Origin of the sequence: Mesorhizobium sp. ISC25 (assembly GCF_042295465.1) — a bacterium.
Classification (GTDB): Bacteria; Pseudomonadota; Alphaproteobacteria; order Rhizobiales; family Rhizobiaceae; genus Mesorhizobium.
Map to the genome: position 1 here is coordinate 5,527,934 of NZ_CP135441.1, position 56,642 is coordinate 5,584,575.

General features: G+C 61.5%; 55 protein-coding genes and 2 pseudogenes (1 of these 57 cut by a window edge). 25 read left to right on the forward strand and 32 right to left on the reverse strand.

The genetic code is table 11. The annotated features are described in order from the left end of the window. The 4 genes from gabD to RQ479_RS27240 form a co-directional block, all read right to left on the reverse strand. Positions 1-246 carry the 5' end (the start) of an NADP-dependent succinate-semialdehyde dehydrogenase gene (gene gabD / locus RQ479_RS27225; protein ID WP_376703045.1) on the reverse strand. The gene continues 1,212 nt to the left of window position 1, outside the view, so 246 of the gene's 1,458 nt are visible here — the first part of the coding sequence; it begins with the start codon at positions 244-246; its stop codon lies off the left edge, out of view. 61 nt (positions 247-307) lie between these two features. Then, entirely contained in the window at positions 308-1,288 is a 981-nt protein-coding gene (hpaD, locus tag RQ479_RS27230) for a 3,4-dihydroxyphenylacetate 2,3-dioxygenase (protein ID WP_376703046.1), read from the reverse strand. A 14-nt stretch (positions 1,289-1,302) separates the two neighbouring features. Continuing rightward, entirely contained in the window at positions 1,303-2,820 is a 1,518-nt protein-coding gene (hpaE, locus tag RQ479_RS27235; protein ID WP_376703047.1) for a 5-carboxymethyl-2-hydroxymuconate semialdehyde dehydrogenase, read from the reverse strand. An 11-nt stretch (positions 2,821-2,831) separates the two neighbouring features. Further along, entirely contained in the window at positions 2,832-3,218 is a 387-nt protein-coding gene (locus tag RQ479_RS27240; protein ID WP_376703048.1) for a 5-carboxymethyl-2-hydroxymuconate Delta-isomerase, read from the reverse strand. Between the two features lie 140 nt (positions 3,219-3,358). Here RQ479_RS27240 and hpaR point away from each other — a divergent pair, with 140 nt between their 5' ends. Beyond that, entirely contained in the window at positions 3,359-3,823 is a 465-nt protein-coding gene (gene hpaR, locus RQ479_RS27245; protein ID WP_376703049.1) for a homoprotocatechuate degradation operon regulator HpaR, read from the forward strand. 16 nt (positions 3,824-3,839) lie between these two features. Here hpaR and RQ479_RS27250 read toward each other — a convergent pair whose 3' ends face one another. The 14 genes and pseudogenes from RQ479_RS27250 to RQ479_RS27315 form a co-directional block, all read right to left on the reverse strand. Continuing rightward, a complete protein-coding gene (locus tag RQ479_RS27250; protein WP_376703050.1) occupies positions 3,840-4,499 on the reverse strand; it encodes an ABC transporter ATP-binding protein in 660 nt (219 codons plus the stop codon). A 47-nt stretch (positions 4,500-4,546) separates the two neighbouring features. Beyond that, positions 4,547-5,263: an ABC transporter ATP-binding protein gene (locus RQ479_RS27255; RefSeq protein ID WP_376703051.1), complete on the reverse strand. Its 717-nt coding sequence runs from the start codon at positions 5,261-5,263 to the stop codon at positions 4,547-4,549. Beyond that, entirely contained in the window at positions 5,260-6,279 is a 1,020-nt protein-coding gene (locus RQ479_RS27260) for a branched-chain amino acid ABC transporter permease (protein WP_376703052.1), read from the reverse strand. The genes RQ479_RS27255 and RQ479_RS27260 overlap by 4 nt, the downstream gene beginning before the upstream one ends. Further along, positions 6,279-7,151 (reverse strand): branched-chain amino acid ABC transporter permease, encoded by an 873-nt coding sequence (locus RQ479_RS27265; protein ID WP_376703053.1) that lies wholly within the window; start codon positions 7,149-7,151, stop codon positions 6,279-6,281. The genes RQ479_RS27260 and RQ479_RS27265 overlap by 1 nt, the downstream gene beginning before the upstream one ends. Positions 7,152-7,159: 8 nt before the next feature. After that, positions 7,160-8,476: an ABC transporter substrate-binding protein gene (locus tag RQ479_RS27270; protein WP_376703054.1), complete on the reverse strand. Its 1,317-nt coding sequence runs from the start codon at positions 8,474-8,476 to the stop codon at positions 7,160-7,162. Beyond that, positions 8,477-10,072, reverse strand: coding sequence for a GMC family oxidoreductase (locus RQ479_RS27275; RefSeq protein ID WP_376703055.1), 1,596 nt, complete (start codon positions 10,070-10,072; stop codon positions 8,477-8,479). It abuts the gene before it with no gap. Positions 10,073-10,132: 60 nt separating this feature from the next. Then, positions 10,133-11,539, reverse strand: a complete 1,407-nt coding sequence (locus tag RQ479_RS27280; RefSeq protein ID WP_376703056.1) for an aldehyde dehydrogenase family protein — start codon at positions 11,537-11,539, stop codon at positions 10,133-10,135. 176 nt (positions 11,540-11,715) lie between these two features. Continuing rightward, positions 11,716-12,054, reverse strand: a complete 339-nt coding sequence (locus RQ479_RS27285; RefSeq protein WP_376703057.1) for an alpha/beta hydrolase domain-containing protein — start codon at positions 12,052-12,054, stop codon at positions 11,716-11,718. Further along, positions 11,951-12,208, reverse strand: a complete 258-nt coding sequence (locus tag RQ479_RS27290; RefSeq protein ID WP_376703058.1) for an alpha/beta hydrolase domain-containing protein — start codon at positions 12,206-12,208, stop codon at positions 11,951-11,953. Before RQ479_RS27290 ends, RQ479_RS27285 begins: the two co-directional genes overlap by 104 nt. 43 nt (positions 12,209-12,251) lie before the next feature. Beyond that, complete coding sequence (locus RQ479_RS27295) at positions 12,252-12,476, reverse strand: alpha/beta hydrolase domain-containing protein (protein ID WP_376703059.1); 225 nt, start codon at positions 12,474-12,476, stop codon at positions 12,252-12,254. Between the two features lie 68 nt (positions 12,477-12,544). Further along, positions 12,545-12,772, reverse strand: a pseudogene (locus tag RQ479_RS27300) (alpha/beta hydrolase domain-containing protein); the annotation flags it as partial. Between the two features lie 265 nt (positions 12,773-13,037). Further along, a complete protein-coding gene (locus RQ479_RS27305; protein ID WP_376703060.1) occupies positions 13,038-14,015 on the reverse strand; it encodes a helix-turn-helix domain-containing protein in 978 nt (325 codons plus the stop codon). A gap of 86 nt (positions 14,016-14,101) precedes the next feature. Next, a complete protein-coding gene (locus tag RQ479_RS27310) occupies positions 14,102-14,614 on the reverse strand; it encodes a flavin reductase (protein ID WP_376703061.1) in 513 nt (170 codons plus the stop codon). Between the two features lie 23 nt (positions 14,615-14,637). Beyond that, a complete protein-coding gene (locus tag RQ479_RS27315; RefSeq protein ID WP_376703062.1) occupies positions 14,638-16,173 on the reverse strand; it encodes a 4-hydroxyphenylacetate 3-hydroxylase family protein in 1,536 nt (511 codons plus the stop codon). A gap of 89 nt (positions 16,174-16,262) precedes the next feature. Here RQ479_RS27315 and RQ479_RS27320 point away from each other — a divergent pair, with 89 nt between their 5' ends. The 12 genes from RQ479_RS27320 to RQ479_RS27375 all read left to right on the forward strand — a co-directional run bounded on the left by RQ479_RS27320 (position 16,263) and on the right by RQ479_RS27375 (position 27,238). Next, positions 16,263-17,153 (forward strand): helix-turn-helix domain-containing protein, encoded by an 891-nt coding sequence (locus RQ479_RS27320; protein WP_376703063.1) that lies wholly within the window; start codon positions 16,263-16,265, stop codon positions 17,151-17,153. A 120-nt stretch (positions 17,154-17,273) separates the two neighbouring features. Then, entirely contained in the window at positions 17,274-17,519 is a 246-nt protein-coding gene (locus tag RQ479_RS27325; protein WP_376703064.1) for a hypothetical protein, read from the forward strand. 720 nt (positions 17,520-18,239) lie between these two features. Then, on the forward strand, positions 18,240-18,416 hold the full coding sequence (locus RQ479_RS27330; protein WP_376706025.1) for a hypothetical protein: 177 nt from the start codon (positions 18,240-18,242) through the stop codon (positions 18,414-18,416). Positions 18,417-18,555: 139 nt separating this feature from the next. After that, positions 18,556-18,948 (forward strand): Rid family hydrolase, encoded by a 393-nt coding sequence (locus RQ479_RS27335; protein ID WP_376703065.1) that lies wholly within the window; start codon positions 18,556-18,558, stop codon positions 18,946-18,948. A gap of 57 nt (positions 18,949-19,005) precedes the next feature. Further along, complete coding sequence (locus tag RQ479_RS27340) at positions 19,006-20,073, forward strand: substrate-binding domain-containing protein (RefSeq protein ID WP_376703066.1); 1,068 nt, start codon at positions 19,006-19,008, stop codon at positions 20,071-20,073. A 28-nt stretch (positions 20,074-20,101) separates the two neighbouring features. Further along, positions 20,102-21,700 (forward strand): sugar ABC transporter ATP-binding protein, encoded by a 1,599-nt coding sequence (locus RQ479_RS27345; protein WP_376703067.1) that lies wholly within the window; start codon positions 20,102-20,104, stop codon positions 21,698-21,700. Then, the gene (locus tag RQ479_RS27350; RefSeq protein WP_376703068.1) at positions 21,697-22,887 is read left to right on the forward strand and encodes a sugar ABC transporter permease; all 1,191 of its coding nucleotides are present in this window, start codon (positions 21,697-21,699) and stop codon (positions 22,885-22,887) included. Before RQ479_RS27345 ends, RQ479_RS27350 begins: the two co-directional genes overlap by 4 nt. Positions 22,888-22,898: 11 nt before the next feature. Further along, positions 22,899-23,471, forward strand: coding sequence for a hypothetical protein (locus RQ479_RS27355; protein ID WP_376703069.1), 573 nt, complete (start codon positions 22,899-22,901; stop codon positions 23,469-23,471). 33 nt (positions 23,472-23,504) lie between these two features. Further along, on the forward strand, positions 23,505-24,617 hold the full coding sequence (locus RQ479_RS27360; RefSeq protein WP_376703070.1) for an amidohydrolase family protein: 1,113 nt from the start codon (positions 23,505-23,507) through the stop codon (positions 24,615-24,617). Continuing rightward, positions 24,614-25,000 carry a metal-sulfur cluster assembly factor gene (locus RQ479_RS27365; protein ID WP_376703071.1) on the forward strand — a complete coding sequence of 129 codons (387 nt, stop codon included), beginning with the start codon at positions 24,614-24,616 and terminating at the stop codon, positions 24,998-25,000. The genes RQ479_RS27360 and RQ479_RS27365 overlap by 4 nt, the downstream gene beginning before the upstream one ends. 61 nt (positions 25,001-25,061) lie before the next feature. Continuing rightward, positions 25,062-25,991, forward strand: a complete 930-nt coding sequence (locus tag RQ479_RS27370) for a LysR family transcriptional regulator (RefSeq protein ID WP_376703072.1) — start codon at positions 25,062-25,064, stop codon at positions 25,989-25,991. 86 nt (positions 25,992-26,077) lie between these two features. Next, positions 26,078-27,238 (forward strand): MFS transporter, encoded by a 1,161-nt coding sequence (locus RQ479_RS27375; protein WP_376706026.1) that lies wholly within the window; start codon positions 26,078-26,080, stop codon positions 27,236-27,238. Here RQ479_RS27375 and rutD read toward each other — a convergent pair. Continuing rightward, on the reverse strand, positions 27,220-28,059 hold the full coding sequence (gene rutD, locus RQ479_RS27380) for a pyrimidine utilization protein D (RefSeq protein ID WP_376703073.1): 840 nt from the start codon (positions 28,057-28,059) through the stop codon (positions 27,220-27,222). The two genes, RQ479_RS27375 and rutD, sit on opposite strands and share 19 nt — an antisense overlap. Positions 28,060-28,459: 400 nt before the next feature. Here rutD and RQ479_RS27385 point away from each other — a divergent pair, with 400 nt between their 5' ends. From RQ479_RS27385 to RQ479_RS27410, 6 genes are all read left to right on the forward strand, one after another. Beyond that, the gene (locus tag RQ479_RS27385) at positions 28,460-29,530 is read left to right on the forward strand and encodes an amidohydrolase family protein (protein WP_376703074.1); all 1,071 of its coding nucleotides are present in this window, start codon (positions 28,460-28,462) and stop codon (positions 29,528-29,530) included. After that, complete coding sequence (locus RQ479_RS27390; RefSeq protein WP_376703075.1) at positions 29,520-29,924, forward strand: metal-sulfur cluster assembly factor; 405 nt, start codon at positions 29,520-29,522, stop codon at positions 29,922-29,924. The genes RQ479_RS27385 and RQ479_RS27390 overlap by 11 nt, the downstream gene beginning before the upstream one ends. A gap of 2 nt (positions 29,925-29,926) precedes the next feature. Continuing rightward, entirely contained in the window at positions 29,927-31,075 is a 1,149-nt protein-coding gene (locus RQ479_RS27395; protein ID WP_376703076.1) for a sugar ABC transporter substrate-binding protein, read from the forward strand. A gap of 5 nt (positions 31,076-31,080) precedes the next feature. Next, on the forward strand, positions 31,081-32,628 hold the full coding sequence (locus RQ479_RS27400; protein WP_376703077.1) for a sugar ABC transporter ATP-binding protein: 1,548 nt from the start codon (positions 31,081-31,083) through the stop codon (positions 32,626-32,628). A gap of 5 nt (positions 32,629-32,633) precedes the next feature. Beyond that, positions 32,634-33,650, forward strand: coding sequence for an ABC transporter permease (locus tag RQ479_RS27405; protein WP_376703078.1), 1,017 nt, complete (start codon positions 32,634-32,636; stop codon positions 33,648-33,650). Positions 33,651-34,567: 917 nt separating this feature from the next. Next, entirely contained in the window at positions 34,568-35,950 is a 1,383-nt protein-coding gene (locus tag RQ479_RS27410) for an IS1182 family transposase (RefSeq protein ID WP_376701895.1), read from the forward strand. Between the two features lie 182 nt (positions 35,951-36,132). Here RQ479_RS27410 and RQ479_RS27415 read toward each other — a convergent pair whose 3' ends face one another. The 10 genes from RQ479_RS27415 to RQ479_RS27460 form a co-directional block, all read right to left on the reverse strand. After that, positions 36,133-37,122 carry a GlxA family transcriptional regulator gene (locus RQ479_RS27415; protein WP_376703079.1) on the reverse strand — a complete coding sequence of 330 codons (990 nt, stop codon included), beginning with the start codon at positions 37,120-37,122 and terminating at the stop codon, positions 36,133-36,135. 57 nt (positions 37,123-37,179) lie between these two features. Beyond that, positions 37,180-38,178: a 4-hydroxyproline epimerase gene (locus RQ479_RS27420; RefSeq protein WP_376703080.1), complete on the reverse strand. Its 999-nt coding sequence runs from the start codon at positions 38,176-38,178 to the stop codon at positions 37,180-37,182. A 19-nt stretch (positions 38,179-38,197) separates the two neighbouring features. Further along, positions 38,198-39,058 (reverse strand): ABC transporter permease, encoded by an 861-nt coding sequence (locus tag RQ479_RS27425; protein ID WP_376703081.1) that lies wholly within the window; start codon positions 39,056-39,058, stop codon positions 38,198-38,200. Continuing rightward, the gene (locus RQ479_RS27430; RefSeq protein WP_376703082.1) at positions 39,055-39,903 is read right to left on the reverse strand and encodes an ABC transporter permease; all 849 of its coding nucleotides are present in this window, start codon (positions 39,901-39,903) and stop codon (positions 39,055-39,057) included. Before RQ479_RS27430 ends, RQ479_RS27425 begins: the two co-directional genes overlap by 4 nt. A 15-nt stretch (positions 39,904-39,918) precedes the next feature. Then, positions 39,919-40,998 carry a glycine betaine/L-proline ABC transporter ATP-binding protein gene (locus tag RQ479_RS27435; RefSeq protein ID WP_376706027.1) on the reverse strand — a complete coding sequence of 360 codons (1,080 nt, stop codon included), beginning with the start codon at positions 40,996-40,998 and terminating at the stop codon, positions 39,919-39,921. A gap of 114 nt (positions 40,999-41,112) precedes the next feature. Beyond that, positions 41,113-41,955, reverse strand: coding sequence for a glycine betaine ABC transporter substrate-binding protein (locus RQ479_RS27440; RefSeq protein ID WP_376703083.1), 843 nt, complete (start codon positions 41,953-41,955; stop codon positions 41,113-41,115). Positions 41,956-42,035: 80 nt separating this feature from the next. Then, a complete protein-coding gene (locus RQ479_RS27445) occupies positions 42,036-43,367 on the reverse strand; it encodes an NAD(P)/FAD-dependent oxidoreductase (RefSeq protein ID WP_376703084.1) in 1,332 nt (443 codons plus the stop codon). Next, positions 43,364-44,881, reverse strand: coding sequence for an aldehyde dehydrogenase (locus tag RQ479_RS27450; RefSeq protein WP_376703085.1), 1,518 nt, complete (start codon positions 44,879-44,881; stop codon positions 43,364-43,366). The genes RQ479_RS27445 and RQ479_RS27450 overlap by 4 nt, the downstream gene beginning before the upstream one ends. Further along, the gene (locus RQ479_RS27455) at positions 44,874-45,785 is read right to left on the reverse strand and encodes a dihydrodipicolinate synthase family protein (RefSeq protein ID WP_376703086.1); all 912 of its coding nucleotides are present in this window, start codon (positions 45,783-45,785) and stop codon (positions 44,874-44,876) included. The genes RQ479_RS27450 and RQ479_RS27455 overlap by 8 nt, the downstream gene beginning before the upstream one ends. 485 nt (positions 45,786-46,270) lie before the next feature. After that, positions 46,271-46,957: a GntR family transcriptional regulator gene (locus RQ479_RS27460; RefSeq protein WP_376703087.1), complete on the reverse strand. Its 687-nt coding sequence runs from the start codon at positions 46,955-46,957 to the stop codon at positions 46,271-46,273. 330 nt (positions 46,958-47,287) lie between these two features. Here RQ479_RS27460 and msuE point away from each other — a divergent pair, with 330 nt between their 5' ends. The 5 genes from msuE to ssuD all read left to right on the forward strand — a co-directional run bounded on the left by msuE (position 47,288) and on the right by ssuD (position 52,070). Continuing rightward, a complete protein-coding gene (msuE, locus tag RQ479_RS27465; RefSeq protein ID WP_376703088.1) occupies positions 47,288-47,908 on the forward strand; it encodes an FMN reductase in 621 nt (206 codons plus the stop codon). Positions 47,909-48,143: 235 nt separating this feature from the next. After that, entirely contained in the window at positions 48,144-49,151 is a 1,008-nt protein-coding gene (gene tauA / locus RQ479_RS27470; protein ID WP_376703089.1) for a taurine ABC transporter substrate-binding protein, read from the forward strand. A gap of 62 nt (positions 49,152-49,213) precedes the next feature. Then, on the forward strand, positions 49,214-50,026 hold the full coding sequence (locus tag RQ479_RS27475; protein ID WP_376703090.1) for a taurine ABC transporter ATP-binding protein: 813 nt from the start codon (positions 49,214-49,216) through the stop codon (positions 50,024-50,026). Next, positions 50,023-50,871 (forward strand): ABC transporter permease subunit, encoded by an 849-nt coding sequence (locus RQ479_RS27480; RefSeq protein ID WP_376703091.1) that lies wholly within the window; start codon positions 50,023-50,025, stop codon positions 50,869-50,871. The genes RQ479_RS27475 and RQ479_RS27480 overlap by 4 nt, the downstream gene beginning before the upstream one ends. 41 nt (positions 50,872-50,912) lie before the next feature. Continuing rightward, positions 50,913-52,070: an FMNH2-dependent alkanesulfonate monooxygenase gene (gene ssuD / locus RQ479_RS27485; protein WP_376703092.1), complete on the forward strand. Its 1,158-nt coding sequence runs from the start codon at positions 50,913-50,915 to the stop codon at positions 52,068-52,070. 179 nt (positions 52,071-52,249) lie between these two features. Here the strand turns inward: ssuD and RQ479_RS27490 are convergent, their stop codons facing one another. Beyond that, positions 52,250-52,597: a hypothetical protein gene (locus tag RQ479_RS27490; RefSeq protein WP_376703093.1), complete on the reverse strand. Its 348-nt coding sequence runs from the start codon at positions 52,595-52,597 to the stop codon at positions 52,250-52,252. Between the two features lie 467 nt (positions 52,598-53,064). On the opposite strand from RQ479_RS27490, the pseudogene RQ479_RS27495 reads away from it, so the two are divergent. Beyond that, positions 53,065-53,244 (forward strand): annotated as a pseudogene (locus RQ479_RS27495) (IS3 family transposase); the annotation flags it as partial. Positions 53,245-53,509: 265 nt separating this feature from the next. Here RQ479_RS27495 and RQ479_RS27500 read toward each other — a convergent pair. Both RQ479_RS27500 and RQ479_RS27505 read right to left on the reverse strand, forming a co-directional pair. After that, positions 53,510-54,547, reverse strand: a complete 1,038-nt coding sequence (locus RQ479_RS27500; protein ID WP_376703094.1) for an IS110 family transposase — start codon at positions 54,545-54,547, stop codon at positions 53,510-53,512. Between the two features lie 406 nt (positions 54,548-54,953). Then, the gene (locus RQ479_RS27505; protein WP_376703095.1) at positions 54,954-56,375 is read right to left on the reverse strand and encodes a tyrosine-type recombinase/integrase; all 1,422 of its coding nucleotides are present in this window, start codon (positions 56,373-56,375) and stop codon (positions 54,954-54,956) included. Positions 56,376-56,642: the final 267 nt, after the last annotated feature.

Here is a 56,642-nt window from a genome sequence, read left to right on the forward strand (position 1 = left end):
CAGCTCGAACCAGCGGCGCAAGATATTGGAGCGTTCCTTGGCCGGCCTTGCGGCCCAGTCCATCTGGGCGATGCGCGCCGCTTCGATGGCCGCGCGCGTTTCAGTCACGCCAAGGGCGGGCACGTGGCCGAGCAACTCGCCGGTGGCAGGATTGCGCACGGCAATTCCAGCATCTCCCGACACGCCGATCCAGCGACCGCCAATGCATGCCTGCTCGCGGAAAAGGCTCGGGTCAGTCAGATTCATTGAAAGCATTCCTTGAAAAGAAGCGGCGGGGCCGTTGCATCGCGACTGACCCCGCCACAGGTCAGGGAGCTATGATGGGCTGGCCGATCATTTGGGGCTCGCGCACATCAGTGCCGGCAAAGTGGCTGCCCTCTTCGAACCAGGACCTCGGTGCGGGCGCACCCCAAAGGGTCTGGCGCTGTGGGTCCTTGAGGTCCCACTTGATGGGTTCGAGATCGGGATCGACGGTCTGGTAGTCCGAACAGTAGATCTCGATGCGGTGACCATCCGGATCGCGGATATAGAGGAAGAAGGCATTGGAAATACCGTGCCGGCCGGGGCCGCGCTCGATATTGGCCAGCCAGCCGGTGGTCGACATCAGGTCGAGCAGGTCGATGATGTTGAGCGGCGTCGGCACCCAGAAGGCGACGTGATGCAGGCGCGGACCACGGCCATTGGTGAAGGCCATGTCGTGTACGCCGCCCTTGCGGTGGGTCCAGGCGGCCCAAAGCTTCTTGCTCTCTTCGTCCTCGGTATATTCGGTCACCCGGAAGCCGAGTTCGTTGTAGAAGGCCACCGATTCATCGACGTTGGGCGAAAAGCAGTTGAAGTGGTCGATGCGCAGGGGTTTGACGCCCTTGTAGAGCGCATATTTCTGGTGGATCGGCGGCAGCCGATCCATGCTGGCATAGAATTCCAGCGGAACGCCATGCGGGTCGCGGGTGCGGAAGGTACGCGCCTGGTACGGGCGTTCGACCCATTCCACCGGCAGGTCTTTGCCCTTGAAGAAGTGCTCGGCCTTGTCGAGATCGCCGTCGCTGAACACCTTGAGGCCGAGGTCGCGGGCTTCGGCCGTGCTTGCCTTCTTGAGCACGATACAGTGGTGGCCACGCTCTTCCATGGCGCGCAGATAGATGGTGTCTGATGTTTCGTCAGTCACCTGCAGGCCGAGCGTATCGACATAGAAGGCGCGCGACTTGGCGAGGTCGGTTACAGCCAGTTCGACATGGCTGAGGCGGACGATGTTGAAGGCGGGATAGAGATTGGGGGTCGGTAGTGGCATCTGATTTCCTCCGCTCAGTTGCCGAGTTTCTGGATCGCGTGCGGCGCGGTGGCGAACGCGATGTTCTTGGTTTCCATGTAGAAATCGAATGACCAGTCGCCGCCGTCGCGGCCGATGCCCGAATTCTTGACGCCGCCGAATGGTGCGGGCAGATGGCGGACATTCTCCGAATTCACCCAGATCATCCCAGCCTGCAGGGCGTCGGTGAAGCGGAAGGCCCGGGTGACATCAGAGGTCCACAGGTAGCCGGTCAGGCCATATTGGGTGTCGTTGGCCAGCGCGAGCGCTTCGGCTTCGTCGGTGAATGGAATGGCGGTCAGCACCGGCCCGAAGATCTCCTCCTGGGCGATGCGCATTCCATTGTTGGCACCGGTGAACAGCGTCGGACTGACATAGCAGCCGCCACCCGGACCATCGAACTTGGCTCCTCCTGCCGCCAGCGTCGCGCCTTCGGCCTGGCCGATGGCGATGTATTCCAGCACCTTTTTCTCGTGCACAGGATGGATCAGTGGCCCCATCACGGTCTTTGGGTCGAGTGGGTGGCCAACCTTGATGTGCCTGGCCTTTTCAGCAAGCTTTGCAGTAAACGCATCATAGATCGAGGCTTCGACCAGTACGCGCGACGAGGAGGTGCAGCGTTCGCCGTTGAGCGAGTAGATCATGAACACAGCAGCGTCGGCCGCGCGCTCAAGGTCGGCGTCGGCGAACACGATCACCGGATTCTTGCCACCCAGTTCGAAATGCACGCGCTTGAGCGTATCGGCGCCCTGCTTCATGATCATCGAGCCGGTGCGGCTTTCCCCGACAAAGCCGATGGCCTTGATATCGGGATGCTCGGTCAGCGACTTGCCGGCGTCTTCACCCATGCCGTTGACCAGGTTCCATACCCCCTTGGGCAAGCCCGCTTCTTCGGCGATTTCCACCAGCAACCGCGCCGTCAGCGGCGAAAACTCAGCCGGCTTGTGCACGATGGTGCAGCCTGCCGCCAGCGCCGGCGCGATCTTCCACGTGGAGAGCATGAACGGGGTATTCCACGGGGTGATGATCCCCACCGGACCCACGGGCACCCGCGTCGACATATTGATCTGGTTGGGCGCCCGCAGGGCTTCGCCATCGCGCGCTTCGGGCGCACGATCGGCAAAGAAGCGGAAATTCTCGGCGCCGCGCAGCGCGGCCTTGGCCATGAACTTCAGCGACTGGCCGGTATCCATGCACTCGACGAAGGCGATTTCCTCGGCCCGCGCCACGATGGCATCGGCAATCTTATGCAACAGCTTCTTGCGCGCCGTGCCGTCCATGGCGGCCCAGGCCGGAAACGCCGCCTTGGCGGCAGCAACGGCCTCCGCCACGTCAGCCTTCTTGCCATGGGCGACGTTTGCCAGCGGCTTGAGGTCAACAGGCGAAATGATCTCGAAGGTCGTGCCGTCGAGCGCGGGCCGCGCCTCGCCATTGATGTGGTTGAGCACACCATCCTGCTTGAAGCGGGCAAGGAAGGACGTGGCCTTGTTCAGATTGGTTTCCAGATCGGACATGAGAGGTTCCGTTATTGGCCGCGCAGGCGCGGATGAATGGAATTGCGTTTCCAGCTGAGTGTCGGGTCGATCTCGCGGATCTCCAGCGACAGCGCAAAATGGGCCGTGGCGAACTGGGCTGCGAAAAACTCGGTTGCCGCTTCGAAGATCAGTTCTCCGGCACGCTGCTTGTCCTGGGCACTGCGGCCGGCGCCAATGCGTAGGGACATGTCGACAAACCCGTTCTGCGGCAGCGCATCGGCGATCGCATAGGCTTGGGCGCGAAGGGCCCGTACGCGAACGGCACCCAGCTCGAACAGACCCGTATCCAACATGGCGACGCGGATGCACTCGCAGAACGCCGCCATGTCCACCACCTGGTCGAGGTTGCCGGAATACTCAGCGGTAAAGTGTGGCATCGCTAACCTCCCCCAGCTCTCTGGCCGTTCATTAGTTAACGTGTTAAGTAAAACCACCACGCTAGTCAAGCCCCTATGTGAAGGCTTGTGCGTTCGATTGATCCGCCAGGCGTTTCGGCGCTATGACGCGGACCGGGCGCATGATCCTTCTTCCGAACCCAGCCGAGGCCAAATTGCTGCCACCCGACACACGCCGCTCCCTGCCGATGTCCCTGCTGCGCGCCCGCGAAGCCATCATGGTCCGCTTCCGCCCCATGCTGGCCCGGCACGACGTTACCGAGCAGCAGTGGCGCGTGTTGCGCGTGCTGAGCGAACATTCCCCGCTCGACGCCACTGATGTCGCCGATCGAGCTTCTATCCTGGCTCCAAGCCTGACGCGGATCATCAAGGCGATGGAGGACAGAGGTTTTCTCACCAAAGGCAAGTTCGCCGACGACGGACGCCGGGTGCAGTTGTCGATCACGCCATCAGGCGCCCAGTTCATCGCCGCGATTTCACCCGAACGGCAGGTCATCTATCAGGACATCGAGGACCGGTTTGGCCCCGAGGAACTTGAAAAGCTGCTCGACATGCTCGAAACGCTGATCGAAAGCCAGAAGCGCTAGGCGCGTCAGTCCGGCATCAACCGGCCAGATAAGCCTCATGCAGAATTTCCGGTCGCTCGCGGACTTCCGCCGCCAGGCCGTCATAGACAATGCGCCCGTGATTCATCACATAGGCGCGGTTGGCATGCTTCAGCGCCAGATGGGTGAATTGCTCGATCAACAGCACCCCCACCCCACTGGCCGCCAGATTGTCGAGCACGCCCATCAGACGCTTGACGATCAACGGCGCCAAGCCGAGCGACATCTCATCGATAAGGACAAAGGTGGGCTTGGCGACCAGCGCTTGTCCAATGGCCAGCATCTGCTGTTGACCGCCTGACATCGAGCCCGCTTTCTGCGGCCGCCGCTCGGCGAGCTCGGGGAAGGTCGCATAGACTTCATCGAGAATGGGACGGAGCGCGCCGGGAGAATGGCTGAACCCGGCCGCGCGCAGATTGTCGTCCACGCTGAGGCCGGCAAGGACGCGGTGGCCCTCCGGCACGGCTGCCAATCCGGCGCGCCGGACGGCCTCTGGCGAGCGGCCAGTCAGGGTAACGCCGTCGATGGATACCGTTCCCCTTTCGACCGGCAGCGCTCCTGCCAGGGCCAGCACGAGCGATGACTTGCCCGCCCCGTTGGGGCCCAGCAGCGCCGTTATGCTTCCCGATTCCACGGCGATCGACAGATCGTCGGCCACCGCCTTGTTGCCGCGCCGTACCACAAGGTTGCTGACTGTCAACTGGCTCATGCCGCCACCTCTTCGCCCAGATAGACCCGCCTGACCCGATCATCGGCGAGGACTTCGGCTGTGGGTGCGCAGGCGACCAGGCGGCCAAAATCGAGCACCATGGTGTTGCCGCAGGTGGCCCTGATGAGATCGACGTCATGGTCGATCAGCAGCGTCACCGCCCCGCAGAATTTGGAGATGCCGCAGATCAGGTTGCGCAGGTGTTCCACTTCGCTCTGCGAGAACCCGGCGCCAGGTTCGTCAAGCATCACCAGTTTCGGCCGACCAGCAACGCATCTGGCAAGTTCGGTCATGCGCCGCTGCATCGCATTGAGAGCGCTGGTCGGAACGTTGCGCAGTTCGCTGATGCCGGTGAAGGCCAGCGCCGCATCGATCATGCGGGCCTTCTCGCCGCCCGATATCCGCAGCGGATCGAGCACGACCGCGACATTGTCCGCCACGGTCAACTCGTCCACCACCTGTTCCTTCTGGAATGAGCGACGCAGGCCCCATTGGGCACGACGGTGCGGCAGGAGCGGCAGCAGGTCCTCGCCAAAGGCCAGAATTCTGCCTTGCCGCGGCGTGACGAAGCCCGAGAAGACGTTGAGAAAGGTGGTCTTTCCCGCCCCGTTGGGCCCGATGATACCGACGACATCGCCCTCAAGTTGCACCGAGACAGCGTCGAGCGCTACGAGCCCGCCGAACTGCACCGTCAGATTTTCGATGGCAATCATGACTGCGCCCTATTTCGGATGGCCTTCCAGGCGCCTTCGAGTTGCCCGGCCAGTCCTCTTGGGGCGGTCGCCATGGCATGCATCAGCGCAACGCCGAAGATGATGTAGGCAACGTTGCCACTGACGCCGATATCGTTGAGAAAGGCGGGCAGCAGGCGGTAAAGCACCGCCGCGATCACCGCGCCCAGCCAGCCCCAGGCGCCGCCGACAATGGTCAGAGCGAAGAGCATGACTGACTCCGCTGCAGGAAAGGACCGCGCATCGAGATGCTGCAGGTTGCCTGCCAGCAGCCCGCCGGCGATACCGGCCAGAAATCCGGAGAGGGCAAAGCCCCAGATCTTGTAGAAGGTCACGTTGACGCCAGCTGACATGGCGGCAGCCTCGCTACCCCTGATGAAGGCCCAAGCTCGCCCTGGACTACCCCGCTCGTGCAGATGGATCAACAGAAATCCAAGAGCAACCACAATGACGCAATAGCTAAAGAAGGCGCCGTCTGACTGCCCCAACACTGGCCGGGGCATGCTGCCGACGGATTGGACGATAAATCCCGCAAAGCCCGGTCCACCATTGGGAAACTGGATGACATTGACCAGAATGGAGAAGCCACCAGCGGCCATCAGCGTCACCAGCGCCAGATATAGACCGCGCATGCGCAGCGCGGGATAGGCGAGCACTATGCCTATACCGGCGGTCACGACAGCGCCTGCCAGCATGTTGACTTCAAACGGCGCCCCCCAGGCATGGGAAAGCCGCAGGGTGACCCAGCCACCACAGCCCATCAGAGCGATCTGGGCTAAGGAAACCAGACCCAGACGGCGATAGAGCAAGGCAATACTGGCGACCGCCAGCGCGTAAATGGCTACCGAGGTGAGAACCTTCAGCCACAGGCTGGTAGCCAGAACTGGGACGACAAATGCAAGGGCTCCAATTGCAGCCACTGGCAGAACAAGCTGCCAATGCGGCTGCAGGCCGGGGCGTGATGCCCTCATCGTGGGTGCTGATGCAGGGGCGCTCATTAGTCTTCTCCTGCAAAGGTCAGGCGGCGACCCCGCTGCAGCCACATTAGGGCAATGATGGCGACAGCAAAGGGTGCAGCGGACCGAAATGGGGCCAGGGGCGGATAAAGTGCCAGCATGCTCTCGGTGACCCCGATGAGGAGTCCAGCGGCAAAGGTCACGGAGATGGAATTGAGCCGCGCCACAATGGCTGCCGCGATTACCGGGATGACCATGAAAGTCAGCAGGGTCGGATCAAGTTGCACCAGGCCGCCAAACATCAGTCCAGTGAAACCGGCCAGAGCGCCCGAGAGCCCCCAGGCCAGCGTTTCAACCCGCAGGACAGGGGTGCCAAGAAGAGCCGCGACCGGACGGTTGTCGGCGAGCGACCGCATCATCAGGCCCACGCGGGTCGTGACCAATAGGATGGTCACACCAGCCACCACCGCCAGTCCGCCGCCGAAAGCCAGAAAACGTGTGCCGGTGATACGAATGCCGCCAAGCGTGATGAACATGCCGTCGAGGGTGAAAGTCAGCCGCCGGGGAGTGGTCACCCAGAGCAGGTTCATCACGCCTAGCAGGGCAATGGCAAAGCCGAGTGTCGCGACCGCCTTCACGACCGGCTCTCGATGCGCCAAGCTTGGTGCCATGAAGCGGCCAAACAGCAGGGACAGCAGCGCCCCGATGCCGATGCTGGCGCCCCACACGACTGGCTCGGGCATGGCCCAAGCCGCCATTTGCCAGGCCGTCATCGCGCCCATGGCGCCGATCGCGCCATGGGCAAAGTTAAGGAAGCCGGTGGCTCGGTTGAGCACGACCAACCCGACCCCGCCGAGGGCATAGAGTGCGCCTACGGCCAGACCAGAGACAAGGAACAGACCGTAGGCGGACATGGCGGGGCCTAGCGGCCAATACCGAGGGCCTTTTCGGCCGCACGGACGGGTCCAAGATAGGCGCTGTCGACGTCGGTGCATTCGCCGACGACGGCGAAACCATCTGCCGTGACCTTGACCATCATATTGGCGTGGTTAGGCATGTGCGTGGGTGCATCGCCGACATAGTACGGGCCGCACAGAAGGTCGGAAGTCTTGTTCTTGATTGCCTTGATAGCCTCGGTCACCGTGGCGCGGTCGATCGCGGCCGGATCAAGTTCGAGCATGGCTTCCACGAAGAACTTGGCGGACAAGTAGCCGGACTGGCTGAACGTATCGCGCGGGTCTTCTGGCTTGGCATAGGCGTCCATGATGGCGCGCCAGTTGACTGCATCCTCGCCAGTGCCATCGATCGGGGTCAGCTCGATATTGACGTGCATGACATCGACCCAGCCGGGTCCGAGGAGGCCCGGAATGTCGGCATCATAGAGCGGCGTCGAGGAAATCCACTTGAAGTTCTCCTTGAGCCCCTGCTCCTCGACGGTCTTGAGGAAGCCCGCAGCCAGGCCGGCTGGCAGGTTGACCAGCACCGTATCGGCGCCCGAGGCAACAGCCTGAAGCACGGCCGCATTGAGGTCGACCGCCGCCGTATCGAGCAGGATCGATGATCCTGCCAGCCCCCTGGAGGTCATGTATTTTTCGGTCCAACCGCAGGAATACTGACCAACGGACGGTATGTTGATGCCGATACAGACGACGTTCTTGCTACCCAGATTGGCTACTGCCCACTGTGCGGCGCCGACGCTCGAGGGCAGCGGGCCTTCATTGGTGGACACGATATTGCGGGATTCGAAGCACTCCGAGACCGCGCAGGCCGAGGCCATGGACATGACGCCATCGGCCTCATAGAGCTTGGCATTCATGCTCATCTCGACAAAGGAGCCGCTGCCCACTAGGGCCACGACCTTATCGTCACGCACCAGCTTCGTGCCGACCTGGACCGCTACTTCGGGGTTCCACTGGTCGTCTTCGACGATGTATTGGATAGGCCGGCCATTGATACCGCCATTGGCGTTGACGCACGCGAAGTAGGCCGCCGCCGCATCGGCGGACGACGAGAAATCGTCAGGACCCGTCTCGCCAACAATGGCGCCCACCTTGATGGGTTCACCGGTCGCGGCCTGACCGTTATTGAGGCCGCAGCTGACGGCCGCCTGGGCCTGAGTGGACATGGCGGCGAGCAGTAACAGGCCGCTCGCACCCACCATCGCATAGGCAATCTTCTTCATTTCTCTTCCTCCCATGGTCGCGCTCCGCGACCGTTGACGACAGACCCGAGCCCCCACTCAGGCCGGTTGCTCTTTCCCCAGGATGAACCTGGATGCCCGCTCAGCGATCATGATCGTGGGGGCATTGGTATTGCCGGACACAAGGGTCGGCATGACTGAGGCGTCGCTGACGCGCAGACCCTCGACCCCACGAACCCTGAGGTCCTCGCCCACGACAGCCATCCGGTCGGTTTCCGGACCCATCTTGCAGGTGCCGGACGGATGAAAAACGGTTTTCGAGACCTTGCGGATATAGTCGCGCAGTTCATCAGGGCTGTTCTCGATGCCAGGCTCGGGCAGCACGCGCCGCTTGATCAGCTTGGCAAGTGCGGGCGCTTCCAGGATCTTGATGGCGAGCTTGACGCCACGCACGAGCGTTTCGAGGTCGGCGAGATCGCCCAGCGCGTTGGCATTGAACAGGATGGGGTCCTTGGCATTGGCCGAGCGCAGCTTCACCGTGCCGCGCGATTGCGGGCGCAGGAAGCATGGACCGATGCTGATGCCGTGCCCCGATACCGGCGCACGATCGACAAAGCCGACCAGCATGGGCAGCACATGGAACTGGATGTCCGGCTGACCGGTCTTGGCTGTATCGGCGAAGCCGCCGCATTCGACGACATTGGAGCTTAGGAGGCCGCCACGGGTCGTCAGGTAGCGGAGCATGTGTCCGACGGCCGCAAGGCCTTTGTCCTGACCCAGCAGCGAGATCGGGTCATGCGACTCGCCCTGCACCGTGGCCTCGATGTGATCCTGATAGTTCTCGCCGACGCCAGGCAGGTCTGAAACGACCTCAATGCCGAGCGTGCGCAAATGCTCGGCATTACCGATGCCGGACAACTGCAGCAGTTTGGGGGTGGCCAAGGCGCCTGCCGTCAGGATGATTTCCTTGGCCGCCTCGAAGCGACGACCATCTTCCAGCATGACGCTGCTGGCGCGCCGTCCGACGAACAGCACCTTGGCGACGCGCCCTTCGGTGATGATGCGCAGGTTCTGACGCTGTCTTGCGTCGCGCAGGAAGGCCTGCGCCGAACTCCAGCGGCGACCGTTATAGGTGGTCGACTGATAGAAGCCGACGCCCTCCTGTTCCGCGCCGTTGAAATCAGTGCTGCGGGGCAGCCCGACCTGCTCGGCAGCGGCCACGAAAGCCTCACATAGCGGATGCTTGAACGACCGGTCCGAGACTTTTAGCGGGCCGCTGGTACCGTGATAGGCATTGTCGATGCGCTGATTGCCTTCAACCGCCTTGAAGGCCGGCAGCACCCGGTCATAAGACCAGTTGCGGCACCCCATCTGGGCCCAGGTATTGTAGTCGTCGGCGTGACCGCGAATGTAAATCATCGCGTTGACGGAACTGCCGCCGCCGATGACATGGCCTTGTGGCACGATTGTGGGCCGTCCGCCCATGCCGGGGTCGGGTTCGCCCGCATAGAAGGTCACGTCCCTCTGTCCTTCCAGGACCTTGAAGAAGGTCGCCGGAATGTGGATCCATGGGTTGTCGTCGTTACGGCCCGATTCAATCAGCAGCACGTGGTTGCGTGGCTCTTCCGATAGGCGTGCCGCCAGTACGCAGCCCGCCGAACCACCGCCCACGATGATATAGTCAAAGTTGTCCAAGGCCATTCCTCCAAGGCGGTGAGCGGTTTGCCCGCGTCTCCCAGGTTTGTTGGTTCGTCGCTAGCAGAAGACGGTTTGCGTCACGGTGTTCTCCTTGAGGCCCTCAAGCCCGAAAGAGAGACCGAGGCCGGAGCCCTTGACCCCGCCGAACGGCACGTTCGGCTGAATGGCGCCGTGCTTGTTGATCCACACCGAGCCGCATTCGAGGCGCAGCGCGACGTCCTTGGCGCGGTCGAGATTGGACGACCACACCGAGCCGCCAAGCCCATTGGGATTGTCGTTGGCACGGGTAATCACTTCCTCGACATCGCTGTAGCGGATGATCGGCAGCACCGGTCCGAACTGCTCTTCGTCTACCAGCCGCACGCCATGATCGACATCAGCGACCAACGTGATCGGGTAGAAGTAGCCGTCACTTTCAGGCGCTTCGCCGCCCACCAGGATTCGTCCGCCCCGGGCGCGGGCATCTTCGACCAGGTCACGCACCAGGTTGAACTGGCGTTCGTTCTGGATCGGGCCAAGGGCGGACGCGTCGTCCATGCCATTGCCCATCTTTACCGTCCCGGCGACCCGCACCAGTTCAGCGCACACGGTGTCATAGATGCTGTCGTGGACATAGAGCCGCTTGAGCGCCGCGCAGGTTTGGCCGCCATTGATGAAGGCGCCCCAGAACACGCCCTCGGCGATCTGCTTGGGATCGGCGTCCGGCAGCACGATGCCAGCATCATTGCCACCCAGTTCCAGCGTCAGGCGCTTCAGCGTCTGGGCAGCACTGGCCATGATCTTCTGGCCGGTAGGGCTCGACCCGGTAAAGGTGATCTTGGCGATCCCCTTGTGGTTCGACATCGCGGCACCAAGCTGGTCGTGGCCGGTAATGACATTGACGACACCGGGCGGGATCACCTGATTGATCAGTTCGACCAGCCGGATGGTGGCAAGCGGCGTGAATGGCGAGGGCTTGATCACCACCGTATTGCCGGCGCGAACGGCCGGAATGATGTGCCAGGTGGCGATCATCACCGGAAAGTTCCACGGCGTGATCGATCCGACGACGCCGATAGGTTTGCGGTGCAGCTCGACGCGGCCCTCGTTGGTGTCCTGCAGCACTTCCACGGGAAGATCGAGCAATGCCGTATAGCGGGTCCAGGCAATGGCGCCGCCGATTTCCCAGCGCGAGCCAAGCCCGTTGCGCGGCTTGCCCTGCTCCAGCGTCAGTAGTTCGGCAAGTTCTTCAGCGTGGGCCTCGATGACATCGGCAATCGCGAAACAAGCGCGCTGTCGGTCCGCGTCAGAGGCCTTGCTCCAGCTGTCGAACGCTTCGGCGGCGGCAGCGACCGTCCGATCCAGGTCGGCGAGACTGGCAACGGGCATGAGCCCGACAATTTCGCCGGTCGCGGGGTTCTTCACCTCGGCGTAGCCGTCGGTTTCCCGGGCTTCGCCGCCGGCGATAATCTGGTAATTGTTCATTGAGCTTCCTCCCAAAGCGTTGACCTGAGGCTAGTGGGGCGAAAGCGAAGGGTCTTGGTCAGGCGCGCAGCGTCTATTGGACAGAAACGCGCGTTTTGGAGGTGCCACGAACGTCACCAAGATCACCTGTCGTGGGTCGTCGGGTTGGCGGTGAAATTGGGAATTCTGCCGCCATGTCAAGTACATGTGCTTGGCATCAAATCGACGCGTCGCCCTGCGCAGCACATTTGATAGTGGGCCGATTGGAGCCAAAGCGGTTGGGGCTCGCCGAATCCGGCAAGCCCCGCAAATGGATCGGCGCGCGACGTCCGAAGCCTCTGCCGCGTTGATGGCAGCGTCCGCGTCAACGGGAGAACATAGCCGTCCTCCACTGGCTGCTGCATCGTGCTGCGCACCTGGGCGACATACTCGTCATGGCTCCCATAGCGGTTCTTCAATTCCTCCGCCGTAAAGTCGAGATGATGGCCGGACAGCAGGCAGAAAATCAGGCAGATCAAGGAAGACGAAGCCGTCAAAGAAGTCGTAAAGCGGCTGGATCGTGTTGTAGTATCTGGTCAGCCGATGCGCGGACTGCGACTCGCCCAAGGCGATGACATCCTCGACGGTCAGACCGGGCAGCGGCGGGTTGTCGCCGGCATTGTCCTTAAGAGCCTTGGACACCTGGGTCATGATATCCCAAGAGAGCGGATCTCCAGGACAGTTCAGCGCCGGGTCAGGCAGCAATCGTCAATTGTATCACCGCCCACCGGTCAACGTTGTTGACGGCGACCGAGAGGGTGCCGTAGCGCTCTGGGCTCCAGGTCTTGAGCCTATCCACGCCTACATTCTGGGCCGACACAACGGCGACCGCGTACCCCTCGCGCAGCAGGTACTCCCAGGATTCTGCGAACGCGAAGTCGATGTCCTGCCCGGCTGTGACATTGGCCCATTCGACCACGAGCGTAAACCATTGAAGGCAGCAGCGTCCGGGGTCCGGACAAGAACGCGCGTGTGGTAGGGCCAGTTTCCGTCGATGATCTCGGCATTATCCAGGTCGCCGTCCTTCGCTCCGCGGTAGCGATTGGCAACGCCTTCCGCATAGAACTCGCGTTCGGTATATCCGGCGGCGGCAAGGTCAACGGCAGCCGCTGCCATCGGCAGCGTGCCGGCAACCTGCACGTCCGACAGTTTTGCGGCGCTCACTGCCAGTTCTTCGGTCGATGCGGGGCATGCTACGGTCAAGGCGGTGCCCATCAGCAGAACAGTCGCGGACCCTATCCCCAGCGGCTGATCGTGCCGCTTGGCAGCCTCCGGCTGCCCACGCGCTGTTGACTGGGAGTGGGCCGATCAGGATGTGCCGGATGACGACGCGAAGACGTCGCGCCGATCAGCAAAGTCTATCGATGTCGAAAGCTGGTTCGGCCGCAGAAAAACCGGCGCGTCGGTTGAGGCCCCTCCCAAGGCGTCATCAGGACGCTATTGGGAGTTGGAGCGTATAGTCTTGCTTGGCGCGCAGGCGCTATTGGACGGGAACGCGCGGCAGCGCTCTCAGGTAGTCGGAAGGGGCCGAGCCGAAGTGTTCTCGGAAGCTGCGATTGAAGTATGAAATGTCGTTGAAGCCGCACATATAGGCGATCTGGGCGATATTGATGCGTTGCCCCTGACCGCCAAGCTCGCCAAGACGTTGCGCCGCCAGCTTCAGCCGCTTCTGGCGGATCAGGGCATTAAGGGTCAATCCAGCTTGCTGGAAGTCCTCCTGTATCCTGCGCAAGGGATGGCCGAGGCGTGCAGCCACCATGGCCGGGCTCAGGTCCGGGTCCGTAAGATTCCGATCGATCAGGTCTTCGACAAAATCGATCCGGTCCCAGCTGGCCGCAAGATGGGGCAACGGGTCTGCCACATCTTCGAACTCAAAGGCATAGCGCACCGTGTCGAACAACAATTGCGACAGGTGCGGCTTGGACCGTCCAGCAACGTCCATCATCATGATCTTGGCGATCAGTGAGCGGATGGTCAGCGCCATGGGATCCCGCCGGTCGAGCGGTTGGCCCACGACGAAGCGGACCAGACTTGCCGAATACATCAGCTGACGTGGCAGATGCACCGACAACTGATTGGAGAACCTGCCGTGGAAGTTGAAGGTTGATGGCCTCGCAGAGTCTACGAGGATGCAGTCTCCGGCCCGCAGGACGGTCTGGCGATCAAACTGCTCCATGCCCGCTTCGCCGCCCAGCTGGACGATCAGAAACAGGCAGTCATTGTCGTCCCTCCGCGCGTCCTCGCGCGTCCGTTCGATGCGGCTGAGGTCCTTGACCACATGCGCGAAATCGAGGCCGCCGGCGTGCCGTGTCTCAACGCACCCCAAGACCTTCCGTTGATCACGGAGGGGGACAGGTCGAAAGTGCCCACATGCCCTTCTCAGATCGTCTGCCCACTGATCGATTGGCAGTTTGTGCCAGACCGGCTGATAGAGACCTTCAATTTGACGAAGTTCCATCTTGCTCCTCCCAAAGCAAATTGGCTGTCCAATGAGAAACCTTCACTTGAGGGCCGTCAATTGGGTCGCACATCTGTCATGCCGCATTAGCCGCCGAAGCTTCCTGACTGGGCAGGGACATGGACGTAGTTTCGATCGACATAGAGCAGCCCGGCGCCATCGGGGCGGTGACGCACTTCCACCACCAGCCCGATCAGGATGTTGTGGGTGCCGACATGCTGCACGCTTTCGATCTCGCAATCGAAATTGACGATGGCATCGGCGAGCCCGGGCGTGCCCGATTGCAGGGTCAACCAATGGGCGGCCGCGTAGCGCTCGGACATATCCTGAGTGCCGCCGGCGAACTTATCTGCCAGATGCATATGCTCATGGGTCAGCACGTTCACGCAGAAACGGCGGTTGGCGAGGAACAGGTCGGTCTGGGCCGATCGCCCATTCATGCAGACCAACAGCGTTGGCGGCTCATCGGTGACGCTGCACATGGCGGTGGCAGTGAAGCCGCCGCGGCCTGCTGGTCCGTTGGTCGTAATAATATTGACCGGCGCGCAGACCCGGGACATGGCGTTGCGGAATTCGGTCTTGGTCACGAGGTCGGCCATTTGCGTCTCCTCCGATCCCGCTGTCAGGCACCTAGCGGCGGTAGCCAGGTGTTTCCGGTCCAGCCGTTTTCGTCGTAGTCGGCCATGCAGGTGTCGACGAGTTCTTCCATGGCCTTGAGGCGGCCACCGCGCTCGGCGCCCTTGAGCACCTGCAGCCGCACTTCTTCGGGCGCACCGGCATAATTGAGCTCATAGAGCGCGTGACGCCCGCCGAACTCGGTACCCGTCGCGTCCCAGAGCAGCTTCATGATCTTGATGCGCTCGATATGACCCATGTCGTTGGAGCCACGCACATATTGGGCCAGGTAGCGGTTGATCTCGGGGTTGCCGAAATCCGTGGCGGAGGACGGCAGGTAGATCAGGCCTGAGGCCACCACCTTGCGGATGGTCTCGATGACGCGAGGATACGCTTCGGACATGAACGTCCGGTAGGCCAGGGCCGCTTCGAGGTTCGGCAGGACGGCGCCACTGGCCCATGGGATCGGGTTGTAAGCCATGGCATTGGAGAAGCTCCAGAACATGTGCCGCAGGGCGATGACTTCGCCGAGCGCCGCCTGGTTGCCGCGGAACGCATCGCCGCCAGTGGCGCGCAATGCCTTGGCGAGCAGGCCGGCCAGGAAGTCGAGCTTGACCGCAAAGCGCGTGCAGCCCTGGAAGCAATAGCCATGCATGAAGCCCGATGCCGGGTGGAACGACAGGATTTTGGGCGCATCGCGCAGCACCAGCACGTCTTCCCATGGGATGAACACGTTATCGAGCACCAGGATCGCGTCGTTCTCGTCGAAGCGTGACGACAGCGGGTAGTCGAATGGCGTGCCGACAGTGTTGGCGGTCTCCTCATAGGAGACGCGGCAGAACATCTTGATGCCCGGCGCGTTCATCGGCACGATGAACATGACCGACAGCGACGGGTCTTCGGTGACCGTCGCCGAGCTCTGTGCCAGGAAGTTGTAGTGCGTCAGGGCCGAGGAGGTCGCGACCACCTTAGCACCGGAAACGTAGATGCCGGCGTCGGTTTCCTTGGTTATGTGCACGAACACGTCCTTGACCGCGTCGGCCGGCTTATGGCGGTCGATTGGTGGGTTGACGATCGCGTGGTTCATGAACAGGACCGATTCCTGGGCCCGCTTGTGCCAGGCCAGGGCGTTGTCCTTGAACGGGCCGTACCAATCGGCATTGGCGCCCAGCGTATTCATCAGTGCCGCCTTGTAGTCGGCGGTGCGGCCCATCCAGCCATAGGACATTTTGGCCCATTCGGCGATGGCGCCCTGCTGGGCGACCAGTTCGCTCGAGGATTTTGCGACACGGAAATACTTGTGGGTGAAACCGCCCGAACCGGTATCGGTGGGTGAGGTCAGAATGTCCCGCTTCTTGGAGTCATGCATGGCATCATAGAGGCGAGCGAGCGACCGCGCCGAGTTGCGCATGGATGGGTGTTCGGTGACATTCTTGATGCGCTCGCCATTGATATAGACCTCGCGGCCGTCATCGAGACTGGCGAGATACTCGGCACCCGTGAATGGGCGGTTCTTATCGGCCCGGAAATCTTCAGAACGCATTTTGTGCTCTCCCTATTGCGCTCAGAATAGGCGCTGGCCAGTCGATGCTGGATGGACAAAGGAGCAAAATCGCTGGTACTTTTTCGGGCATGACAAACAATCGGGACGTGCCGGAGTTTTTCGTCTATGGCGAGCCCAGCCGCTCGCTCGACGTCGGCTTCCTGCATGTCGAGACGGTGCGGGAGCGAGATAGCCTGCATCTGGGCACGGTGGCGGCCCACAAGCATCCGCATATGGGCCAGGTCACGTTCTGGACATCAGGCCCGGGCAACTATCAGATCGAAGACAGCAGCTGGGACTTTTCGGCGCCGGCGGTCAGCTTTGTGCCCAGTGATGTGGTGCATGGTTTTGTCATCGAGCCCGGAGCGGACGCCATCGTCGTTTCGATCGCCAACGACGTCTTGAACGGGCTGCAGGATCGCACGACCCTGTCGGTGCGAACGCCGGTATTCGTTGCCGGCTCGGCCCATCTCTCGGCCTGGTCGCAGACGCGCTCGGTGCTGGACACGCTGTTCAACGAATATCGCGAGGGGCTGCTTGGTTCGGAGAGGATATTGCCCGAGCTGGTCGCCGTCGTCCTCTCCTACATTGCCCGCCTCAATGCCGGTCGGGTCGGACCAAGCGCTTCGCCGGCCGTGGCTCTGGCAATCGAGCTGCGCCAGCTCGTCGATGAAACCTTCAAAGAGGCCTGGTCGGTCGATCAATACGTGTCCGCCCTGGGAACCACGCCGCATCTACTGGACAAGGCCGTGCGCGAAGTGCTGGGCAAATCCGTCAAGGACATTGTCCTCGACCGCCGCCTCATCGAGGCCAAGCGTCTGCTCAAGTTTACCATCCGCCCGGTCGAAGACATCGCCTTTGCCATCGGCTTCAAGGACCCCGCCTATTTCTCCCGGTTCTTTCGCCTGCATGTCGGCCAGTCCCCGACCCGATGGCGCGCCAACGGGATGAACAAAGGCGACAGCGCGGGCGCGAGCTAAGCTTCCGCAGACTTTTGGGGCGGTCAGGCATGATGAGGTGGCCACGCGCCGACGCCAGGCAGTGATACGAGACCGGTTCTATGGGGAGTTTGGCCTGTTGGGCCGCGGGCGATTCTCCGAGTGGTTCACCCGATCATTATTGGGTATGGGATAAGGCCAGAAGGATTGCAGCTATGCCAAGTGCATCAGCTCTCGCTGGCGGCTGAAAGGGTCGGCGATGCCAATTGGCATCCCAAGGTCGAACGGCAGCTATCCCACGAGCGATGCCCAAAAGCCGACAGTCGGCAATCGGCCCCCATCCTGCCGTTGCGTTTCTTAGATATTGGCGTCGAATTTGCCGATGAGGCCTTTGCTGCTTTCGGGTAAGGGCAGGGCACCCAATCTGCCATCGATCGGCTTCGTAACTGTTCACCAGCCGCTCTAGCGGGAGGGAACCGGACCGAAGTGCACTGACAATGGCACGCTAGTGTTCAACATCGCGCCATGCGTAGAAACGGCGGTGGCTCCCCGGGATCGGCGAAGCCGCGAACTGCGAGTTCGCCATAGCGCTCCGCCGAGACGCGCCACAGCCGCATCAAATTCGAAAACGTGATCGTGACCGCGCAGAAGCACTACGCCTTGCAGGTGGGCTGCCATCGCTCCGGGAATCGCGCCGTTGCTCTGGCGCAAGACCGCGCGGTGAGGTGCGGACCCGCGATCTGACCGACATTGGCATCCCACGGTGCTATCTTTCCCGGATGTGCGAGCAAGGGCTGCTCGTGAAGGTCGGCTATGGGATGGCTTCTCACACCACGAAAATTCTGGCTGGGACCACCTTTCGTTCTGTCAAGGTCCTATTGTCTGGTACAACGGCACACTCCAAGGCGTTAACGCCGTCGCCATTCGTCCTGGAAAAATGGACCGTTCCCCTTGCGGAACCGGTTGATTCGGCAAGGATGGCCATCCTGCATGCAAAGGGTCGCCTGGGCATCGGACACCGTTATGTCGGAAAGTCCATAATCGGATCCGATTCGACTGTCATATCGAGTCTGAGATATCGGTAGGGGCAGGGCCGGGATCGTCCCGGTCATTTCAGGAAGCGCTTGGATAACCGGCATTCACCAGCACACGCTTGATCCGGTCGATCCGTTCCCCGCCGGCTATCGGCTTCAGATACTTGGCGACCGAGAACAAGGCGGAGGGCAGTGGCATGGCGCGTCAGGTTCCGCCATCCTTCTGACTGGCTGCACGCCGCCAGGCTCGGGTCGCCAACCATCGAAATAGAAGATCTCTGCGTTTGCAGTGATGGCCAACGTGTTGCCATTTGAGCAACACGGAGCCGCCGAGATAGTGCTACCGGCATCACCGGGTAGCCTGTAGTCTGCTTGAAGTGGCATCGAGACATCGAGAAGGGAGCTCGAGGGTGGCTAGACAAGTAATTGTTCCGAAGAATTCACCGCCGCCGCTTGGTCCTTATTCACCCGCAACCAGGGCAGGTGATACGATCTATGTAGGGGGCGCGCTGCCGACGGATGCCGAGGGAAAGTTGGTTGGCGATGGGGATGTCGCGGCCCAGACCCGTCATGAGCTTGAGCTTATCAAATCCGTGCTTGAAGCGGCCAACGCTTCGCTTGATGACGTGGTGTTCAATCAGGTCCTGCTGCGCGACATGAGCGATTATGCAGCGATGAATGCGGTCTACAGAACCTATTTTCCCAAGGATCCGCCGGCGCGATTTTGTATCCGCGCGGACCTCGTGAAGCCGGAATTTCTGGTGGAGATCATCGCCACGGCGCACGTTTCGAGACAAGGGTAAATAAGTCAACGACGACAAAGCGTGGTCGAACTGCGCTCAGATAAGGGGAACCAAACTATGAGCAGACTGGAAAAGCTGATCGCCGACGTCTCGGCAGGACGGATTTCGCGCCGTGATTTCATTGCCCAGACCATGGCGCTTGGGGCCACGAGTGCCACCTTGGGTTTGGGACTTTCAACAAAGGCGAACGCCGCCGACATAACTGTAGGCTTCAGTTTCCCCAGCTTCGAACATTTTCGCTGGGCGCATGACCGTGCCTATTTTCAGGCGCGCGCCGACGAACTTGGCATGAAATACATCGTCCAGGGCGCCGAGGAGGATGTCTCCAAGCAGGACGCCCAGGTCGATGCGATGCTTGCCCAAGGCATCCAGGCGCTCATCATCATCCCGGTCAACATCGATGCGGGAAAGGACCTCATCGAGCGGGTGAAGGCTGACGCCAACATTCCCGTGATCTCCTACAACTATGTCATTCCATCTCCCAAGCTGGACTACTGGTGCGCCCGCGACAATTATCTGGTTGGAGAAATCCAGGCCAAGCAGGCTCTGGCGCAGGCCAAGAAGGGCAATTGGGCAATCGTCAGCGGTCCAAGCGGCGTCGATGTCGCACGCCAGAAGACGGAAGGCGCGCTGCGCGTGCTGAAGCCCTTCATCGACTCGGGCGAGATCAAGATCGTGTCGCATGAATGGCACGACGCCTGGCGTGCCGAAGGTGCGCTGGCGCAGATCGAGAACGCCTTGACCAAGACCAACAACGACCTTCAGGCGGTAGTTGCCAACGAGGACGGTATGGCGCTTGGCGCCCTTCGCGCTCTTACCGAACAAGGGCTGGCCGGCAAGGTCTGGCTCTGCGGCGAAGATGTCTTTCCCGAAGTCGGTCGCGAGATCGTCAAGGGCAACATCGCCATGAGCGCATGGACGGATCTCATACAGATGGGCCGTGCCGCCGCCGACGCCGCATTCGCGCTGGCGCAGGGCAAGAAACCGGAATCCAACGACAAGGTGACGGTCGAAGGCGTCGACGTGGCGGGCATGCGTATCCAGTCGCGCGGCGTGGATCGTGCCAACCTGGCCGAGTTCCTGAAGCTGACCGACTGGCTGAAGCCGGAAGATGTCGGCCTTTAGATCTGGTTGAAACTCCCGAGCGTTTGACATGGTGCAGTACGCAGAGCGCGTTGGACGCGCGAAAGGTCTCGGTCCCGCCGATCAAGCCGCCCCGATCGTGAGGCTGAGCGATATCGCTGTCCAGTTCGGAGCACAGCGGGCACTCGGCGGGGTGTCGCTCGATATCAGGCGCGGCGAGGTCATCGGTCTTGTCGGCGCCAATGGCGCCGGCAAGAGCACGCTCGGGCGTGTCATTGTTGGAGAGGTGCCATTCGGCGGCTACAGCGGCCGTATGACAATGGACGGCATTGAAACCCGTTTCGTGGATACCAAGCAGGCACATCGAGCCGGCGTTGTCCTGATCCATCAGGAAGGCGCCGGCGTCGAACAGCTCACGATCGGCGAGAACGTCATGTTGACGATTGAACCCAATGCGCGTGGCCTCATAGACTGGACATCGCTTCACCGGCAAGCGGGCAAGGCACTGTCGGAACTGGGCGTCGACACCGACACCTGTGCTACCCTTGGGGCGCAAGGCGGTGTCGCCTTGATGGAACTGGTCGAGATAGCCAGAGCCATCGCGCGCGGGGGGCGCGTCTTTGTGTTCGACGAATCCACCGCGGCTCTGGGCGCCGACGAAGTGACAATCCTTCTTTCGAGGATGCGGGACCTGGCTGCAAAAGGCGCGGCGATCATCTTCATCTCTCACCACCTCAATGAGGTGCTTGCGGTTTGCGATCGCATTGTCGTGCTTCGCGATGGCCGCAAGGTGCTGGACGCCCCACGCGTGACCGAGACGCATGCATCGGTGATCGCGGCCATGCTCGGGCGCGATACCTTCGAGCATACAATGCGCATGGAAAATTCGGGCCATCCGCACGATGGTCCCGAGGCGCTGGGGCTCGGTGCCTGGAAGGTGGCACGATCCGAGAAATGCCGGCTGTCACTTGGACCGATCGAGTTCGGCGCAGTTAAAGGCGAGATCCTGGGTGTCTACGGACCCCTGGGATCGGGCAAGACGGAACTGCTCCATTCGATCTTCGGGCTGCTACCGGAGGAAACGACCGGTCAGATGCGCCTGAGCGGCGAAGCGGCGAGGCCGTTTGCCAGTGCGCGCAGCGCCCTTGGCCGCGGCATTGCACTGGTTTCCGCCGAACGGCAAAAGGAAGGCATCGTTGCGGAACTGTCGGTTCTCGACAATATGCTGCTTGGGCATGGCCGCGCCGACCTGGTTCGCCACAAACTCTTCATCTGCCATGACAGCGAGCGTCGCTTGTGCGAGCAACTGGTCGCGGAACTCGGCATCAAGATTGACAACCTCGATCAACCCATCAGCTCGTTGTCGGGAGGCAATCAGCAGAAGGTTGTGCTTGCACGGGCGTTGATCAATCGGCCTCAGGTGCTTCTTCTCGACGAGCCGACACGCGGCATCGACATCGGCGCGCGCCAGGATGTGTACCGCTGGATGCGCAAGATCGCCGCCGAAGGCACGACCATCATAGTCAGTTCGCTCGAGGAAGGGGAAATCCTGTCCTTGACCAGTCGCGTGCTGGTTTTGCGTGACGGAAGGCAGGTCGCCATTGCGGATACTCAGGGAATGAGCGAGCATCAATTGGCTGTTCTTGCCGTTGGGGGAGGGCTGCATTGACCTACGAAGCCTCAGACCCGCAGACCTTGCCTGCTGAACTCAAGGTAGAACGCGCCGAGACAGGGCGTCGGCGCAGGTTGCTGCAGCAGGCGCGGTCAGCGGGAGGTTTGCTGCTGGCCGTCGGCCTGGTCTGGCTCATTCTTTTCATCACGACCGACGGCGTGTTCGTGAGTGACCGCAACCTCATCAACCTGATGCGCCAGACCTCGGTGACGGCCATGGTCGCGCTCGGCATGCTTGTCATCATTGCGCAGGGCGAAATCGACCTGTCGGTCGGCTCGTTCCTGAGCCTTTGCGCCACCGTGATAGCGCTCATGGAATCCTGGGCGGTATTGCCTCCTCCGTTCACCATTCTTGCCGCTCTTGTACTGGGCGTAATCGTTGGCCTGTGGAATGGGCTGTGGGTTGCGCGACTGGGCGTGCCGGCCTTTGTCACCACCTTGGGAGGCATGCTTGCGTTTCGCGGCATATCGCTCGCGATCTCCGGCGGCAACACTATCTCGGGAATTCGCGGCGACATCCGTTTCTTCGGTGAGGCGTTCATCACCGGCCCACCGTTGTGGTTGTTTCTTGCCGGAGCCATGTTGGTTGCCATGGCGCCCTTGCGTCGCGTTGAGGCCAGGCGGCGGCCGAAAGACCTGATCGAGGTGGCAGCGGGCCTGCTCGCGGTCGCAGCACTTGCCTGGATGACGCTTTCTTACCGTGGCCTTCCCATGCCCGTGGCGTTGACGCTGGTGATCGGCGGGGCACTTGCCTACGCATTGAAGAATTTCGTCTGGGGCCGTCACGCGTTTGCCGTCGGAGGCAATCGCACTGCCGCCAAAATCGCAGGCATCGCGGTCGGCCGGCAGATCGTCCTCAGCTACGTCCTGATCGGGGTCCTGACGGCGATCGCCGCGCTGATGTTTGTCGGCAGGCTCGGCGCTGCGCCACCCGAGGCAGGCTACTTCCTCGAGCTCAATGCCATTTCCGCGGTCGTCATCGGTGGCGCCAGCCTCTACGGCGGTACCGGCACAGTGACGGGCGTGCTGCTCGGCGCGCTCCTCATGCAGAGCCTTTCAAACGGCCTGTCTCTGATGAACGTAGCCTCGGCCTATCAAAACATCACCAGCGGCTTGGTGCTGATGTTTGCCGTCTATCTCGATGCGGTCGCAAAGCGGGGAGGTGTGCCATTCCTGCGTCAATAAACACGTCCGACATGTTGCTTCGCTCGGCGGCCTGGACCTTGTTTGCGGCGGGGTTCCTGTCGAAGCGGCTCGCAGCCGGCGTCGAACGGATAGGGCATCTCATTGCGGCCAGACGTCATTGGAAGACATTCGACCTGGGTGCCGTTGCAATCGAGGTCCCATCCGATTGGGGCAACGTGGAAGTCACCCCTGGTGGATATGTCGTGCACAATCGGACGGCCTGCGCGCGCGTTGACGGCGATGCGGTCTGGTATTCTTCGGCTATCGAACTGCACATCGGCTTGGCTCAGCGGCGACCGCGCCAGGCGAACGCTGCCTTTGCCTATCGCCACCGGGTTTTCGCATCTGCGTCCGGCCCGATCCGCCTGACATTGGCGATCGCGCGTGGCGTCGGCCCGGCCCAGCGCAATATTGCGTTGCGAGTGTTTGCGCGAGCCAATGGGCGGTCCGATCTCGACCTTTTCTGCAAGGACGCGTTGACCGCGCCGGCCCCGGATTTGGCGCCGCTGACACACGGCCGCATCGCGGTGATCCATTCGCATCCAATCAAGGTCAATCCAGTACCCGGCGCGGCAAAACCGTGAACTGCTAAATCAGAGTTAGAGAAGGGATACGTCATGATCGAAGGTCATTTCATCATCAACCCAATCGCCCACGCTTACGATCTATCTGACGCGAACCTGCAGCCGAATCCCTACGGCCGCGGCCTGCGCGACCTCCTGGTCAAGCTGCACCTGGTCTGGAACCCTCCGCACCTGCGTGTTCCAGCCGAGGTCTACATGTCCAACTGGCCGGTCGAGGCCGTGGCGCGTACGCTTTTTCTCGAGACCGATGTCGACATGGCCGCCAATATGTATCTGCGGCTGGACTCTTGGTTTCGCGACGGGCTGTGCTCCAGGGCCAAGAACGTCGAAGCGGCAACCAGATGGCCGGAGCGCTATCTCACCTATGTCGGCGTCAGTCCGACACAAGGGCTGGATGTCTGCCTTCGCGATCTCGAAGACCAGATGAAAGAGCTGCCGAATTCGATCGGTCTCAAGCTGTATCCCGATGAGGTCGAACCCTTCCGCAGCTGGCGAATGGATGATCCGAAGCTCGCCTATCCTCTGTTCGAGCGCGCCCAGAAACTCGGCATCAAGACCGTCGCCATCCACAAGGCCATTCCCAATGGGCCGGTGCCGATAAACCCCTACCGGGTCGACGACGTAGATGGTGCTGCGATCCATTTCCCGGGTCTCAATTTCGAGATTGTCCATGCCGGGCTCGCTTTCGTCGACGAGACGGCGCACGCCATTGCGCGGTTTCCCAACGTCTATGCAAATCTGGAGATCACCAGCCTGCTGATGCATCATGGTCCCGGCATGTTCAGCGAGATTCTGGCGCAATTTCTGTTCTGGGGTGGTCCCGAAAAAATCATCTATTCCGATGGCACGCTCTTTTGCCACACACAGCCACTTCTGGAAAAATTCTGGAACCTCGAATTCACCGAAGAACTCATGGCAAAATACAATCTGAAGCAGCTGACGAAGAACGAGAAAGCGCTGATCCTCGGCGGGAACTATGCCCGCATCGTCGGTCTCGACATCGAGAAAGCCAAAGCCGCAATCGCCGACGACGAATTCGCCAAGGAACGCCGGCGCACCGGCATCCAGAAGCCATATTCGAACTGGCTGCGGATGTATGAGGAAGAGCGGCAGGGGGCGGGCGGCAAGGTGAGGGCGCTGGCATGACGGGGACCCTGGACGACCAGATCGCCGAGGCGCTCGGCTCGGTCTACGATCCGTGCAGCCTGGCCTCGAATGCGCCCGTCAGCATCATCGATATGGGCTTGATCAAGAGCTGGACCGTCGACGATGTCGGCAATCTTCACGTAACGATGTGTGTCACCTCGGCCTGCTGCACCATGGCGCCGAATATCGTTCGCGGCGCTGTCGCGGCGCTGACGGCCATCCCTGGGATCAAGGCCGCCGAGGTCAAGATCGATCCCAGCGTATTTTGGACCCCCGACTCGATGACGGAGCGTGGCCGCGAGACGTTGCGCCGGCGACGCGAACAATCTCTGGCACAGACGAAGACGACACCGCAGCAATGGCGACAGCAGGTCCCCTCATGACATTTTGGCCGTTGCCAAACCGGGATGACGGCGATCCAGAAACCGGCAGGAAGTTGAACGATTGGATCTGACGGCACTCAGGTACTTCTTCGAGACCGCGCTCGCGGGCTCCATTCGCCAGGCGGCCGAGCGTGTCCACGTCGCGCCGTCCGCCATCAGCCGTCAGATCGCCAAGCTCGAACACGAGCTGGGGACTGCGCTTCTCGAACGGCGGTCGAACGGTGTCCGGCTGACGCCGGCGGGAGAATTGCTTGCCAAGCAAATGCAGCTGACCGTGCGCGATATCACGCGCGTCAGAAGCCAGATCGACGAGTTGAAGGGACTGCGGCGTGGCGAGGTCTCGGTCTGGTGTATCGAGGGGCTGGTCGACAACTACCTGCCGGATGTAATCGGGCGTTTCACGCAGCAATATCCCGAGATAACCTTCAACATCGTCATCACCAGCACCGACCGTATCGTGCAGGCGCTCATCGCCGACGAGGCCGAGATCGGTATCGCGCTCAACGCCTCTCTCAAACAGCCCATCGTCAACAGCGGCGGCTGGTCCGAGCCGGTGCAGGCGATCGTGGCCCCAGGTCACCCGCTCGCCAATCGCAACTCGGTTACGTTGTCGGAGTTGACGGAATTCAAAGCCGCCTTGCCGGATACGACCTTCGGCGTGCGCCGCCTGGTCGATCGCATCCTTGAAAGCCAGGGAACGGTGCTGCGGGTTCTTGCGACGACCAACTCGATCCAGATGACGGCATCCATCGCGCGGCAGGGAATTGCCTTTACCCTGATGCCTTATTTCGCCGTGGCGCGGGATTGCGCGGCCGGCTCCCTCGTGGCGGTGCCACTCGCGGAAACCGAAATGGAGTTGGCATGCGTGGAATTCTGCACCCATGAAAGCCGCCGTTTGCCGCTCGCGGCGCGCGAGTTTCTGAATTTTCTGAAAAGCTCCGCGCCGGCATCGCATAACCCGCGCAAGAAACGCCTGCACGCGGTGGCATGAGAGCGGAGCAAGTCAGTCGACCATCGAATCCGGCCTAAGAGCGCAAAGCGAAAATGACGAGATCGGAGAGACGCTGGCCTGTGGTCATGGGGCTGGGCGCCACCCAGATCATCAATTGGGGCTCGACCTTCTACCTGCTGGCAGTCCTGGCCCAGCCAATTGCCAAGGACACATCCTGGCCGCTGCCGTGGGTCGCCGCAGGACTTTCGGTAGGTCTGCTGTCAGCTGCCCTGGTATCCCTTAAACTGGGCTCGGCCATACGAAAATATGGCGGGAGGAACGTCCTCGCCGCCGGATCGATCGCGATGGCATTGGGCATGGCCGTCATGGCCTGGGCATCCAGCCTGGAAATCTATCTTGTTGCCTGGATCTTGCTTGGTTTCGGCATGGCGGCCGGCTTGTATGATGCCGCCTTTGCGGCGTTGGGCTCCATCTATGGCCGCGGCGCACGAAGCCTTGTTGCCTCCCTGACGCTGATTGCGGGTTTCTCCAGCACGATCACCTGGCCCATGAGCGCCGTGATCCTGCATTATACCGGCTGGCGCGGCGTCTGCCTCGTCTACGTTGCGCTGCATCTGCTGGTTGCCTTGCCGCTCCATTTGCTGATGGTTCCCAATCATAGCTCGCCCGAGGTTTTGGACACCGGTGGCGAGGCTGGAACATCGCCGCTCTTGGCATTGTCCGAGCGGCCCAGTTTCTTGATGATGGCGGCGGCACTGACCACAATAAGTACGATCGCGGCCGTCTTGTCGGTTCATATCATCGCCATACTGACCGGGAACGGTCTAGCGGCGGATACGGCGGTTGGGCTGGCCGCATTGATCGGGCCTTCGCAGGTCCTGGCGAGATTCATCGAGGTCGCGGTTGGCCACCGTTACGATCCACTTTGGACGCTGCTGGCGGCTGCGATGTTGATCTTGCTCGGGCTTGCGATTCTGCTTCTGGGTCCATCGCTGGTGTGGCTGGCTCTGGTCATTTACGGGGCCGGTGCGGGGATCGGTTCGATCGCGCGCGGCACCGTGCCGCTGTCCATCTTCGGCGCCGCTCGCTACCCGAGCATCATGGGTCGTTTGGCCTCGGTGGGCCTGCTCGCACAGGCCGCGGCCCCTCCCATTGCCGCCATGATCCTGGTGGCCAACCCGGATTTGCTCGCCATCCTGCTCGTGGCTCTGGCAGCGCTGGCTGTCGCGTTTGTCGTTTGTTTGCTGAATATCAAGAGGGACCGTGATCAGTCGGTGCCTTCATAAAGCTGAGATACCGATCCGAAAGGCCTGGGGCGGTCTTCATGAAGAAATGGCAGGACCGCGGCGATGAATTCTTCCGGCAGGACCTGAGAGCAGGCATGCCCGCCGCGCGGCATGATCTGTAGCCGCGCGTTTGGGATCAGCTGCGCCAGCTGTCGAGAAAAATATGCGGGCGTCAGGAAATCATCCTGCGCGCAAAGCACCAGGGTCGGCGCTGAAATCCGACCCAGATCCTGCTCGCGGTCGAAGTTCATCACCGCATCGCAGCGGCTCGCCGCGATCGTCGCTGACGGGAAAGATGGCAGCGATGCGGCATCAGCTGCATCGAGCATCACCGCGTTCTGGTTGATCCACCAGTCGGGAAACAGGAAGAACGCCGTGGCGCTGATATATTCGGCGGCGGTTGGCGATTTCAGCAGGGCCTTTCGGCATTCGAAGACGCGACGCATGAATGCGTCGCACTTCGTCCAGGTGGCATAGAGCACCAGCCTGTCTATGCGCTCGGGATGATCGATCGCCAGGACCTGTCCTATCGCACCGCCTGTGGAATGGCCGACAAGGTGTGCCTTATCGAGCTTCAGGTGGTCCATGAGCCCAAGAAGATCGTCGGCCATCTGCCCGACGGAATAGTCGATTTCCGACCGGCTGCTGCGTCCGGTTCCTCGGTGGTCGTGGACGATCACGCGGAAGTCTTTCGAGAACTGACGAATTTGCGGCTGCCAGTAGGCGCCCAACCCGCCCAGGCCGGCGACCATCAGCAGCGGCGGACCTTCGCCGTAGACGTCATAGTGGATTTCTCCGGTGCTAAGTTTCGCCGTCGGCATTCCACGTCTCCATCTGATGAGGCGATTGCCGAAGCCCTCGTCAGCCCGGCAGGACTGCTGATGACACCGGCAACGGCAGCAGCGACGGCTTCTGAATAGGTGTCAGCGGCCGACGATGTTTTCGCCAGCAAGGATGCCTGTCCGGGCGTGCATGGTGGTAGCGCAATGTTGGCCTTGCCGTGTTGCCCAGAACGTATCACCGGCCGGACTGGGCAAACCTCGGGGGCAGCGGGATTGCGTTGCCGCAAGGGCAACGCCAGGCCGCCAACACGGCGCTACCAGCCGCGGCTGTTCTTCTGCGATGGTTGAGCTTCAGTCAGGTGATCGATGCAGTTGGCAAGCGGCCCACCGATCTCGTCTGACATCGCCGAAGAGGCGGTCAAGCTTATCGAGGGACAAGATGCTGAACGACGTTTTCGTTTTGGATGCGATTTGCCATGCCTACAATTTTCGTCAGGCAAACCGCATCGGACAACCCTATGCCAACGGCATCGCAGATGGCGTGTTCCAGATGCACCGGGAGTTCTCGCCGCCCAACCGGCCGGATCTGCTTCTCGATCGCGACACATTCGACAACAGGATCTGCGATGTCGACGTCACCGGGCATTCAATCTTCGGCGAAAGCCACACCGATGCCGTCATTTATCACGAGCTCCCGCTCTACGGCTATTTCAAGGATGGCGGCTCGCCGCTGGCGATTGGCGAGGGGATGCGCGACCGCTGGCCCGGACGCGTGTTTCTCTACGGCGGTATCTCGCCGCATCAGGACGGCGTGCTCGACCGCATCGACGAATTGGTCGAGAAGCACAAGATTTCAGGCATCAAGCTTTACCCGCACGACATGATCGACGGGAAGCTTCGGTCGTTCGGCATGGATGATGCCGAGCTGATGTATCCGATCTTCGAACGGGTGCGTAAGCGCGGGCTGCGCATGGTTGCCATTCACAAGGCGATCGTCATGGGGCCGGTGCCGATCGAGCCGTATTTTCCCTTCGAGGTGGGTGCGGCTGCCCGGGCATTTCCCGAACTGACATTCGAGATCGTGCATGGCGGCTGGGCCTTCATGGAAGAGACCGTGTCACTTCTGCAATGGCATCCCAACATCACGGTGAGCACCGAGGGGACCACGGGCCTGCTGTTGAAGGCGCCACGCAAGTTCGCCGAGATCCTCGGGACGCTCATGGCGGCCGGCGCGACGGACAGGATCCTGTGGGCCATCGGCGGGCTCATGATCCATTCGCGGGATTTCGAGGAAGCGTTCTGGCGCTTCGAGATGCCCCAGGACCTGATCGACGGCTACGGCTTTCCACCGCTGACCGACGAGGTGAAGCGCGGCATCCTTGGTCTCAATGCGGCTCGCCTCCTCGGCCTCGATGTTCAGGCGACAAAGTCGGCGATAGCCAATGACGAGTTCGCCAAACCGCGGCGCCTGGCGCCGCAATGGTCGGAGCTGCGCAAACATGCAGCCTGATCCGATTTCGGCAGCCCAGGTCAGGCTGGCGCTGGAGACCGTCGTCGATCCGTGCAGCCGATCGGCTGGCGCACCGGCGGGTCTGGTTTCGATGGGGCTGGTGGGGCCGATCGAGATCGAGCCGCGCAGCGACGGCGCACACATTCGCGTGACGCTCTACATCACCGAGCCCGGCTGCATGATGGGAGCATTCTTCAAGATTACGGCCGAAAGCGTGCTCGCCGCCCTGCCTGGCGTCGCGGCCGCGAGTGCAAACATCGACTACGGGCATATGTGGCTGCCGACGCAGATGTCGGCTGCCTACCGCGAACGGCTGGCAAGAGTTCGTGCCTGTCACCGGGGACCGGATGTCGGGCACGCAACGTCATCGGGAACACAACAACAAGGAGGGTAACCATGTCCAAATCGAATTTCTTAAGCAGGTCACTGCGACCGTTGATCGTTACGGCTGCGGCGCTGACCATCGCTTCCACCTGGGTTGCGGATAATTCAAGGGCCGACGACCTCGGCTACGCCAACAAGGTGGTCGGCGCGGCGCTTCTGAGCAAAATGTCGAAGGCGCCGCTCGACGTTGGCGGCGTCGCCTGGAGCGGGAGCGACATCTCGCCGGCGCCGATCAAGGGCGGCAAGGTCGCGATCATGCCTTGTCCACTGGCCTATGCGGTGTGCCAATACCTCTACCAGTCGGCGGCGGACGCCGCCAAGGCCATCGGCTGGGAAGCCTTTCCCATCGACAACAAGGGCGACCCAGCGGTTGCACAAAAAGGCGTCGATGCCGCCATCAACAAGGGTGTCAACTGCGTGTTGACGCTGGCATCACCGGCTCGCGACATCAAAGCCCAGATCACACGCGGCAAAGGGAAGGGGATCGCGTTTGTCACTGGCTTCTCCGATGATCCGCGCGAATTCGGCGGCGATGTCGGCTACGGCCTCGACTATGCGGCGGCAGGCTCGATACTCGGCGCATACATCATCGCCCATGGCGGCGGGGGCATCGTTGTGTTCAACGCGCCGCAAGATCCGCAGCTGACGGTTCGCATCAACGGCTTCAAGAAATTCATCGAGCAATATGGAGGGTCGTCGGCAAAGATCATCCACGAGGAGGATTTCTCGCTTGCCCAGGGCGGGCCAGGGGAGATCACCAAGATGCAGGCGCTCCTGACCCGCTACCCAAAGGATTCGTTCAAATGGGTGATCGCGCCTTTCGACGAGACCCTTACCCCGCTTCTGCAGACTGCCCAGCAGCGCGACAGAACCGAGATCAAGGGCGTCAGCTTCGATGGCGAGGAAGTTGCATATGCCGACATCCGCAAGGGCGGTCCGCAGGTGGCAACCATGAGCTGGGGGCTTGAGTGGGTGGCGTGGGCGGGCATCGACGAATGCAACAGGGCGCTTAACAAGGCGGAAGTGGGGGTCAACAAGGACTTTCCGTTGCAGATAACCGAAGCCAGCAACGTTCCGGGCAAGGATCTCAAATACGACTTCAACTTCGACTTCAAGTCCTACTACACCAAGATGTGGGCAGCCGCAGCCGCCGCGAACTAAGTCCCATGGCAGCTCTCCCTGCATTAGCCCCAGACAATGGCCAAGCGCGCCCGGTACTGGAATTGCGCGACGTCACCAAGTCGTTTGGACCGATCAAGGTTGTCGATCGCGTAAGTCTGGAACTTCATGCAGGCGAGATACATGCCCTGGTGGGCGAAAATGGAGCCGGCAAGTCCACGCTGATCCGTGTGCTTGCCGGCGACCACATCCCGGAGTCCGGCGAGATCATTTTGGCCGGACGGGCGGTGCGCTTTGCCCATCCCGCGCAGGCGATGGAAGCAGGCGTTGGGTTCGTCCATCAGGTTCCGATGTTCGTTCCCACTCTATCAATCACGGAGAATCTTTTTCTCGGCGTGCCCTTCGCCAAGGGCAAGGCGGGGTTGATCGACTGGCGTGCGGCGCATCGCATCGCGAGTGATGACCTTGCCCGGGTCGGCCTTGTCGTCGATCCGCGGCAAAGACTGGAACTGCTCAGGCCGCACGAGCGACAACTCGTGGCTGTCGCCAGGGCGCTGAAACGCAATCCTCGTATCCTCGTCCTCGACGAGGTCACGGCTTCGCTCTCCGAGCCGGAGGTAAGAATTCTTCACGAGGTCATCCAGCGACTGCGCCACGGCGGCGTTGCCATTGTCTGTGTCAGTCACCGGCTCGAAGAGATTTTCCGCTTGGCGGATCGGGTGACCGTTTTGCGGGATGGTCGAAAGATCGCGACGTTGCCGGTCGAGGGACAGACACAGCGCAGCATTGCCGAACTCATTGTCGGCTCGTCGCTGGAACATCTATTCGGCCGACGGTCGGGTCCGTCGCCCAGGAGCGCATCCAAGCCGGTCCTGGAGGTGCGCGGGCTAAGCGACGGCAAGCTTCGCGACATTTCGTTTTCGCTGGCGCGCGGTGAGATCCTCGGTTTGGCCGGTCTCGGTGGATCCGGGCGAACGCGGCTTTTGCACATGCTCTTTGGGGCTCGCCAGACTGTCGGCGGCGAGGTGGCGGTTGATGGTGTGCCGACAAAGTTGGCGAGCCCCGCTGACGCACTGCGTTGTGGCATCGCGCTGCTCACCGAGGACAGGCAGCAGGACGGCTTTGTGCAGACCATGCCGATCTGGCAGAATGTGACACTGCCCTGGCTCAGCCGCTATCGGCGCAATTGTCTCCTCAAGCCGGCAACCGAGCGCACCACAGCCGTCACTTTCACGACGCGGCTCGCCGTTCGCATGCCCGGTATCGACGCACAGATGAGCCAGCTGTCGGGCGGCAACCAGCAGAAAGTGCTGCTCGGCCGCTGGATTTCCGGCAGCCCCCGGATTCTTCTTCTCGACGAGCCGACGCACGGTGTCGACATCGGATCCAAGGGCGAGATCCACGAGATTATCCGTGGTCTTGCAAGCGAAGGCATCGGTGTCGTCTTCGCGTCATCGGAACTGGAAGAGATCGAGGCTCTCGCGCACCGGGTCCTCCTGCTCGGCGAGGGCAAGATTACTGGCGAATATCGCGGCATCGAGGTGAGCAAGGAGAGGATCCTGCATGCCTTGCTGGCCGAACGTGGAAAGGACTGACCCCTATGGACTTGCCTGTCGCATCAGCTGGAAGCGAGGAGTTGGGCGGGCGCATCAAGACAGTGGCCTTTCGGCGCAGTCTCGATCTCGGTAGCCTGATGCCGATCATTTTCTTTGCCGCCCTGGTGTTTGTTTTCGGCGCGGCGGAACCCCAGGCTTTCCTGTCGCACGACAACTTCAATTCCATTCTCAATGATGGCGCGGTGCTCGCCATTCTCGGCTGTGGCCTGACCGTCGTGCTGATCGTCGGCGAGTTCGATCTGTCGATTGCCGCGGCCGCGTCATTCGGCGGCGCGCTCGCCGCGGTGCTGGGTACTGATCTCGGCTGGCCGGTCCTGCCGATCGTTCTTGCCGTCGTCGCCAGCGGCATCCTGATCGGCATGGTCAACGGCGTGTTGATCACGCATTTCGAAATCCCCGCATTGATCGCCACGATCGGCGTGTCGAGCCTGCTCGACGGCATGACGCTGTGGATCACCGGCAACTCAATCATATTCACCGGCTTCACCGACCAGTTTCTTTTCGTAGGCAGTTGGTCGCTCTGGGGCCTGCAGGCGCCCGTCTTCTATCTCGCGTTTGTTGCGGTGGTGCTAATTGTGATCCTTGGATACACAAAGACCGGCCGTCACCTCTATGCGACCGGCGGCAACCGGGCGGCGAGCCGAATGTCGGGCATCGACGTCAAGCGCAGGGTGATGCTGGCCTTTGTCGTGGCGGGCGCACTCGGCGCGCTCGCCGGTTTCGTCTATACCTCGAGGCAGGGATCGCTTACGCCGCAGTTCGGCACCGGCTTTCTGCTGCCCACTTTTGCCGCGTCGTTCCTGGGATCGGTTACGCTGAGCCAACGCTCGTTTCACATCGTAGGCACGCTGATCGGCGTCTATCTCATCGAGACAGGCAGTGTCGGCCTGCTAATTGTCGGAGGGCCGGCCTACACCCAGCAGCTATTTGCCGGCGCCGTTTTGATCCTCGCCACGGTCGGCGCGCGCTACCAGCGTCCGTTGGGCGTCCGCAAGAGTTGACCATCAGGCGTTCCCGCATTGATCGAGAACCGCTCGTTGCGTCGCAATCGCTTGGCCGACAGTATCCATGAAGGCTCGGATGCGGGGCAAGCGTCGCAGTCGCTCATGAGTCAAAAGCCAAAGTGAGCTCGAACCGGGCACCGCCTTGAACGCCGCCTTTTGAAGTGTCTGGTCCCTCTCGCGCCGCGCCAAATCCTTAAACGGCAGCTTTCGCTCCTAAGAGCCGAGCGCCGTCGGTCGGCACGCGGCCCAAATCCTGCTGTATGCAGGTCTATTCGCCATATTGGGCACCGAATTACGCGGGCTTTCGTGGCCAGGCGGGCAGGGCGCTACACCATTTGCTCTCCATCGCTTCCTTCGCCGTTTCGCCAGCCATCTCTGCTGAAGCGAAGGGGGCTGAAACACGGGAAAATTCGCACGCCTGTGTACAAAAGCGAACCGTGGAGTGGAAAAGGCGGTGGCTCGCCGGGATCGGCGAAGCCGCGAATTACGAATTCTCTATAGCCCCTTCGCCAAAATTCGCCCCGAGAACTCAAGGCGCGAAAACGCGACCGAGACCGCGCGGACGCACTTCGCCTTGCTGGTGATCTCCAACCGTCACTTCGCGACCGAGCTGTCGCTCTCGTGCGCAAGGGCGGTGAAGTGCGGACCTATGATCTGACGAATGCAGGAATACCTCGGTGTTGCCTGTCCCGGATGTGCAAGGAAGGACTACTTGTGAAGGTGGGCTACGGGCGGATCGCGCTGCGGTGTTCGACGCTGCAGGGTCTTGAGGCACATCTAATTGATCGCGACTGCCTCAAGCACTGGAATTCGCCCGCGCATGTGGCAGCTTTGCGCCGATTGTGTTGAAAAACTCCGGCTTGAAGCAGCTCTGAAGCACTGATTCAATCTCCTTGGTAAAGGAGATTGAGTCGATGATGGGCGAACCGACGGTGATGCAGGAGGCGCTGTTCTACGAGTTCAGCATCGAGCGTCACGTCCCTGCTGACCATCTGTTGCGCTCGATCGACCGCTTCGTCGACCTGTCGGGGCTACGCTCGCATCTGCGGCCGTTCTACAGCGAGATCGGTAGGCCCTCGATCGATCCGGAACTGATGATCCGGATGCTAATCGTCGGCTACTGCTTCGGCATCCGTTCCGAGCGCCGGCTTTGCGAGGAAGTGCATCTGAATCTCGCCTATCGCTGGTTTTGCCGGCTTGGCCTGGAGGGTGATGTCCCCGATCATTCCACCTTCTCGAAGAACCGGCACGGCCGCTTTCGCGACAGCGATCTGCTGCGCGAACTCTTCGAGACGACGGTGCGCCGTTGCATCGAAGAAGGTCTCGTCGGCAACGAGGGCTTCGCCGTCGATGCCAGCCTCATCAGGGCGGACGCGAACAAGCAGCGCTCTGCCGAGGGATCGGAGCAGGTCGACTGGGAGACGATGGCGGCAACGCGCCGCTCGGTACAGGAGTATCTCGACACGTTGGACGATGCCGCGTGGGGTGCAGCGAGCGAGGTGAAGCCGAAGTTCATATCGAGGTCCGACCCGGCGGCTCAGTGGACGGGAGCGATGAAGGGGCATGCCTTCTTCGCCTACGCCACCAACTATCTGATCGACCTGGATCACGCCGTCATCGTGGACGTCGAGGCAAGCCGGGCCATACGCCAGGCGGAAGTCGGCGCGGCACGCACCATGATCGATCGCGCCCAGGATCGCTTCGGCCTCTATCCGGAACGCCTGGCCGCCGACAGCGCGTACGGCTCGGCCGAGATGTTGGGCTGGTTGGTGCACGAGCGCGGCATCGAGCCGCATATCCCGGTCTTCGACAAGTCGGAGCGTCGCGATGGGACCTTCGAGCGGGCAGAGTTCAGCTATGATCGCGAGCGCGATCTCTACACCTGTCCAGGCGGCAAGGAGCTCAGGCAGTATCGTCGGCGGTTCGTTTCACCCCGCGACGGTGTCGACGACGAGGGCTTCATGCGCTACCGCGCCAGCAAGCTCGACTGCGACGTCTGCGCCCTCAAGCCTCGATGCTGTCCGAACGGTCCAGCCCGCAAGATCCTACGCTCTATCCACGAGGGTGCGCGGGACATGGCCCGCGATATTGCCGCCACCGACGCCTATGTCACCTCGCGTCGCGAGAGGAAGAAGGTCGAGATGCTGTTTGCCCACCTCAAGCGCATCCTGAAGCTGGATCGCTTGCGACTACGAGGACCAAACGGTGCTCGAGACGAGTTCCATCTGGCAGCCACTGCCCAGAACCTCCGGAAACTCGCCAAGCTGATTCCGGTGCCGATGCCGAAACCGGCATGAGGCGGAAGACGTCTGCTCACGACCTAACATCAGTCGATGTCGTGGCCGAGACGCGGCCGACTTTTTCAACGATATCCGCCAATGTCGGCCGGTCAGATGTTTTTTTCAATTTCCTGAAAGCGGACGTCGAGCATATGGACGTCTCCGTCGGCAGCAAAATCAGACGTGTGACGCAACGCGCCCTAGCGAGGGATTGCCGATCTCACTTTGCTCGGCTGCACACCAAAGGTCTCACGAAAGGCTCTGGAGAAATGGGAGGCGTTTTCGAAGCCAACCTCGATTGCGATATCGAGCATTGGAACGCCGGTCTCCAGCAGCAACTGCTTCGCTCGTTCAAGCCGCAACCTCTTGTAAATGAGTGCCGGAGAGCTCTTCGTTTTTTCCATAAACAAGCGCTCAAGTTGCCGTCGGGATAGCCCGACCGATGACGCGATCTCGGAAATCGACAGCGTATTCTCGATATTGCTCTCCATCATGATCAGCGCCGCCTGCAGCCGCGGTTCATTGCACTCGATGGCAAGCGGTCTGCGTGGTTGGATGTGCATGGCAGAGCGCGCCTTATCGATCTGCAAAACTTCAAGGGCATTTCGCTCGGCTCGTTCGCTGATGTGGCGCCTCACGATCGACGCAGCCATGTCCGCCACGCTGCTGCCACCGGCACAAGATCCCCTGGTGCGATCGAGGTTGAAAATGCGGTCTGCCCTGACTTCGAGGTCCGGGAAACGCTGGCGGAACGCCTGATAATGCAACCAACTCACGCAGGCCCGATGGTACTTCATCAGGCCGGCCTCTGCCAGGATGAAGGTTCCGGTGCAGACCCCGATCAACGGAACTTTGCTGGCCGAGGCTCGCTTGAGATAGCGGGCCGTTTCGTCGTCCACCGGGAACTCGCTGTTCAACAGCCCCCCGACGACGACAATATAGTCGAACACGCTGGGATCCACGAGATCGGACGTCGGCGCGACCTGCACGCCGCAGCTGGCGGTGATCAGGTGCCTGGTGCTCCCCAGAACCTGCCAGTCCGCGAAAACCCTGCCGGATCTGTCTGCTTCGTCGCTGGCCAGGCGCAGCGTATCGACAAACAACGCAAACGCTGAAAGCGTGAAGGAGCGGGCGAGGATAAAGCCGATTTTCAGGCGGCTGGTCTGGGCGCTTCCGCTCGCGGGTTTCATGTCCAACCTCCTCTGCCGCTATGCTCAGATGGCCTTACTGGCGGCGGTGAGCATCCTCTACTTGATCTGGAATCCGTGGGCCAGTGGATCGCGTTCATCGACGAATATGGTGTTGTGGCCGATGATCCGCGCCCAGCCGCCGACACTGGGCTTGATGCCCTTGAAGCGGCCTATGTCGGCCTCCGCCTCGACGCGGCCTTCGAACACCGTACCGATCAGGCTTTCCTGGCGGAAGCTATCGCCGACTTTCAATCGTCCCTTGCCATAGAGTTGCGCGATGCGAGCTGATGTTCCGGTGCCGCCCGGGGAACGGTCGATCGCCTTGTCGCCGTAGAATACGGCGCCGCGGCCGTCGGCATTACCGCCCGAGGGCTTGTCGCACCAGACGGCGTGGTGCACGCCGCGGATTCTTTCGTCTTCGGGATGGACCGGATCGCAGACGGGTTCGAGCGCGTCGCGAAGGCTGCGGCTGAGACCGACGATGTCGCTCGCCGACATGCCGTCTAGGCCCGGCCAAGACTCTTGCGGCTCGACGACGGCGTAGTAGTTGCCGCCATAGGCGACGTCGACGACGAGCCGGCCGAGACCGGGGACATCGACGGCGACGTCCGCTGCATGCAGATAGCTGGCAACGTTGAACATCCGGACGGAGTCCACGAACTCGCCGGGCTTTTCGTATTGGATATCGACCCTGCCAGCCGGAGTTTCGATGGAGAGCTTGCCGGGGACGCGCGGCGTCACGAGGCCCTCTTCGATTGCGGCGGTCACAAGGCCGATCGTGCCGGCGCCACACATCGGCAGGCAGCCGCTGACTTCGATGAAGATCACGGCGAAGTCACAGTCATCACCGTAGGCAGGATAGATGATCGCACCCGACATGATGTCGTGTCCGCGCGGCTCGAACATCAATGCCTGCCGGATCCAATCATGATCGCGCACGAACAGTTCGCGTCGTTCGGCGATCGGGATGTGGGGCAGCAAGGGACCGCCTGCCGCGACGAGCCGCACCGGATTGCCGCAGGTGTGGGCATCGATACAGAAGAAACTGCGGCGCATGGCATTGTCCTTTGGTGGTTCAGGTGGCCTTCGCTGCGCCGGGCGCCTGGCTGCGCTGCAGCACGCCCCTTGAGACCCTGTCGAGGAGGATGGCGACGGCGACGATCGACAGTCCGGCCCGCAGGCCCAGACCCATTTCCATCCGCGTCAATCCCCGCGTCACCTCGGCTCCGAGGCCGCCAGCTCCAACGAGGCCGGCCAGGACGACCATGGCAAGGGACAACAGGATGCACTGGTTGAGGCCGACCAGCAGTGTCGGGGTGGCCGAGGGGATTTCGATCTTGAACAGAATCGACCGCGGCGAGGCGCCAGTAGCTTGGCCGAGCTCCAGCAGGTCTTTGGGCACCTGGTTGAAGGCCAGAGTGGTCAGGCGCAGCATCGGAGGTATGCCGTAGACGATCGTCGCAATGATCGCCGGAACGCGGCCGAGGCTGAAGATCATGACCGCGGGAATGAGATAGACCCACGGCGGCACGGTCTGCATGATGTCCAGCACGGGTCGGATCGCGGCCTCAAATTTTCTGTAGCGTGATGCCAGGATGCCGAGCGGGAAGGCGATCGACACGGAAATGATCGCCGCCACCGTCACCAGCGCCAGCGTCTGCATCGAGGCCGCCCAAAAGCCCGCCAGCAGGCAGAACGCGAGCGCGATGCCTGTTATCACCGAGACCCGCACGCTGACGAGGAACGCGGCGAGTAGGACAGCCACGAGGATCGTCGCAAAAGGCGGCGGGTAGAGCAGAACGGTTTCGATACCACTCAAGACGGCCTCGATCAGCTTCGTCACCGCCTCGAAAAATGGATGGAAGTTCTTGTTCAGCCAATCCACGGCAGGAGCAAGGTAGGCGCCCGGCGAAAATCGCAACAGATCAAGGTTCATCTTACGCCTCCCTCGGCGCGGTGCGCCGCGCTCTGCGTGAGCCTATCGAGCACCATGGTCAGGATGACGATCGCGATCGCGGCGTTGATCGACGTGGCGATGTCGAGCGTGCGCACGGCTGTGTAGATTGTCTCTCCGAGACCGCCCGAGCCGACGATGCCGGCGATGACCACCATGCCGAACGCCATCATCAGGCTCTGGTTGATCCCGGCCATCACGCTTGGGATGGCGAAAGGCAGCCTGATCTTGATGAACATCTGCCATGGCGTCAGGCCGCTTGCCTGGCCAAGCTCGATAAATTCGTGCGGCGTCATCCGGATGCCCAGCGACGTGAGCCGGATGGCGGGCGGCATGGCGACGATGATGGTGGCCACGAGCGCGGTCGCCGGCCCATAGCCCAGGAGCGCGATCGCCGGAAGCAGGTAGATATAGGGCGGAAGCGTCTGGATCAGGTCGAGCACTGGCTCGAGAAATCGGTCGAACGACCTGACGAAGCCCGCTACGATCCCGACGGGAATGCCGACGACAAGGGCGAGGATCGTGGCCGTGGTCACCAGCGCCAATGTGCTCATGGTTTCGGTCCAGAGCCCCATGACTGCGCAGAAGATCAAGGCAAGGCCCGCGAGAACGCCTGCCAGGGCATTGATCAATCGCCATCCGAGCAGCGCCGCGATGATCGCGATCACGTAGAACGGTGCGAGTTGCAGGAGCCACAGGACGCCGTCGTAGGTCCCTTCAAGCACCGCCCTGAGAGAGTCGAACAACCATTCGCCGTTGTCGCTGATCCAGCCGAGCGCGTCGTCGGTCCAGCTGTCGAAAGTGTCCGCAATGAATGACGTATCCATTTCGCTGCTCCCGAATTATGCCGCGGCAAGCTCTCCCGCAGGCGCCCCAGCGACACCGCGGAGCAAGCCACGGATGGTGACGACACCGACGACGGTGCCATTCTCGACGACCGCGACCGCGTCGCGATCGGACTGCATGGTGAGGTCGATGAGTTCGCCAATGTCGGCCTCCGGCGAAGTGCGAAGCAGCGCGTTCACATCGCACTGCGGCTGCGAACTCTTAAACTCTGCTACCGGCCGCATGACGGTGTGAGCCTTGACCAGGTGGATCCTGGATATGCCTGCCACGAAATCGGAGACGTAGTCGTCGGCAGGTTTGGTGACGATTTCCTCAGCCGTTCCGACCTGGACGATGACACCATCCTTCATGATGGCGATGCGGTCGCCGATGCGGATGGCTTCCTCGAGGTCGTGGGTGATGAACACGGCAGACTTGCCGAGCGACTTGGTGAGGTTGCGAAATTCGTCTTGCAGTTGGCGGCGGATAAGCGGGTCAAGCGCGCTGAACGGCTCGTCCATGAGGATGATTTCAGGGTCTGCGGCCAGCGCCCGGGCGAGGCCGACGCGCTGCTGCATGCCGCCGGACAGTTCTTTGGGATAGCGCGACGTCCAGTCGGCAAGCCCGACCTTTTCGAGGGTTGCGCGGGCGATCCGGTTGCGCTCGTCTTTGGCAACGCCCCGCACCTCGAGACCGAAGGCGGCGTTCTCGAGAACCGTTCTGTTGGGAAGAAGCGCCACGCTCTGAAACACCATGCCGATGTTGCGGGCACGCATGTCGCGCAGTTCCGCCGCATTCAGCCTGGCGATCTCCTTGCCTTTCACGGTGATCTTGCCGAGGCTCGGTTCGATCAGGCGATTGAGGAGGCGGATCAGCGTCGACTTGCCGCTCCCCGACAGCCCCATGACGCAGAAGATCTCGCCGCGCCGGACCTGGAGGGTGGCGTCGGAGACACCCACCACGCAATCGAACTCCTGCAGCACCTGCTTCTTGGATAGCCCACGTTCGGATATGGCTTTGACGGCGGCCTGTGCGCGGCCGCCGAAAATCTTCCACACCGACTGGCAGTCGACCAGCACTTCACTGGCGTCATTCATCATCGCAGCGTTCATCGCGTTCCCCACGGGCCGGTTTGGTGTTGGCCTTCATGTTTTCGAAGTTTCTCGGCGGGCCGCCGACCCGGCGACCCGCCGTTTCGACAGTTACTGGGTCTAGATGTTCTCCCAGCGCTTCAGCAGGTCGGCATGACTGTCGGTCCAGGCCTTGATGGCCTCGTCCATGGTCTTGCCCTCGTTGACGGTGGAGTTGATCGAAGTGATATCGGCCAGCGGGACGTAGACGCTGGCGATCACTTCGCGTGCGTGCGGATTGTCGGCGGAGAAGCCCTTCTTGCCGATCCAGTAGTAGCTCTGCGGCGGCGGGAAGACCGCCTTCGGGTCCTTGAGGAACTTGACGTCATATTTCTGCATCATCCAGGAGGGCTCCCAGATGGTGACCGCGATCCATTCCTTGCGGTCGACGGCCGACTTGAGCGCTGCGGTCATGGCAGCGGTGCTGCCTTCGACGAGCTGCAGTTTCAGGTCGTATGCCTTCACCGAGTTTGCCGTATCACGCATGAGACCCGAACCGGGCTCGATGCCGACGATCTTGCCGCCGAACTTATCGGCGTTTTCGTTCAGCTGGTCCATGGAGTCGATCGGCACGTATTTCGGCACCGCCACACCCTGGAACAGGCCATGGGAAACCGGCGAGATCTTCTCCAGCTTTTTCTTGTTCTTGTCCCAGTAGTCCTGGGCGACATAGTCAGTCTGCGAGGCGAGGATCTGGACGTCGCCCTTGGCTAGGGCGGCATAGGCGATGCCCCACTCGGAGAAAGGCACCACCTTGACGGTGTAGCCGGAGTCTTCGAGCACCTTCTTGGTGATGCCGGTGATGGGGGTGAGGTCCTCCCAGGACATCGTGCCTATGGTAATGGTCTTTTCTTCCGCCTGAGCGGACAGCATGGTCATACCGACCATCGCGGCAGCGCAAAGCGCTTTCCACAACGTCTTCATTTTACTCACTCCTTATTTTCGTTCCCATTCTCATTTGAAGACTTTGCGGTCAGCTCAGTCTTCATATTGCGCGGCGAGGGTCATCCCTCGCGGCCTGCACGCAATTCCTGCCATCGGATCACGCTGTTGACACCGAGCCATGCGAGCGGCTCCGGAGGGAGCCGCGCGGGCTCCGGCTGATCCGAGAATTTGTCGAGCATGTCCGAACGGGTGCCGGTCGCCAGATCGGCAGCCATGACGCCCGCGAGCGTGCTTTTCACGGTCCCGAGGCCGTTCTCGCAGCATGCCGAATAGAGGCTCTTGTCGACTTCGCCGAAGGCGGGCACATGGTTTTTGCTGAGGCAAAGCCGCCCGGCCCAGACATGCTCGAACGGCACGTCCTGGAGGTCAGGAAATCTGGCGTCGAGCGACGTCCGCTGCTCGGCGGCGATTGCGGCCAATCGTTTCTCGCTGACCTGGACAGTCCAGTCGTAAGTGAACCGGGTCCGGATCACGATGCGTGAGACCCCATCGACGGTGATCTTCCTGACCGTCGCACCCATCGGATCGGCCGGAAGCAACGCCCACCGGTCCCTGCCAGTCGACCCCGAGGTGAAGGGGGCCGTCATCGATGCATAGGTGAAGATGTGCATCAGGCGGCCACGGAAGTGGCCGAAATCCTCGATGTGGCCATTGACTCCCAGGATGACTTTCGGCGCAGTCACACTTCCGCGACGCGATACGGCCCTCCACGTCCCGCCAAGCCGTTCGAGTTTGAGCACAGGGGAGCGCTCGAAGAGGTCGGCCTTCGATGCCAGCCCCGCGGCCAACCCGCGTATATAGTCGGCGGGCTGGATCATCACGGCGCCCGGTGTGAAGAGGCCGCCCAGATAGTAGGACGATCCGGTGATTTCCCGCATGTCGGCCGCATCCAGGAAGCGGTGCTGCTCGCCGATGGCCTTGAGGGAGCGGGCATAGTTCGCGTTGAGCCTTATCCCGCGCTCGGTGGCGGCAGCATTGATCTTGCCCGACGGATCGAAGGTCCGCACCGACATGCCGTACTCGGCCGCGGCATCGGCGGCGAAGGAGATCGCAAAACGGTTCTGGGCGATCTCCGTCCTTGTCTCGGCCTCGTCGGCGACGGAATATTCGCCCGACGAGATATTGTGCGGGACGTCGATCATGTAGCCGGAATTCCGGCCAGAGGTGCCCTTGGCGATCTCGCCCGCCTCCAGCACGACAATCTTGTCGCCAGGCCGCGTTTGAGATAGCCGCCGCGCGGCCGAGAGGCCGGCGAAGCCCGCGCCGATGATCAGCCAGTCGGCCGACACGTCGCCGTCGAGCGTTCGGATGGGAAAGCAGCGTCTGCTGATCGCCTCCCAGCCCGAGGTTCCGGATTCCGCCGGAAGCCGCTTGACGACGAGGTCGCTCATCTCACGGTCTCATCCAACGACCGATCCGAGACGTCGATCCAGACCGTCTTCAATTCGCAGTAGTTGTCATGCGCGAAGACTGACTTGTCACGTCCTCCGAAACCGGATTCCTTGTAGCCGCCGAACGGCGTCGTCGCGTCGCCTTCGCCAAAGCAGTTGACGGTGACGACACCCGCCCGGATTTCGCGCGAAAGCTTGATCGCCTTGCGCAGGCTTCCGGTGTAGACGGATGCGGTCAGACCGTAGTTCGTATCGTTGGCGAGAGCTATCGCCTCGGCAAGCGAGTTAAACGTCGTGACCGAAAGGATCGGTCCAAAAATCTCCTCCTGGAAGAGACGGCTCGAAGGTGTGACACCGTCGACGACGGTCGGCTCGATGTAGATGCCCTTGTGCGTGGTACCACCATGGACGACGGAGAGCTTTTCGGTCTTCACGTCGCCAAGAAAGGATTTCACCTTCTCGAAATGGTTCTTGCTGACCAACGCCCCAACGCGATTTTCCGGGTCGAGCGGATCGCCGGTCTTCCACTCGCGCATATAGGCGCCGATCCGCTGCAGCAACTCGTCCTTGATCTTGGCGTCGACGATGAGCCTCGACGTGGCCGAGCAGTTCTCGCCCATGTTCCAGAACGCGCCGTTGACCACCTGTTCGGCGACGAGGTCGAGGTCTTCGGCATCCTCCAGAACCACTGCCGGGTTCTTGCCGCCGCATTCGAGGACGACGCGCTTGAGATTGGAGTCGGCTGCGTAGTGCAGGAAGCGCCGACCCGTTGGTGTCGACCCGGTGAACGCCACCATGTCGACGCCCATGTGCATGCCGATCGACTCGCCGACGTCCTTGCCGCCACCGGTGACGACATTGAAGACGCCCGCGGGGATGCCCGCCTCATGCGCCAGCTCGGCGACGCGAAGCGTGGTCAGCGTCGTCTCCTGGGCGGGCTTCACGATAACCGAGCATCCGGCTGCAAGCGCCGGACCGATTTTCCAAGCCAGCATCAGCAGCGGAAAATTCCACGGCAGGACGCAGCCGACGACGCCGACCGGCTCGCGCACGACCATGGTCAGCGCGTTTGAGCCCACGGGGGCCGTGTTGTCGTAGAGCTTGTCGATCAGTTCGGCATGCCAACGGATGGTGTGAATCGTGTCCGGGACGTCGACGGTCTGGCATTCGCGCACCGGCTTGCCGCTGTCGAGGCTCTCCATGACCGCGAGTTCGTGACGGTTGCGCTCCATCAACTTCGCGAATTTGATGAGGACTGCCTTGCGCTCGCCAGGCGAGCGGAGATGCCAGCGGCCGTCGTCAAAGGCTTGCCTGGCCTTGGCCACGGCGAAATCGACATCGCTGGCGTCGCACGCCGCGATCTCGGCAAGTGTGTCGCCCGTCGCCGGATTGGTCGTCTTGAATGTCTTGCCGGAGTTTGCAGGACGGAACGCCCCGTCAATGAAGGCGTTGGTCGAGAACTGAATGTTTGCGGCGATCGCCTTGTATTCGGCGGCGGTCAAAGGTTCATGCATGGTTTGCTCCCGACGTGATCTGGGTGACCGTGCGCTTCAGCGTGGCGACGACAGTCTGGAGAGTTCGCTTCTCTTCCGAATTGAGAGGACGCAGCGGCGCGCGAACGCCGCCTGTCTTCAGGCCAATCAGCTCGCATCCGTGCTTGATCGACTGGACGAACTTTCCGCATTCGAGGAAGTCCATCAGCGGCAACATCGCAGTCATGAGGGCGCGGCCCTTGTCGAAATTCTTTTCGAGCACGCAGGCTTCGTAAAGCGCGACATGCTCGCGCGGCAGGAAGTTCGAACCCGCACAGACCCAGCTCCTGGCGCCCCAGGCGAAGAACTCAAGCGCCTGATCGTCCCAGCCGCAGGAAAGGGAGATGTGCGGGAACGTGCGGGCGAGCAGGTGGACGTTGCCCATCTCGCCGGAGCTTTCCTTGATCGCCACGACGTTCCTGGACTTGCCCACGCGGGCGAAATAGTCCTCTCGCATGGTGACGCCCATGCGGGCGGGATAGTTGTAGAGCATGATCGGCAGGTTCGCGGCCCGGTCGACCGTCAGCGCATGAACCGCGTTCTCGCGCTCGGTCGGGAGCGCGTATGGCGGCGACGAGACGAGGATCGCGTCGGCGCCGATCGCCTTCGCCGCCTTGGCGTATTCGACCGAGTCTTCGGTCCTGGTAGCGCCGGTTCCGATGATAAGCGGCAGCCGGGTGCCAATCACCTGCTTGGCGTAGGCCCCGAGATCGAAGCGCTCCTGGGCGCTCTGGGCATAATATTCGCCAGTCGATCCGCCAACGATGATGCCGTGCACCTTGGCTTCGATGAGTGACTCGAGAACGTTCGCGAAAGCGGCGTTGTCGATCTGCCCGGCCGGGTCGAACGTGGTCACCGCCGGCGTGTATATGCCCTCGAATTTCAAGACAATTCTCCATCCGTGGGGTGGCCGTTTCCGACCATGTGTCATTCGGCCAAACGAAGACCATTCGCGAATTCCCACGCGGGAATTCGCAGCGCTTGGAACCAGTTGATCGCATCTGATGGAGCGAAAAATTGCACACCGTTGACCCGGAGTCAACAGATTGTATTATTTGAGTACACAAATTTTATACGGACAAAACACACAGCTGGCCCGGAGCTATCGACTGAACCGTCGTCTGGGGCTGCAAATGCGACAACGTTCTGTTGCCGGAGGAGCGGCTCAGGCAAACACGAACCGCTCGCGACCGAGCGGCGCAACAGACCAGAGTTGAGAAGGGAGGCAGCCTTTAGAGCGAGGCCTGCCTTGTGCGCCCTGGGAGTACGAGGGGCCGTCTCCGTCAGCAAGGCTTCCCGGCCGACCAGCAGGCCGGACGAGCTCATAACGCGGCAGAGAGAGACGTCGATCCGCAGGCGACGGCGATACTGTCAGTTATCGCCAACCAGGGCATCCGCCTTCATGCCCTGGGGCGCGATGAACATCTCCATGTTCTCGCGCGACAGTTCCCAGTGCTCGAACACAAGGTCGACAACAGCGTCCTCATCATGACCGCTGATGGCCGAGATAAAGGCATCGTGGTGTTCGACTGCTATTGTGAGGCGCTTGCGCATGTCATCATTGCGCGGGCGGAAGAAGGTGTGGCCGATACGGGCATGATCGATCAACAACCTGCCTAGGCTTGGTTGTAGATAAACGTTTGCGGACATCTCGCCGATGATCTCGTGAAACCTGTTGTTCTCGACAACCATGGAAAGTGCGTCGCCCGATTTGCTCGCGGCGCGGAAACGCTCCTGCGTGTCCTTCAAGTCCGACATCTGTGACGGCTTGAAGTTTTGCACCGCCAGCCGGCCTATGGCGGCGTAAACCATTGGGGCAACCAGAAAGAACTGCCTGAGCGTCGAATGGTTCATCGGAACGACCCTGGCCCCCCGGTTCGCCCGGATTTCGATGTAGCCTTCGCCCTCCAGCCGGCGAAAGATTTCCCTGACTGGGGTCCGCGACAGGCCGTAGCGCTCGCTCAGCGCTACCTCATCCAGATCCGCGTCAGGATCGAGTTCCATCGTCAGGATGCGACGCTTCAGATCGTCGTAGAGACTGCCTTTGCTGCCCTTCATTGCGCACCTTCGGAATGATTCTGATAGTCAATGACATCTAGTACGGCAGGAAGAATCGCATGCGTTGGTAAGCGAGTCAACGGATTGTATTTTTTTGGTACACAATATGCCGATCATCGATGGCTCAACCGTCAGGAAGGGAGACGGACGAATCCGTCCCAACGCCGATCGAGCAATGCCCAAGGAACGCCCAGGAAAAAAGGAATGCCCAAGATCGCAGGCCGGTTGAATTGTTCGCGGCGCCAGTTGGAGCGGGGCTGACGGCGGGCGGGCCTTCGCTGCAGATGGCCCCGTCCCACGCCCAATCGTTTCGGACAGATGAGAGAGCCCATGAATTTCCATGTCGACCGGCTGCGCCAGAACATAGTCGTGCATTCGGGCAACACCCACAGGCCGTCGAAATCGCGGACGCTGGCGCATCATCTGGGCGAGTCGTTGCGCGAGAGATTGTCGGTCACGGTGAATTTCCTCGATCTCGTCGATGCCGGCCGTGGTCTGGGGGTTGCGTTCACGCGCAAGGAATTGACGCCGGAGGCGCTGAGCGTGGTGGAGGCTGTTGAGCAGGCCGACGCGCTGATCGTCACGACGCCGGTCTATAACGGGTCCTATGCCGGCCTCTTCAAGCACCTGTTCGACCTCATCGATCCGCTGGCGCTCGTCAATCGCCCAGTCCTGATCGGCGCGACAGGCGGCGGCCAGCGCCATGCGCTGGTGGTCGAACATCAGCTTCGCCCGCTGTTCGGGTTCTACTCGGCGCTGACGGTGCCGAGCGCTGTCTATGGCAGCGACAGTGATTTTTCCGACGGCAAGCTTTCGGACCCACTGGTCCTGGCGCGGGCCGGACAGGCCGTCGACCAGTTCGCCGCCCTGCTTTCAGCGCGGCAGCCGAAGAGCCAACCGGTCAGGGCGGCTTCGGCTGACGGATACAGCGCCACGGCAAGTGCCGGATAGGCGATACTAGCCAAGGCGCGGCCTGTAAGGCTCCGCATTTTGCGTGTGAATACATTTTGCGTGTGTGTAATCGTAGGGCGGCAGCCTTGGTCTAAGCTGAATTCTTTTTAATCATGAGCACGTTTTCGGAATTTCATTCCTGTCTAAGTCTATAACATTAGTGGAGTTTAATCCAAAGCCCCTCGGGTAGGGCTGGCAATCGAGGCTGTGGCCTCCGTTCAAGGATTAGGATCCCATGCGAAAACTGATTTCCGCCGCCCTTGTCGGGCTTGCTTTAGCGGCCACGTCCGCCGCAGCGCATGCCGAAGACAAGAAAGTCGTCATCGCCTACCAGACCGGCGCCAATCCCTACAATCTTGGCATCGCCAATGGCGATCTTGCCAAGAAGACCGGTTGGAACATCGAATTCCGCCGCTTCAATTCCGGCGCTGACATTTTCGCGGCAATAGCATCCGGTGACGTCCAGATCGGCGACGTCGGATCGAGCCCGTTCGCCGCTGCCGTCAGCAGGGGCATCGACGTGAAGGCGTTCTACATCTCGTCGGTCTCTCGTGACGGCGAAGCCCTGGTCGTACGGCCTGAGATCAAGTCGCCGGCCGACCTGCGCGGCAAGAAGCTCGCGGCTGCACCGGTATCGACCGACCATTACCAGCTTCTCGCCGTGCTCAAGCAGGAAGGCATTTCCGAGAAGGAAACCCAGGTCATCGCCATCCCGCAGCCCGAGATCGTCGCTGCCTGGAAGCGCGGAGACATTGACGGGGCTTTCGTCTGGGATCCGGCACTGTCCGAACTCAAGAAGGACGGCAAGGTCCTGCTGACAGCCGGCCAGGTTGCCGATCGTGGCGCGCCGACCTTCAGCGCATTGGTGGTGACCGGCGATTTCGCCAAGGCCAATCCCGACTTCCTCAGCCAGTATGTCCGGCTGGTCGACGGCTACACGACATCCTATCTCAGCAACCCGGCCGCCTGGGGACCGGATACCGATAGCGCCAAGGCGATCGCCAAATTGCAGGGCGGAACCGCGGCCGAGAATTCGGAGCAGTTGAAGACGACGGTCGTGCCGCCGCTCGACGAACAGGCTTCCGACAAATGGCTGGGCGGCGGCGACAAGAGCGCCGTTGCAAAAATCCTCAAGGACACCGCCGCCTTCCTGAAGGATCAGAAAAAGATCACGGCCATCAAGGATAGCTACGCCGCTGCCGCCGACCCGCAGTATGCGGAAGCCGCCAAGGCCTCCAACTAGACAGCCCTGAATACGGCTCTGGCTGGCGAAATCACGCCAGCCAGATTGTTTGGAGGTTCAGCATGCTTAGAATTCGCGATGCCAGTGTCACCTTTCCGGCCTCGGACGGCCAGGAGGTGCACGCGCTCGATCATGTCTCGCTCGACATTGCTCCCGATTCCATAGTCGTCGCCGTCGGTGCTTCGGGATGCGGCAAGTCGACCTTGCTTAACGCAATCGCCGGCTTCCTCCCGCTCAGCGAAGGCTCGATCACGCTGGATGGGAATGAGATCATCGCGCCCGGCGGCGATCGTGGCGTCGTCTTTCAAAAAGACACGTTGTTGCCCTGGGCCAACGTGCTGGACAATGTCGCGCTAGGCCTGAAATACCGGGGCGTGGCGCGCGGCGAGCGCCATGAGCGATCGAGGCGTCTTCTGAACCTGGTCGGGCTCGCCGATTTCGCCGAAAAGCCGCCTTACGAACTGTCCGGCGGCATGCGCCAGCGCGTTGGTATCGCGCGGGCGCTCGCCACCGATCCGAAGATCCTGTTGATGGACGAGCCCTTCGGCGCTCTCGATAGCCTGACGCGCGAGACGATGCAGCAGCTTTTGGCCTCGGTCTGGGCCAAGACCGGCAAGCAAATCCTGTTCATCACGCATTCCATCGAGGAAGCCCTGACGCTCGGCACGGCAATCGTCGTGATGTCGCCGAGGCCCGGCCGCATCGTCGCCCGGTTCGAGGCCGATTTCGTTCGTGAGTTCGCTGAGAGCGGCGACATCGGGCCGATCCAGTCCCACCCGCGTTTCATCGAATTGCGGCAGGAAATCCGCTCGCTCATCCACCAGCCGGAAGCCGCCCGCACAGGAACCTTGCCCCGAACAGGAAACTTGCAATGACGCTTGCCGCCAATTCCCCGACTTCGTTCCAGCCCTCAACGACCCGGCGCAGGCCGTCCGCTCAGCCGCGCCGGTCCCCGTCGACAAGCACGCTCGGCATCAGCCTGGTCACGCTGGTGTCGCTGATCGCCTTGTGGTTCCTGGCCGCGCATTTAGGGTGGGCCTCGCCGCTGTTCCTGCCGTCGCCCGCCGAGGTACTGACCCAGTTCAGCGCCGTCTGGGCCGACGGCTATGCCAACGGTACGCTCCTCGAGCACACACTGGCCAGCCTCGGCCGCATCGCCGCGGCGCTCGGTGTCGGCATCTTTCTGGGCATTCCGCTCGGCCTGCTGATGGGACTCAATCGCTGGGTCAAGGGCATCTTCAGCGTTCCGATCGATCTCTACTGGGGTCTGCCGCCTTTGGCCTACCTGCCGCTGCTGATCATCTGGATGGGCATCGGCGAGACTTCCAAGATCGTGCTCCTGTCGCTGTCGACCTTCGCCCCGATCTGTTTTGCCGCGCAGGCCGGCGTCCGGTCGGTGCCGGCCGAACGCATCAACGCCGCGCTGTCGCTCGGTGCGAGCCGGCTGCAGCTTTTCACCAGCATCATCCTTCCGTCCGCATTGCCGGAAATCATGACCGGCCTGAAGATCGCCATCGGCGCCGGATTGTCGACGCTGGTCGCGGCCGAACTGATCGCGGCCCAGTCGGGTCTCGGCTACATGATCATGTCGGCAGCCAATTTCCTCGCCACTGACGTCGTCTTCGTCGGCCTCATCGTCATTGCCGTCCTCGCCTTCGCCTTCACCAGCGGCATGCGCTGGCTGGAGCACCACCTCATCCCCTGGAAGGGCAAGCTCTGACGCTTGCCGCACACATTCCGCATCGCTGAAGGAACAGTCCGATGTCCAGCAATACCCGTCCGCTTGACCTCTACTGGTATCTGCCGACCCATGGCGATGGGCCGTATCTCGGCACCGACGAGCGGCACCGCCCGGCAACCTTCGGCTATCTCAAGGAGATCGCCCAGGCCGCCGACCGGCTTGGCTTCAAGGGCGTGCTCCTGCCCACCGGAACGCGGTGCGAAGACGCCTGGATCGTGGCTGCCGGGCTGATCCCGCTCACCGAACGGCTGAAATTCCTCGTGGCGTTGCGGCCGGGCAGCGGAACGCCGGCGTTGTTCGCGCGCCATGCGGCCACGCTGGACCGCATTTCTGGCGGCCGTGTCCTGCTCAATGTCGTCACCGGCGCAGATCCGGCCGACCTTGCTGGTGACGGCAACAAGCTAAGTCATGACGAGCGCTACGCGCAGACCGATGAGTTCCTCACCATCTGGCGGCGTATCCTCTCGGGTGAGCCGGCGGATTTCGAGGGCAAATATCTTTCCGCCCACGGCACAGACATCTCCTTCCCGCCGGTTCAGCAGCCCCATCCGCCCCTCTGGTTCGGCGGTTCTTCCGACGCCGGCATCGCGATCGCCGCCAAGCATGTGGACGCCTATTTGAGCTGGGGCGAACCGGTGGACCAGCTTGCCGAAAAGATCGATCGCGTCAGGAAAGCTGCGGCGGCGCAAGGCCGAACGATCCGTTTCGGCCTTCGCATTCATCTGATCGTTCGTGAGACGGAGGATGAGGCCTGGGCCGCTGCCGATCGGCTGATCAGCCACGTCACCGACGACGTAATCGCAGAAGCCCAGAAAGGATTTGTCCATATCTCGGAATCCGTTGGGCAAAAACGCATGTCGGCGCTTCATCAGGGTCGGCGCGACCGGCTGGTTGTCGGTCCGAACCTGTGGGCGGGACCGGGGTTGGTGCGCGGCGGCGCGGGCACGGCGCTGGTCGGCAATCCCGACAATGTTGCCGCGCGCATTCGCGAGTATCAGGAGATCGGCATCGAGACGATCATCGCATCCGGCTACCCGCATCTGGAAGAGGCATTCAGCGTCGCTGAATTGCTTTTCCCCAAACTTGGGTTGAGCGGCGAAGCTGCACCCATGGAGCGCAGCTGGGACGTAGAGTTCGGACGCGGTGTTTTTCCCAAGGTCGCCGCGTCCGCTTCGTGACGCCTTGCCGGCAGCGTCGGCCAGAGCGATGTCCTTTCGCGTCGCGTCGCGTCGCGTCGCGACGGCGATCGAGGCGGCGCAGCGGTCAGGTCCAATGACGCGGCTTTCGAGAAATGACCGAGAGCGAGGAGCGTCTTAAGGCGCGTCGCGTCTGAAGGGCTTACGCAACGCGCCGTAAGTTATTGTTCCAAGCGGACGTGGTCGTCGCCCCGAAGGCGCTTCACGCACAAGGCGCGAAGGACGAGCGCGGCATCGGCGTAGGTGATCGCTCTTTCGCCGCTGGAAACCAGTGCGTCACCGACGATATTCAGGACATCAGCCTCGATACGCCAAGGCAGCATGTCAGTGCAGGTCCGCATCCGGCCGAAGACCGAACTGATCGGGATCATATGGTTTTCGAATTCCACTTGCGGCTCGTCCGTCCCCGGAGTCCAGGTCTGGTAAGCCTCCAAAGCCTCGTAGAAGGCTCCGTGCAAATGGATCGGCGCATGGCCCTCATGCAGTGCGGGCAAAAGGCGTGTGGTCATCAGTCTCCTCCATGATCGCGGCAGCAACCATGCTGCCAAGGCAACCCCCGCATGTCGATTAGGTGCTTTGGTTCATTGCCATGAAGTCAACGCGGCAGCGTCTACTACCAGTAGCCGCATGTGCCGACGCCCCAGTAGAGACCCTCATCCCGTTCCGGGCGACGAGAGTCCGTTTCTGGTCTGAAATCGGCTCCCGCCTTAGGCGGCCCCGCTAGAGGGTGCGAAAGTTCCGAAGCCGGGAAAAGAATGTCGATCACGGCTCTGAGGCGGCCTGGAACTGTCTCCAGGAATGTCTGCGTCATCGTCATCTCCTGATCATACGAACACGAATGGCGAAAGAGTCAGGCACTTGAAGTCACAGTATGACGTGCTCTGCAGCAAATGTCTATAAAACTTGTAGACATTGCTTTGGTAAGGAGCGAGCCGCAACCAGCCAGACGAAATGTCTCTCCCGGTCGCGCGCACGCCAGCTCCGGCAGCATCTCACCGACTTCGTCGCTGCGTACAACTTCGCCCGCAGGCTCAAGACCCTCAAGGGCCTCACGCCCTACGAGTTCATTTGCAAGGCATGGGCTGCACAGCCAGAACGCTTCAAGCTTGATCCGCTCCAGCAAATGCCGGGACTTCTTCTCTATTCGGCGTGTTGAAGTCAATCGCTTTCAAGCTTCCTCTACCACGGGCATTTGATGTCTTTCGCGAGGCCTTGCTTCTCTTCGGGATCGGCGCGTTGGCCCTCCCAGCATGGGATTAGTTGGAATGAAGGGGACAATCTAAACAGCGTTCTCACCATGTTGCCGCGGTGGAAACGAGTCCCGGCACGTCCTCTCTTCATCCTCCGTCCCGCGAAGGACATTCATCCGCCCCTGGCGGATCTCGTTATCGAATGTTCTCCCTTTCGTTTGGTGGACCCGGCTATATCACCGCCGTTGCTTCCTCTCGCGCCCAGCGGAACTCACTGCCGTCGGACCATATTCTGTGCATGATGACAGCCAATCTGCGAGCAAGGGCAACGGTTGCTCTTTGTCGGCCCCGGCGCTTAGCGACGTTCATCGCCCAAGCTTTCAGCCATGACCACTTTTTCATCACCGTCAGCAAGACTTGCGCGGCTTCATAAAGTAGCGTTCGCATCATGGCGTCACCGCACAGGGAAACACGTCCGACGCGATTGTCCTCGCCTGATTGATGCAAGCGCGGCGTCAACCCGAGAGCCGGCCCTACGTCCTTCGAATTCTTGAAGCGGGCAGGAATGTCGACCGTGGCGTTGAAAGCCAGCGCAACGACAGGTCCGACACCAGGTACGGTCATCAACCGCCTGCAAACCGTGTCACCCTTCACGATCGACAACAGCCTTTCATGCAGTACGGTGAACTGCTCGCGAAGTTTCTGCCGGGCGGCGAGCAACACCTCCATGATGTCACGTAGCTCCGGAATGTCGCCGGAGAGGTCCTGGATGCGGTCCGCAAATTTGGCAGCGCCGACAATGCCAACCTTGAGACCGAAGTTACGCAACAGGCCTCGAATGTCGTTCTCAATTGCGATGGCCTTTTCCTGGAGCAACTTGCGGGCTATCAACAGCGCCCGACGTTTCTGGCTCATCAGCGTCTTGACGTGCACCGGCCGGAACAAATTAACCCGCATCATCTGCGCGATGCCGCGCGCATCATTGCGGTCGGTCTTGTTGACCTGGGCCTTGAGAAAGGCCTTCGCATGACGGGTTTCGATGCAGATTGCAGGTAGTCCGGCTCCCGCCAGACCACTGAACAACCATTGTGATAAGGGACCAGCTTCAAGCCCGATCCGGGCCAAATTCCAGGCGGGGTTCTTCAACGCCTCAACAAGATCGTCCGGATGGCTCGCAACCTTCATCTCTCGGCAAATGCGGCCTCCTTCATCCACGATGCAAACGGTCGTCTCTTTCACGGAGACGTCCAGTCCGGCATAATGCTTCATGCTGCGCTTCCTTTCCTGATGCTTGTGGCTGTTTACGCAGACCACGTTTTATCATCAGCTCGAAGCGCAGCACCTCAAAGACCGTTCAAGACGTGGGGCAAAGCCGAATACCCCATCTAAACAACTAGGCCAGCGCTCCTTCATCAGCATATTTCACAAAAGCGTTGCGCATTGATCGAAACGGACATTGTCTGGGGTTCAACGGACAGCGCATCGAAGGGACCGGACGTCGACCCCATCAACGAGGCTCCGGCATTGCGTCAGATGGGTTCAACATCAGCTGGGACATATCGAACGGAAGCGAGCCGCCGCTTCCGTATCGACGAACCGGATCGGCCCTGCATCATCCAAGAATTGTACGCGAAGGAGGATATCCGGCGTTGGCCAGCGCCGCTGCTGTGTCGGCTTATGGGACATCGGAGCACTCCCGCTCACCGTCGGCGCGCCTGGTTCCGGGAGGCACTGCCCGGTTCTGACCGCTACGGTGGCGGAACGGCCGGTAGTTTCCGAGCTTGGTGCGTGAGGAATATTTGCCGTCCACGAGGCCAAGCGGCTTCTGGTCGCCTGCCTCGGGCAGCGCTTCGGCAGGTTCGGGAGCGATCGTCGGCGGCGTGGTGGTCGGCTCGGCAATGGGTACCGAGGATGGGACTGCTGGCGCTCCACCGATCAGGGCCTGACGCCGCTTGGCCACGGCCTCAGCCGCTGCCCTTATCGGGTCGTCCTCGGTGTGGACGTAGCGCATGAACATCGTCACGGTCTTATGCGCGGTCAGCGCCATGCCGACCCTCACCGGTACGCCGGAGTTGGCGATGTCGGTTGCCGAGCGGTGTCGGATGCCGTGCGTGCCGATGTGCGGCAGGCCAGCCCGCTCAAGGATGCGCTTCCAGCCGTGATAGTAGGTGTGCTTCGACATCGGGAGGTTTGGATCGAAGATTGATGGGCAGACGAAGGGCGAGGCCTCGAAGCGCGGGGCCGTCCCGAACAGCCGGGCCGCCTCGGCGCTCATCGGCTTGGACATAACGCCGGTCTTGCTATCGGGCCATTCGATGCGCCGGTTGTCGAGATCGACCCAAGCCCATTCGAGCTGCCGGATTTCCGACATGCGCGCGGCGAACTCGAATTGGAGCCGGACTGCGAGGAGGATGAAGGGATGCTCCAGGCCCTCGGCTTCGGCCTTGTCGAGGTAGGCGTAGAGGAGCCTCAGTTCCGTATCGGTGATCAGCCTTGTCTTTCCCCGTTCCGGGAACTTGGGAACATGTCGGCATGGGTTCGACCCGTCGGGCCGCATTCCCCAGACCTCGGCCATGTTGAACATCTTTCGGACGGCCGCGAGGACGCGGTTCGCGTTTGTCGGGGCCCTCGACATTTTCTTCATGAGGTTCGCGATGTCGGCCCGCGTAACGTCGGGCACCTTTATCTGGCCGAGGTGTGGGACGATGTACAGCTTCCCGTACCCCCTGTTGGACTTGACGGTCGAGGGCTTGTTTCGGCTCTCCGAGTAGTCGTCGATAAACCGGTCGAAGAGTTCCTTGACTGTCAGTGCCTTTCGCATGGCGGAGCGTTCGGCGCTCGGGTCCTTGCCCTTGCGGACGTCGGCGAGCCAGTTCTGGGCAATCGTTCGAGCCTGCTCAACGGTGATTTCGCCGAAGCGGCCGATGGCGGGCTTTCGCCGCTGGCCGTTGGCGGCGACGTAGGCCACCATGAATATCTTGCGGGTCGGGGTGACCTTTAGCAGGAACCCCGGTATGATGGTGTCGCGAAGTTCGTAGGGTTCCTGATCGGCCGTCGCAGCGTCGACGATCGTCTTGGTCAGCTTGATTTTGGGCATTCCTAACCTCCATTAGAGCCGATTTCAGGTGCTGAATAGGTGCAGCCAGAAATCAAACCGTGGCGTATGTCCGGTCAGGTATGGATGGTTGGACGGACCGAAAAAGCTAGTGGCTACAATCGGTTATCGTACAATTGGATACCGCCGGATAAAGTTAGGATAAGGTATATCCGGCCTCTCAAAATCGAGTTCCGTAAGGAGTGCTGGTTCGATCCCGGCTAGGGGCACCACTTCCCAAAATCCCCACGCCACTTCTTATTAAACCCA

What these genes read in the sequence shown, in the direction of transcription:
- hpaD (WP_376703046.1), bottom strand. Translation starts at nt 1,288, where the DNA reads ATGCCACTACCGACCCCCAATCTCTATCCCGCCTTCAACATCGTCCGC.
- hpaE (WP_376703047.1), bottom strand. Translation starts at nt 2,820, where the DNA reads ATGTCCGATCTGGAAACCAATCTGAACAAGGCCACGTCCTTCCTTGCC.
- RQ479_RS27240 (WP_376703048.1), bottom strand. Translation starts at nt 3,218, where the DNA reads ATGCCACACTTTACCGCTGAGTATTCCGGCAACCTCGACCAGGTGGTG.
- hpaR (WP_376703049.1), top strand. Translation starts at nt 3,359, where the DNA reads ATGATCCTTCTTCCGAACCCAGCCGAGGCCAAATTGCTGCCACCCGAC.
- RQ479_RS27255 (WP_376703051.1), bottom strand. Translation starts at nt 5,263, where the DNA reads ATGATTGCCATCGAAAATCTGACGGTGCAGTTCGGCGGGCTCGTAGCG.
- RQ479_RS27260 (WP_376703052.1), bottom strand. Translation starts at nt 6,279, where the DNA reads ATGAGCGCCCCTGCATCAGCACCCACGATGAGGGCATCACGCCCCGGC.
- RQ479_RS27265 (WP_376703053.1), bottom strand. Translation starts at nt 7,151, where the DNA reads ATGTCCGCCTACGGTCTGTTCCTTGTCTCTGGTCTGGCCGTAGGCGCA.
- RQ479_RS27280 (WP_376703056.1), bottom strand. Translation starts at nt 11,539, where the DNA reads ATGAACAATTACCAGATTATCGCCGGCGGCGAAGCCCGGGAAACCGAC.
- RQ479_RS27290 (WP_376703058.1), bottom strand. Translation starts at nt 12,208, where the DNA reads ATGACCCAGGTGTCCAAGGCTCTTAAGGACAATGCCGGCGACAACCCG.
- RQ479_RS27305 (WP_376703060.1), bottom strand. Translation starts at nt 14,015, where the DNA reads ATGGAACTTCGTCAAATTGAAGGTCTCTATCAGCCGGTCTGGCACAAA.
- RQ479_RS27310 (WP_376703061.1), bottom strand. Translation starts at nt 14,614, where the DNA reads ATGGCCGACCTCGTGACCAAGACCGAATTCCGCAACGCCATGTCCCGG.
- RQ479_RS27315 (WP_376703062.1), bottom strand. Translation starts at nt 16,173, where the DNA reads ATGCGTTCTGAAGATTTCCGGGCCGATAAGAACCGCCCATTCACGGGT.
- RQ479_RS27320 (WP_376703063.1), top strand. Translation starts at nt 16,263, where the DNA reads ATGACAAACAATCGGGACGTGCCGGAGTTTTTCGTCTATGGCGAGCCC.
- RQ479_RS27340 (WP_376703066.1), top strand. Translation starts at nt 19,006, where the DNA reads ATGAGCAGACTGGAAAAGCTGATCGCCGACGTCTCGGCAGGACGGATT.
- RQ479_RS27345 (WP_376703067.1), top strand. Translation starts at nt 20,102, where the DNA reads ATGGTGCAGTACGCAGAGCGCGTTGGACGCGCGAAAGGTCTCGGTCCC.
- RQ479_RS27355 (WP_376703069.1), top strand. Translation starts at nt 22,899, where the DNA reads ATGTTGCTTCGCTCGGCGGCCTGGACCTTGTTTGCGGCGGGGTTCCTG.
- RQ479_RS27360 (WP_376703070.1), top strand. Translation starts at nt 23,505, where the DNA reads ATGATCGAAGGTCATTTCATCATCAACCCAATCGCCCACGCTTACGAT.
- RQ479_RS27365 (WP_376703071.1), top strand. Translation starts at nt 24,614, where the DNA reads ATGACGGGGACCCTGGACGACCAGATCGCCGAGGCGCTCGGCTCGGTC.
- RQ479_RS27375 (WP_376706026.1), top strand. Translation starts at nt 26,078, where the DNA reads ATGGGGCTGGGCGCCACCCAGATCATCAATTGGGGCTCGACCTTCTAC.
- rutD (WP_376703073.1), bottom strand. Translation starts at nt 28,059, where the DNA reads ATGCCGACGGCGAAACTTAGCACCGGAGAAATCCACTATGACGTCTAC.
- RQ479_RS27385 (WP_376703074.1), top strand. Translation starts at nt 28,460, where the DNA reads ATGCTGAACGACGTTTTCGTTTTGGATGCGATTTGCCATGCCTACAAT.
- RQ479_RS27390 (WP_376703075.1), top strand. Translation starts at nt 29,520, where the DNA reads ATGCAGCCTGATCCGATTTCGGCAGCCCAGGTCAGGCTGGCGCTGGAG.
- RQ479_RS27395 (WP_376703076.1), top strand. Translation starts at nt 29,927, where the DNA reads ATGTCCAAATCGAATTTCTTAAGCAGGTCACTGCGACCGTTGATCGTT.
- RQ479_RS27400 (WP_376703077.1), top strand. Translation starts at nt 31,081, where the DNA reads ATGGCAGCTCTCCCTGCATTAGCCCCAGACAATGGCCAAGCGCGCCCG.
- RQ479_RS27405 (WP_376703078.1), top strand. Translation starts at nt 32,634, where the DNA reads ATGGACTTGCCTGTCGCATCAGCTGGAAGCGAGGAGTTGGGCGGGCGC.
- RQ479_RS27410 (WP_376701895.1), top strand. Translation starts at nt 34,568, where the DNA reads ATGATGGGCGAACCGACGGTGATGCAGGAGGCGCTGTTCTACGAGTTC.
- RQ479_RS27415 (WP_376703079.1), bottom strand. Translation starts at nt 37,122, where the DNA reads ATGAAACCCGCGAGCGGAAGCGCCCAGACCAGCCGCCTGAAAATCGGC.
- RQ479_RS27420 (WP_376703080.1), bottom strand. Translation starts at nt 38,178, where the DNA reads ATGCGCCGCAGTTTCTTCTGTATCGATGCCCACACCTGCGGCAATCCG.
- RQ479_RS27425 (WP_376703081.1), bottom strand. Translation starts at nt 39,058, where the DNA reads ATGAACCTTGATCTGTTGCGATTTTCGCCGGGCGCCTACCTTGCTCCT.
- RQ479_RS27430 (WP_376703082.1), bottom strand. Translation starts at nt 39,903, where the DNA reads ATGGATACGTCATTCATTGCGGACACTTTCGACAGCTGGACCGACGAC.
- RQ479_RS27435 (WP_376706027.1), bottom strand. Translation starts at nt 40,998, where the DNA reads ATGAATGACGCCAGTGAAGTGCTGGTCGACTGCCAGTCGGTGTGGAAG.
- RQ479_RS27440 (WP_376703083.1), bottom strand. Translation starts at nt 41,955, where the DNA reads ATGAAGACGTTGTGGAAAGCGCTTTGCGCTGCCGCGATGGTCGGTATG.
- RQ479_RS27445 (WP_376703084.1), bottom strand. Translation starts at nt 43,367, where the DNA reads ATGAGCGACCTCGTCGTCAAGCGGCTTCCGGCGGAATCCGGAACCTCG.
- RQ479_RS27450 (WP_376703085.1), bottom strand. Translation starts at nt 44,881, where the DNA reads ATGCATGAACCTTTGACCGCCGCCGAATACAAGGCGATCGCCGCAAAC.
- RQ479_RS27460 (WP_376703087.1), bottom strand. Translation starts at nt 46,957, where the DNA reads ATGAAGGGCAGCAAAGGCAGTCTCTACGACGATCTGAAGCGTCGCATC.
- msuE (WP_376703088.1), top strand. Translation starts at nt 47,288, where the DNA reads ATGAATTTCCATGTCGACCGGCTGCGCCAGAACATAGTCGTGCATTCG.
- tauA (WP_376703089.1), top strand. Translation starts at nt 48,144, where the DNA reads ATGCGAAAACTGATTTCCGCCGCCCTTGTCGGGCTTGCTTTAGCGGCC.
- RQ479_RS27475 (WP_376703090.1), top strand. Translation starts at nt 49,214, where the DNA reads ATGCTTAGAATTCGCGATGCCAGTGTCACCTTTCCGGCCTCGGACGGC.
- RQ479_RS27480 (WP_376703091.1), top strand. Translation starts at nt 50,023, where the DNA reads ATGACGCTTGCCGCCAATTCCCCGACTTCGTTCCAGCCCTCAACGACC.
- ssuD (WP_376703092.1), top strand. Translation starts at nt 50,913, where the DNA reads ATGTCCAGCAATACCCGTCCGCTTGACCTCTACTGGTATCTGCCGACC.
- RQ479_RS27490 (WP_376703093.1), bottom strand. Translation starts at nt 52,597, where the DNA reads ATGACCACACGCCTTTTGCCCGCACTGCATGAGGGCCATGCGCCGATC.
- RQ479_RS27500 (WP_376703094.1), bottom strand. Translation starts at nt 54,547, where the DNA reads ATGAAGCATTATGCCGGACTGGACGTCTCCGTGAAAGAGACGACCGTT.
- RQ479_RS27505 (WP_376703095.1), bottom strand. Translation starts at nt 56,375, where the DNA reads ATGCCCAAAATCAAGCTGACCAAGACGATCGTCGACGCTGCGACGGCC.